The organism is Flavobacterium sp. 38, from assembly GCF_057799715.1.
In genome coordinates, this window is sequence record NZ_JBYNWZ010000013.1 from 1 (window position 1) to 57,671 (window position 57,671).

General features: G+C 35.3%; 48 protein-coding genes and 2 pseudogenes (1 of these 50 running past the window's edge). 22 read left to right on the top strand and 28 right to left on the bottom strand.

What is annotated here, in order from left to right; genetic code table 11:
• The coding region (locus tag AC3E9W_RS20920) for a collagen-like domain-containing protein (RefSeq protein WP_488769876.1) at positions 1-1,036 on the bottom strand (1,036 nt) is incomplete at its 3' end.
• A gap of 834 nt (positions 1,037-1,870) precedes the next feature.
• On the opposite strand from AC3E9W_RS20920, the gene AC3E9W_RS20925 reads away from it, so the two are divergent.
• On the top strand, positions 1,871-4,870 hold the full coding sequence (locus tag AC3E9W_RS20925) for a T9SS type B sorting domain-containing protein (protein WP_488769877.1): 3,000 nt from the start codon (positions 1,871-1,873) through the stop codon (positions 4,868-4,870).
• 90 nt (positions 4,871-4,960) lie between these two features.
• On the opposite strand, the gene AC3E9W_RS20930 is transcribed toward AC3E9W_RS20925, so the two are convergent.
• From AC3E9W_RS20930 to AC3E9W_RS20940, 3 genes are all read right to left on the bottom strand, one after another.
• Positions 4,961-5,659 carry a DUF1826 domain-containing protein gene (locus AC3E9W_RS20930; protein ID WP_488769878.1) on the bottom strand — a complete coding sequence of 233 codons (699 nt, stop codon included), beginning with the start codon at positions 5,657-5,659 and terminating at the stop codon, positions 4,961-4,963.
• Positions 5,660-5,737: 78 nt separating this feature from the next.
• Positions 5,738-7,027 carry a hypothetical protein gene (locus AC3E9W_RS20935; protein WP_488769879.1) on the bottom strand — a complete coding sequence of 430 codons (1,290 nt, stop codon included), beginning with the start codon at positions 7,025-7,027 and terminating at the stop codon, positions 5,738-5,740.
• Positions 7,028-7,354: 327 nt separating this feature from the next.
• The gene (locus tag AC3E9W_RS20940; protein ID WP_488769880.1) at positions 7,355-8,758 is read right to left on the bottom strand and encodes a DUF1254 domain-containing protein; all 1,404 of its coding nucleotides are present in this window, start codon (positions 8,756-8,758) and stop codon (positions 7,355-7,357) included.
• 256 nt (positions 8,759-9,014) lie between these two features.
• Between AC3E9W_RS20940 and kaiC the strand changes: the two genes are divergently transcribed.
• From kaiC to AC3E9W_RS20965, 5 genes are read left to right on the top strand one after another with little or no spacing between them, the layout of a single operon-like run.
• Positions 9,015-10,691, top strand: a complete 1,677-nt coding sequence (kaiC, locus tag AC3E9W_RS20945) for a circadian clock protein KaiC (RefSeq protein ID WP_306161008.1) — start codon at positions 9,015-9,017, stop codon at positions 10,689-10,691.
• A complete protein-coding gene (locus AC3E9W_RS20950) occupies positions 10,692-10,985 on the top strand; it encodes a circadian clock KaiB family protein (protein WP_306161006.1) in 294 nt (97 codons plus the stop codon). It begins immediately after the preceding gene.
• 3 nt (positions 10,986-10,988) lie between these two features.
• Positions 10,989-11,285 carry a circadian clock KaiB family protein gene (locus tag AC3E9W_RS20955; RefSeq protein WP_488769881.1) on the top strand — a complete coding sequence of 99 codons (297 nt, stop codon included), beginning with the start codon at positions 10,989-10,991 and terminating at the stop codon, positions 11,283-11,285.
• 4 nt (positions 11,286-11,289) lie between these two features.
• On the top strand, positions 11,290-12,534 hold the full coding sequence (locus AC3E9W_RS20960) for a sensor histidine kinase (protein ID WP_488769882.1): 1,245 nt from the start codon (positions 11,290-11,292) through the stop codon (positions 12,532-12,534).
• Complete coding sequence (locus tag AC3E9W_RS20965) at positions 12,531-12,935, top strand: response regulator (protein ID WP_488769883.1); 405 nt, start codon at positions 12,531-12,533, stop codon at positions 12,933-12,935. Before AC3E9W_RS20960 ends, AC3E9W_RS20965 begins: the two co-directional genes overlap by 4 nt.
• A gap of 60 nt (positions 12,936-12,995) precedes the next feature.
• Here AC3E9W_RS20965 and AC3E9W_RS20970 read toward each other — a convergent pair whose 3' ends face one another.
• Positions 12,996-14,354 (bottom strand): DUF3108 domain-containing protein, encoded by a 1,359-nt coding sequence (locus AC3E9W_RS20970; protein ID WP_488769884.1) that lies wholly within the window; start codon positions 14,352-14,354, stop codon positions 12,996-12,998.
• Between the two features lie 318 nt (positions 14,355-14,672).
• On the opposite strand from AC3E9W_RS20970, the gene AC3E9W_RS20975 reads away from it, so the two are divergent.
• Both AC3E9W_RS20975 and AC3E9W_RS20980 read left to right on the top strand, forming a co-directional pair.
• A complete protein-coding gene (locus AC3E9W_RS20975) occupies positions 14,673-15,461 on the top strand; it encodes a polysaccharide lyase (RefSeq protein WP_306160994.1) in 789 nt (262 codons plus the stop codon).
• A gap of 299 nt (positions 15,462-15,760) precedes the next feature.
• Entirely contained in the window at positions 15,761-16,498 is a 738-nt protein-coding gene (locus tag AC3E9W_RS20980; protein WP_488769885.1) for a DUF3667 domain-containing protein, read from the top strand.
• Between the two features lie 10 nt (positions 16,499-16,508).
• On the opposite strand, the gene AC3E9W_RS20985 is transcribed toward AC3E9W_RS20980, so the two are convergent.
• Entirely contained in the window at positions 16,509-17,204 is a 696-nt protein-coding gene (locus AC3E9W_RS20985) for a LytR/AlgR family response regulator transcription factor (protein ID WP_488769886.1), read from the bottom strand.
• A gap of 1 nt (position 17,205) precedes the next feature.
• Complete coding sequence (locus AC3E9W_RS20990; RefSeq protein ID WP_488769887.1) at positions 17,206-18,846, bottom strand: histidine kinase; 1,641 nt, start codon at positions 18,844-18,846, stop codon at positions 17,206-17,208.
• Positions 18,847-18,981: 135 nt separating this feature from the next.
• Here AC3E9W_RS20990 and AC3E9W_RS20995 point away from each other — a divergent pair, with 135 nt between their 5' ends.
• The gene (locus AC3E9W_RS20995; RefSeq protein ID WP_488769888.1) at positions 18,982-21,360 is read left to right on the top strand and encodes a TonB-dependent receptor; all 2,379 of its coding nucleotides are present in this window, start codon (positions 18,982-18,984) and stop codon (positions 21,358-21,360) included.
• 67 nt (positions 21,361-21,427) lie between these two features.
• Here the strand turns inward: AC3E9W_RS20995 and AC3E9W_RS21000 are convergent, their stop codons facing one another.
• Both AC3E9W_RS21000 and AC3E9W_RS21005 read right to left on the bottom strand, forming a co-directional pair.
• Positions 21,428-21,919: an energy transducer TonB gene (locus AC3E9W_RS21000; protein ID WP_488769889.1), complete on the bottom strand. Its 492-nt coding sequence runs from the start codon at positions 21,917-21,919 to the stop codon at positions 21,428-21,430.
• A 2-nt stretch (positions 21,920-21,921) separates the two neighbouring features.
• Positions 21,922-22,362, bottom strand: a complete 441-nt coding sequence (locus AC3E9W_RS21005; protein ID WP_488769890.1) for a hypothetical protein — start codon at positions 22,360-22,362, stop codon at positions 21,922-21,924.
• A gap of 175 nt (positions 22,363-22,537) precedes the next feature.
• On the opposite strand from AC3E9W_RS21005, the gene AC3E9W_RS21010 reads away from it, so the two are divergent.
• Complete coding sequence (locus AC3E9W_RS21010; protein WP_488769891.1) at positions 22,538-23,566, top strand: hypothetical protein; 1,029 nt, start codon at positions 22,538-22,540, stop codon at positions 23,564-23,566.
• A 52-nt stretch (positions 23,567-23,618) separates the two neighbouring features.
• Here the strand turns inward: AC3E9W_RS21010 and AC3E9W_RS21015 are convergent, their stop codons facing one another.
• The gene (locus AC3E9W_RS21015) at positions 23,619-24,641 is read right to left on the bottom strand and encodes an LLM class flavin-dependent oxidoreductase (protein WP_488769892.1); all 1,023 of its coding nucleotides are present in this window, start codon (positions 24,639-24,641) and stop codon (positions 23,619-23,621) included.
• A gap of 181 nt (positions 24,642-24,822) precedes the next feature.
• Entirely contained in the window at positions 24,823-26,430 is a 1,608-nt protein-coding gene (locus AC3E9W_RS21020; RefSeq protein WP_488769893.1) for an arylsulfatase, read from the bottom strand.
• A 288-nt stretch (positions 26,431-26,718) separates the two neighbouring features.
• Here AC3E9W_RS21020 and AC3E9W_RS21025 point away from each other — a divergent pair, with 288 nt between their 5' ends.
• On the top strand, positions 26,719-27,399 hold the full coding sequence (locus AC3E9W_RS21025) for a metal-dependent hydrolase (RefSeq protein WP_488769894.1): 681 nt from the start codon (positions 26,719-26,721) through the stop codon (positions 27,397-27,399).
• A gap of 169 nt (positions 27,400-27,568) precedes the next feature.
• Here the strand turns inward: AC3E9W_RS21025 and AC3E9W_RS21030 are convergent, their stop codons facing one another.
• The gene (locus AC3E9W_RS21030) at positions 27,569-28,405 is read right to left on the bottom strand and encodes an alpha/beta fold hydrolase (protein ID WP_488769895.1); all 837 of its coding nucleotides are present in this window, start codon (positions 28,403-28,405) and stop codon (positions 27,569-27,571) included.
• 282 nt (positions 28,406-28,687) lie between these two features.
• Between AC3E9W_RS21030 and AC3E9W_RS21035 the strand changes: the two genes are divergently transcribed.
• On the top strand, positions 28,688-29,473 hold the full coding sequence (locus AC3E9W_RS21035) for an alpha/beta hydrolase (protein ID WP_488769896.1): 786 nt from the start codon (positions 28,688-28,690) through the stop codon (positions 29,471-29,473).
• A gap of 280 nt (positions 29,474-29,753) precedes the next feature.
• On the opposite strand, the gene AC3E9W_RS21040 is transcribed toward AC3E9W_RS21035, so the two are convergent.
• The gene (locus tag AC3E9W_RS21040; protein WP_488769897.1) at positions 29,754-31,727 is read right to left on the bottom strand and encodes a sigma 54-interacting transcriptional regulator; all 1,974 of its coding nucleotides are present in this window, start codon (positions 31,725-31,727) and stop codon (positions 29,754-29,756) included.
• 201 nt (positions 31,728-31,928) lie between these two features.
• On the opposite strand from AC3E9W_RS21040, the gene AC3E9W_RS21045 reads away from it, so the two are divergent.
• The 5 genes from AC3E9W_RS21045 to AC3E9W_RS21065 all read left to right on the top strand — a co-directional run bounded on the left by AC3E9W_RS21045 (position 31,929) and on the right by AC3E9W_RS21065 (position 37,921).
• Positions 31,929-34,376 (top strand): sensor histidine kinase, encoded by a 2,448-nt coding sequence (locus AC3E9W_RS21045; RefSeq protein ID WP_488769898.1) that lies wholly within the window; start codon positions 31,929-31,931, stop codon positions 34,374-34,376.
• A 337-nt stretch (positions 34,377-34,713) separates the two neighbouring features.
• The gene (locus tag AC3E9W_RS21050; RefSeq protein WP_488769899.1) at positions 34,714-35,457 is read left to right on the top strand and encodes a hypothetical protein; all 744 of its coding nucleotides are present in this window, start codon (positions 34,714-34,716) and stop codon (positions 35,455-35,457) included.
• A 24-nt stretch (positions 35,458-35,481) separates the two neighbouring features.
• Positions 35,482-36,513, top strand: coding sequence for an alpha/beta hydrolase (locus AC3E9W_RS21055; RefSeq protein ID WP_488769900.1), 1,032 nt, complete (start codon positions 35,482-35,484; stop codon positions 36,511-36,513).
• A 90-nt stretch (positions 36,514-36,603) separates the two neighbouring features.
• Entirely contained in the window at positions 36,604-37,143 is a 540-nt protein-coding gene (locus tag AC3E9W_RS21060) for a hydrolase (RefSeq protein ID WP_488769901.1), read from the top strand.
• A 7-nt stretch (positions 37,144-37,150) separates the two neighbouring features.
• Positions 37,151-37,921: an alpha/beta hydrolase gene (locus AC3E9W_RS21065; RefSeq protein ID WP_488769902.1), complete on the top strand. Its 771-nt coding sequence runs from the start codon at positions 37,151-37,153 to the stop codon at positions 37,919-37,921.
• A gap of 359 nt (positions 37,922-38,280) precedes the next feature.
• On the opposite strand, the gene AC3E9W_RS21070 is transcribed toward AC3E9W_RS21065, so the two are convergent.
• The 10 genes and pseudogenes from AC3E9W_RS21070 to AC3E9W_RS21115 form a co-directional block, all read right to left on the bottom strand.
• Entirely contained in the window at positions 38,281-38,631 is a 351-nt protein-coding gene (locus tag AC3E9W_RS21070) for a hypothetical protein (protein WP_488769903.1), read from the bottom strand.
• Between the two features lie 146 nt (positions 38,632-38,777).
• Positions 38,778-38,978: pseudogene (locus AC3E9W_RS21075) on the bottom strand (transposase); the annotation flags it as partial.
• Positions 38,979-39,116: 138 nt separating this feature from the next.
• The gene (locus AC3E9W_RS21080; RefSeq protein ID WP_488769904.1) at positions 39,117-39,593 is read right to left on the bottom strand and encodes a hypothetical protein; all 477 of its coding nucleotides are present in this window, start codon (positions 39,591-39,593) and stop codon (positions 39,117-39,119) included.
• Positions 39,593-39,955: a hypothetical protein gene (locus AC3E9W_RS21085; protein ID WP_488769905.1), complete on the bottom strand. Its 363-nt coding sequence runs from the start codon at positions 39,953-39,955 to the stop codon at positions 39,593-39,595. Before AC3E9W_RS21085 ends, AC3E9W_RS21080 begins: the two co-directional genes overlap by 1 nt.
• Before the next feature lie 75 nt (positions 39,956-40,030).
• Positions 40,031-40,232, bottom strand: a pseudogene (locus AC3E9W_RS21090) (REP-associated tyrosine transposase); the annotation flags it as partial.
• A gap of 416 nt (positions 40,233-40,648) precedes the next feature.
• Positions 40,649-42,073, bottom strand: coding sequence for a SusD/RagB family nutrient-binding outer membrane lipoprotein (locus tag AC3E9W_RS21095; RefSeq protein WP_488769906.1), 1,425 nt, complete (start codon positions 42,071-42,073; stop codon positions 40,649-40,651).
• 11 nt (positions 42,074-42,084) lie between these two features.
• Positions 42,085-45,261 (bottom strand): SusC/RagA family TonB-linked outer membrane protein, encoded by a 3,177-nt coding sequence (locus tag AC3E9W_RS21100; RefSeq protein ID WP_488769907.1) that lies wholly within the window; start codon positions 45,259-45,261, stop codon positions 42,085-42,087.
• A gap of 647 nt (positions 45,262-45,908) precedes the next feature.
• On the bottom strand, positions 45,909-46,352 hold the full coding sequence (locus AC3E9W_RS21105) for a hypothetical protein (RefSeq protein WP_306160957.1): 444 nt from the start codon (positions 46,350-46,352) through the stop codon (positions 45,909-45,911).
• A 174-nt stretch (positions 46,353-46,526) separates the two neighbouring features.
• Positions 46,527-47,162, bottom strand: coding sequence for a hypothetical protein (locus AC3E9W_RS21110; protein WP_488769908.1), 636 nt, complete (start codon positions 47,160-47,162; stop codon positions 46,527-46,529).
• A 158-nt stretch (positions 47,163-47,320) separates the two neighbouring features.
• Positions 47,321-47,521: a hypothetical protein gene (locus AC3E9W_RS21115; protein WP_306160955.1), complete on the bottom strand. Its 201-nt coding sequence runs from the start codon at positions 47,519-47,521 to the stop codon at positions 47,321-47,323.
• A gap of 247 nt (positions 47,522-47,768) precedes the next feature.
• Between AC3E9W_RS21115 and AC3E9W_RS21120 the strand changes: the two genes are divergently transcribed.
• The 5 genes from AC3E9W_RS21120 (at position 47,769) to AC3E9W_RS21140 (ending at position 51,729) form a co-directional block, all read left to right on the top strand.
• Positions 47,769-48,386 (top strand): cysteine hydrolase family protein, encoded by a 618-nt coding sequence (locus AC3E9W_RS21120; RefSeq protein WP_488769909.1) that lies wholly within the window; start codon positions 47,769-47,771, stop codon positions 48,384-48,386.
• A gap of 2 nt (positions 48,387-48,388) precedes the next feature.
• Positions 48,389-48,919, top strand: a complete 531-nt coding sequence (locus AC3E9W_RS21125) for a hypothetical protein (protein ID WP_488769910.1) — start codon at positions 48,389-48,391, stop codon at positions 48,917-48,919.
• Positions 48,920-48,964: 45 nt separating this feature from the next.
• Positions 48,965-49,816 (top strand): alpha/beta fold hydrolase, encoded by an 852-nt coding sequence (locus AC3E9W_RS21130; protein WP_488769911.1) that lies wholly within the window; start codon positions 48,965-48,967, stop codon positions 49,814-49,816.
• Positions 49,817-49,960: 144 nt separating this feature from the next.
• On the top strand, positions 49,961-51,367 hold the full coding sequence (locus tag AC3E9W_RS21135) for an FAD-dependent oxidoreductase (protein ID WP_488769912.1): 1,407 nt from the start codon (positions 49,961-49,963) through the stop codon (positions 51,365-51,367).
• 161 nt (positions 51,368-51,528) lie between these two features.
• Positions 51,529-51,729, top strand: a complete 201-nt coding sequence (locus AC3E9W_RS21140; RefSeq protein ID WP_306160950.1) for a hypothetical protein — start codon at positions 51,529-51,531, stop codon at positions 51,727-51,729.
• Positions 51,730-51,775: 46 nt separating this feature from the next.
• Here AC3E9W_RS21140 and AC3E9W_RS21145 read toward each other — a convergent pair whose 3' ends face one another.
• The 5 genes from AC3E9W_RS21145 to AC3E9W_RS21165 form a co-directional block, all read right to left on the bottom strand.
• The gene (locus AC3E9W_RS21145) at positions 51,776-52,021 is read right to left on the bottom strand and encodes a hypothetical protein (protein ID WP_125723558.1); all 246 of its coding nucleotides are present in this window, start codon (positions 52,019-52,021) and stop codon (positions 51,776-51,778) included.
• Between the two features lie 966 nt (positions 52,022-52,987).
• Positions 52,988-54,007 carry a cytochrome-c peroxidase gene (locus AC3E9W_RS21150; RefSeq protein WP_488769913.1) on the bottom strand — a complete coding sequence of 340 codons (1,020 nt, stop codon included), beginning with the start codon at positions 54,005-54,007 and terminating at the stop codon, positions 52,988-52,990.
• 339 nt (positions 54,008-54,346) lie between these two features.
• Positions 54,347-55,213, bottom strand: coding sequence for an MbnP family protein (locus tag AC3E9W_RS21155; protein ID WP_488769914.1), 867 nt, complete (start codon positions 55,211-55,213; stop codon positions 54,347-54,349).
• Positions 55,214-55,306: 93 nt separating this feature from the next.
• Positions 55,307-55,675, bottom strand: coding sequence for a hypothetical protein (locus AC3E9W_RS21160; RefSeq protein ID WP_488769915.1), 369 nt, complete (start codon positions 55,673-55,675; stop codon positions 55,307-55,309).
• Positions 55,676-55,822: 147 nt separating this feature from the next.
• Positions 55,823-57,671, bottom strand: the 3' portion of a protein-coding gene (locus tag AC3E9W_RS21165; RefSeq protein WP_488769916.1) for a TonB-dependent receptor plug domain-containing protein. Its footprint extends 131 nt past the window's final position; only the last 1,849 of its 1,980 coding nucleotides appear in the window; the start codon falls outside the window, past its right edge; it ends in the stop codon at positions 55,823-55,825.

Consider the following 57,671-nt stretch of genomic DNA (forward strand, 5'->3'; position numbering starts at 1 on the left):
CCTGTGCTCCATCATCTCCTTTTGGACCTTGTGCTCCTGTTGCTCCATCGTCTCCTTTTGGACCTTGTGCTCCAGCTGCTCCATCATCTCCTTTTGGTCCTTGGATTCCCTGTGCTCCATCATCTCCTTTTGGACCTTGTGCTCCTGTTGCTCCATCATCTCCTTTTGGACCTTGTGCTCCTGTTGCTCCATCGTCTCCTTTCGGACCTTGGATTCCCTGTGCTCCATCATCTCCTTTCGGACCTTGTGCTCCAACAGCTCCATCATCTCCTTTCGGACCTTGGATTCCCTGTGCTCCATCGTCTCCTTTTGGACCTTGTGCTCCAACAGCTCCATCATATCCTTTCGGACCTTGGATTCCCTGTGCTCCATCATCTCCTTTTGGACCTTGTGCTCCTGTTGCTCCATCGTCTCCTTTTGGACCTTGTGCTCCAGCTGCTCCATCATCTCCTTTTGGTCCTTGGATTCCCTGTGCTCCATCGTCTCCTTTATCTCCTTTGTCACCTTTAGCACCAACTAAACCAGCTAAAGTGATTTCGTTTAAAGTTTCATTCTCATCCTTATAAGTCAAAATCTGGCTTACGGGATCGTATTGCAATGAAGTTAACGTTGTAAACTTTTTCACATCACCTGCAACATCTATAGTCACAGATGTTCCGCTTTCATTGGTGTACGTATATGTACCGTTTGAATTGTTTACTAATTGGGTCACTGTTTCATTAGCCCCATTAAAGTCTTCTCCATCTGTAATACGCAACCACTTTCTTCCGTTCCAATAATAGAATCCTGGAATTACATCGTTAATGGTTTCTGTATTATAAACCATCAAACTGACTGCTGCATTCCCTACTACAGGTGCCAGAACTGAAGTTTGGGTTAATTTAATACGGGGTATTAACATCCCCTTGTTGGTTGCCGCAATATCCAATTGAGCTGAAGAGTCTGGATCTGATGTCCCAACTCCCAACTGTGCATATCCTACTGCCGAAAAAGACAGTGAACAGACCAGCCCGAAAAATATTCTCTTGATTTGCATGATAATAATTGTTAATTAAATTACTTTGCAAAGTACCTTCTAAACGGCGTGAAATTAGATTCAAATTCTATCAGATTAGGACATTTCTTAGCTTCTGAAGCTTCGTAAAAACTCAATAACTTCAGTTATATCAAAGCTTTAACTAATAAAAATCGATTTTTGACTAATTGCTTCAATTTCACTTCCTAACGTTATATCTCTTAAATATTACGAAAGAATTTTCTTTCTTTTTTAAATTGTTTTTAATTTATTTATCGAATATATTGAAGAGATTTCCAGTATAAAACACTAAAAATCAAGACAAAATAAAATGAAATTAAATGTTTAACTACTAAAGAAGAGTTTGATTTTTTCTATATATAATTTCATATTTTAAATTATACTAGACTTTGAAAAACGTGCCCTAAATAGATCAAAAACTTTAAGGTTCTTGTTATTATTAATACAATTTTTTTTGCATTAAAATGGAGCTAGCCCTTTGCTATTGCTACTTTATGGTAAATATTTGTCGATTATAAATCTTAAGATAATTTCATTTATGGGAAAATAGAACTAAAAAATGTATGAAGTAAATTATCCATGTGAATCTCCAGATGACAGCTTGCAACTAAGGAATTTTATAAATACTAAAAATCAATTTTAACTCTATTTCAATTAAAAGCAATTCGACTCAACACTACACAAAACACTGATTACCAACAAACTAAAACCAAACAAAACAGCTTTTATATAAAAAAAAGAGCTAACTTTAAATATTCTTCTGTAAAATATTTCATCATAATTAATTCTTATCGTATGAATTTCAAAATTTTACTTATCCGAAAAATATATTTAGTGTCGCTACTTTTATTTACTACAAATACATTTTCACAATGTTTTGAAATTGAAAGTATATTAGTTGATGCCTGTAATAATACTCAAGAAGGCTTTAATGAAATGGTCCGTTTTAAAGTAGGAACTGCTCCTTTAAATACAAGCACTTTATCGGCAGTGTGGCCAAACAATTCATGGAGAGGCATTATTCAAGATGCCACAACGGGATTGATAGTTAGTCAGTTAAACGCCGATATTGCAGCTGCAGGTGGTTGTGGAGAAATACTAGAACCATCAGGAGGAGTGCTGCCTCCTAATGCAACGGTTATTCTGGTGACCAGCTTTAATATGAGTCCGTCGGCAAATCCCTTTGGCCCACTGTCTGAAGATATCTATATGATCTTTCAAAATAATCCTTTAGTGAGTATCGGGCATTTTGCTAATTATTCAACTGCTCCTCCAAATAACCGAACCTTTTCCATGGATTTTGGCGGTGGCTGTTCAGATTCAGTCATTTACGACAAATCTCTTTTAATAATGCAAAATGGAACTCCAGGAGCTGAAGATGGCGCAACAGTTAATTTTACTCCCTCTGGAATAGCAACTTACGTAAATAATGGCTGTAAAGCTCCTGTACCTCCTTTTACGGTAGATGCAGGACCCCCGACTTTGACCGCTTGTGCTGGTGCCGTAATTTCTTTAAGCGGTACTGCGCAAGGACAGCAATCTGTTGCTTGGTCGTCTCCTGTTGGAAGTTTTTCATCAGCAAATACAACGGCTAGCAATTATACCATTCCGCTTGCATCTGGCGGAAGTGTTATTATACTAACTTTAGAAGCAACAAGTATTTGTGGAGAAAAAATTACTGACGTTATAAATTTGAGTGTAACACCAAATACAATCCCTAATTTTGATGCGACTCTCAGTTTATGCAATGGCGCAACTGCTCCAGTTTTAGCTTCTGCTTCTCCCAACGGAATTACAGGAACGTGGAATCCCGTTGTGATTGACAACACCCAAAACGGAACCTATACTTTTATGCCTGATGCAGGCCAATGCGCCGCTTCCGCGACTCTGACCGTGACGGTTAATCCGAATCTCACGCCTGATTTTGATGCCACTCTCAGCTTATGCAATGGCGAAACGGCTCCAGTTTTAGCTTCCGATTCTCCCAACGGAATTACAGGAACTTGGAATCCCGCTGCGATTGACAACACCCAAAACGGAACCTATACTTTTACGCCAGATGCAGGCCAATGCGCCACTTCCGCCACTCTGACTGTGACAGTCAATCCGAATGTAACGCCTGATTTTGACACCGCTTTATCTTTATGCAGTGGCGCAGCGGCTCCAGTTTTAGCTTCCGCTTCTCCCAATGGAATCACAGGAACTTGGAATCCAGCTGCGATTGACAATACCCAAAACGGGACTTACACTTTTACGCCTGATGCAGAACAATGCGCCGCTTCCGCAACACTGACCGTGACGGTCAATCCGAATGTAACGCCTGATTTTGACACTGCTTTATCTTTATGCAGTGGCTCGGCGGCTCCAGTTTTAGCTTCTACTTCTCCCAACGGAATTAGCGGAACATGGAATCCAGCTGTGATTGACAATACCCAAAACGGAACTTATACTTTTACGCCTGATGCTGGCCAGTGCGCCGCTTCCGCCACTCTGAATGTGACGGTCAATCCGAATCTCACGCCAGATTTTGATGCCACTCTCAGCTTATGCAATGGCGAAACGGCTCCAGTTTTAGCATCCGCTTCTCCCAACGGAATTAGCGGAACATGGAATCCAGCTGCGATTGACAATACCCAAAACGGAACCTACACTTTTACGCCAGATGCCGGACAATGCGCCACTTCGGCAACCCTGAATGTGACGGTCAATCCGAATGTAACGCCTGATTTTGATACTGCTTTATCTTTATGCAGTGGCGTCACGGCACCAGTTTTAGCTTCCGCTTCTCCCAACGGAATTACAGGAACGTGGAATCCCGCTGCGATTGGCAACACCCAAAACGGAACCTATACTTTTACGCCTGATGCAGGGCAGTGCGCCACTTCCGCCACTCTGACCGTGACGGTCAATCCGAATGTAACGCCTGATTTTGACACTGCATTATCTATATGCAATGGCGCGGCGGCACCAGTTTTAGCTTCTGCTTCTCCCAACGGAATTAGCGGAACATGGAATCCCGCTGCGATTGACAATACCCAAAACGGAACCTATACTTTTACGCCTGATGCAGGACAATGCGCCACTTCCGCAACACTGACCGTGACGGTCAATCCGAATGTAACACCAGATTTTGACACCGCTTTATCTTTATGCAGTGGTGCAGCTGCTCCATTTTTAGCTTCCGCTTCTCCCAGCGGAATTAGCGGAACTTGGAACCCCGCTGTAATTGACAACACCCAAAACGGGACTTATACTTTTACGCCTGATGCTGGCCAATGCGCAACTTCGGCAACCCTGAATGTGACGGTTACTTCATTGAAATATACTATAGCGCAAGATTGCGTAGACAATAATTATGTAATAGAAATAGTAACGGATCCTTCTATTTCTTCTTCCGATTATACCTACTCTTGGATGAACGATAAAGGAGATTTAATAGGCAGCAATAGCTCTACTCTAAATTTCACAGATTATGCACTACAAATTAATGATAAATCGATACTTTCTTTACCATTCAAAGTTATCGTTAGCAGCGGATCTTGTCAAGTTGAAGAAACATTTGAAATAACAAATACACTGTGTGGCATCCAAAACGCCATTTCTCCAAATGATGATGGAATAAACGACAATTTTGATCTCACCAATTTTGATGTAAACAATGTCAATATCTTTAATCGATGGGGACGAGAATTATATCAGTTTAAAGGGGAATATGTAAATCAATGGCATGGCCAATGGGACGGAGGCAATAAACTTCCGAGTGGCACTTATTATTACATTATTTCTACTGAAAGTGGCGACCGAAGAGCGGGTTGGATATTCTTAAGCTATTAATTCTGCATCGCAACATTTTGCTTTACAGCCTTTTTTTGTTTTGAATCTAACAAACGAAAAGAGGTTACAGCTTATCCATTAGCTCCATTTCTAACAAATCAGCAACAGCCTATATTCGCCTTCATTTTCTATTGGCGCTCTATGAATACATGGTTGTACTTTTTGTTTCGGATGATCTACAGCCAGACGCCAAAGATGCATTTTACCTAAATTAATTGGTTCAGCATTCTCATGTAACTGATAATGCAAATCAAAATAATTCTCCTTCAAAAAATCTTCAAACTCTTCCTCTGGTCCATCATGCAGTTCTTTTAGCTTTTCTCTGATTTCTGGAATTAAGATTTTCTGTTCTGCTTGCGCATTAGAAACAATATCACTTGCAACTCCGTGATAAGTGCATAAAAAAGTATCGGTTGCTATGGGAGAACGATCGACATGAAACGAATACACATCAGTAGAGATGAAATCAAATTCGTCATCGCGCTCGTAACATTTTAGCAAATTAAGAGAAGGAGAAGCTCCAAAATCTGCTAATAATTGCAAATCGTTTAAAATTATTTCTCTTGCTATATTTCCCTTCTCTGAAAGCTGGAGCCTGTTTAAATCTTCTGCATTAACTTCTGTTATATTTTCTTTTAAAGATAACTTGGCTACAATTTCATTAAAATCTCCATCCAAATTTCTATACCAGCACAGAGCATTCATTTCTCCTTTGAAACTCGTCTGCACAAGTTCTGAAAAAGTAGACACTACACCTATTTGGCTGTTTTCAGAAAATATAGTATTCATATAATTAATTTTATTTCAAAAATAAAAAAACCACTCTAATTCAAGAGTGGTTTTATAAAGAGTGTATCTTTTATATTTTTATTTGCCGCTAGATGCAGTAATTTTTCCTAACTGTAATCTGAAATCTGGTCTTTTTGGGTTGTAAGCATCAACAAATGTTTCTTTATTATCTGCGTGTGAATACACATTTGAGAAAATACTGTTACCATACCAGTTCTCTAAATCTGCATTATCAGTCATACCTTCTTTAAAGATGTTACCGCTGCACTGGTTAAAGAACATTTCTTCAAATTTAATTTTCTTCAAATTGTCACCGTTGATTTCAGTTTTGCTGTCTAATAAAACCGCAGGGTTAAATCCTGAAACAACACTTCTTTTTAATTCAAGAGAAGCATTTTCAGCCACATAAACCGCTTCTTTTACTAAACCAGACTGAATGTCCGCTTTAATGTTTTCGCTATCGTTAAGCATTGTAATATTTGAAGCAGAAACAAAAGTAGCTTTTTTAGTAAAGTCCGTTTCGTTTTTCTTTTCGAAAGCTTTAACCTCCAAACATCTAGAACCATCTTTATTACTTGAAAGATAAGAAGATCTTACTGCAAGAGAATTAAATAAACGGCACTGAGCACCTTGTGTAAATTTAAAATCGTCATTAATTGACTTGTATGAAACCAATTGAGAAGCATTTACATCTCCGCCGTAAAAGGCAAAAGAGTCACCTCCTGAATAGCTTACCATAATATTTTCTATAACGGTTTTGTTTCCTACTCCAGCAATAGTTAACGCATTAAAAGTATCTGCGCCTTTTACTTTTTTACCAGCAAATTCAATTCGCACATATTTTAAAATACCAGAGCTACTAGCCTGATTGTTTCCGCCGTATACAGTAAGAGAAGGCTCAAGATCCATATTGTAAGATCCTGCACTTCCAAATTTATTAATCGGTGCATCTCCTAAGATTACCAGACCTCCCCAGTCCCCTGCTTTTCTCATACTGCTGTTTGAGGTAAATACAATAGGGTCTGTTTCTTGTCCTTGCGCCATGATCTGTGCTCCTTTGGTGATAACCAATGTACCTTTTGTACTAGCATCTCCAATGATTACAGTTCCAGGTTCGATAGTAAGAACAGCGTTATTTGTTACATAAACATTTCCTTGAAGAATGTATACATTCCTTTTCAGCAGTTTTGTATTCTCTGTAATATTTCCAGCTAAAATTTGATTGGCATCTTTAGAATCGGACTTTTGAGGTTTAAATTCAGTCCAGTTGTCTAGCCAGTTGCTATAACCGATGATTCCTTTTTCTTGTTGAGCATTTACGCTAGCTGCTGTAAGCAACAAGCATACCAGTAAAGTAATTTTTTTCATAATCTTGGGGCTTATGATATTATTAAAATCTTTGACACATTAGAGAGATTTTTTACTTATCAATAAAGTGTCTTCAACAAATTTAACTAGAATAGTTTAAAAATCCACAACTTTTTCCGCATTTTAACAATTAATAACCGTGAATTAACAATAAAGAGGTTTTAAACGCCCTCAAACGAGTCTCAGCCGAGAAAAATTAGGGAAATTAAACATTAATTTTACCTAATTTATAGCGAAAATGAAAGTCAAAAAAAGCTGCCTCAAGTAGAGACAGCATTTTTTACTATTTATTTCAAAGTTTTTTTCTTTTAATTACAGCGATTATGCTTATTTCACTTTCTCTGGCAAAGGCAATTTCCATGTGCCATTTATTGCATCTTGTTCAGGTCCATAAATTCTCATCACAAAATTAAAATCTTGATTTTTAGGAGTCGGAAGCCAATTGCTTTCCTTGTCTTTTCCTGGCGATGCCGAGTATAAATAAAGAACTAAATCTCCGTTAGGTTCGTATTTCAAACCTTTTGTTTTCTGCCCTATCGAATAACGATTAATCGGATTAGGAACCAAAAAGCGTTTCGGCAAATTGTATAGTGTTATACTCCAAAAATATTTTGCTTTTGGAACTTGGTTTTTTGAAAATCGAAGCACATAATTATTGTTTCCGTTTAGTGCATTTTTATCTTTATCTACCGCAGTTCCTACATATACCGCCTCTTCTTTAGTGTTTCCGTAAAGTCCCATTGCGGCTGCGGCAGCGCGGTTTACATAATTATTTTTAAGAGAGGCTCTTGTGCCAAATAAATCTCCTGCATCGGTAGTTTTACTTATAACCGACTCAAGTTCTTGTTTTCCTTCTGCAATTCCTTTCTCAATTGCTTTGATCGTTTCGGCATCTAATTTTGAACTGTCAAAAGGCACTCCTGGAACAATTCCTATTTTAGAAAACTGTGCTCTGAGTTCTTTTTCGCTATCATCTTCTTTAGTATACTGCAATAAAGCATTTAATACATTGATAAATTCAGGAGAACTGTAATCCGATTCTTTCCAAACCGGAAGAGGCATATTATACTTTTTAGCAGCTGGAGCCGCTTGTTTTGTAAACTCATGCAATGAAGTTAATTTGTACTGATCCTGAATTTTTTTAAGATTTGGAATATCACTTGGGCTATCCAGTTCTGTACGCCCAATCAGAAATATTAAATTTGTTTCTGAGCGTAGTACTTTATCAATTCCTGCAGGTGTTTCTCCTTTCCAGTCAGGTCCGGCAATAAGGTATTTCCCGCCATTATTTCCAGATACACGCGAGCCCAAATACTCATAATTGAAAGTATAAAGATCAACGAACTGCATTACAAAATAGCGATTTCCTTCAATTTTAGGAATCTGAAGCACTAACGGCTCATCTGAAACATTAAGAGCCGCCATTGAATACGGAGTATCATTATTTATTGTAACAACCAAAGTATCTTTTGGAGTGGCACTCGCTGTCGAACTTTTGAATTTATTAAAACCGCTATAGGTTTTTGATTCTTTATCAATTGCATTCGCATATATGGCTTTATAGTTATAAAACATCGGATAACCATATATCCACGCCTGCTTTGCAATAGCTGTTATCGAATCTGTAGAAATTGAAGCATTTGCAGTGTTTGTACTGTCTTTTGAAGTTTCTTTTTTACAGGCTGTTAATGTTAAAAGTGCTGCACTTATAATAAAAAATAGTTTTTTCATAATCTTACGTTTTTATACTATTAAAATTAGTTTTTTAGAAAAATGCTAACCTTATTTAAATGGTAAATTTGGTTGCAGATTATAATTTGAAACCATTTTTGATCTTTAAATCTTGAACTGAATTTTTAAAATCTTCAACTATTTATCGAACAGCAAGAATGAATTAAGTGCTACAAACATCTGTTAAATGTTACGAAAATTAATAAGATATCTCACGGGAAAAATGTATATTTGATAGAATAGAATTTTGAATATCGTGCAGAAACAGACTATACCACATACTTTTATTTTTCCTAAAACTCCAACTGGAGTGGACGGTTTAGACGAAATTACTGATGGCGGATTCCCAAAAGGACGTCCAACTTTAATTTGCGGCGGCGCAGGCTGCGGAAAAACACTCCTTTCTATGCAATTTCTAATAAAAGGAATAACCGAATATAACGAACCTGGTGTTTTCATGTCGTTTGAAGAACCTTCAGATGACCTTACTTTAAATGTAAAATCCCTCGGCTTTGATCTTGAAAAACTGAAAGCAGATAAAATGCTGGTAGTAGATCATGTAAGAGTCGAAAGATCTGAAATCGAAGAAGCGGGAGAATATGATCTTGACGGACTTTTTATACGTCTCGGGCATGCCATTGACTCCATAAAAGCAACGCGTGTAGTTTTAGACACCATCGAAACTTTATTTTCAGGACTGGATAATCAGGCTGTATTAAGAGCAGAATTGCGAAGGCTGTTTCATTGGCTTAAACAAAAAGGCGTTACAGCTATAATTACTGGAGAACGCGGAGAAGCGACTTTAACACGACAAGGGCTGGAAGAATACGTTTCAGACTGCGTAATTGTTTTAGACCATCGCGTTATCGAACAGATTTCTACCAGAAGACTTCGCATCGTTAAATACAGAGGATCAACGCACGGCACCAACGAGTATCCGTTTCTAATTGATGAGGACGGAATTTCTGTTCTGCCTATTACCTCTTTAAAATTAGACAATGAAGTTTCTTCCGAAATTGTCTCGACGGGATTCACCGGTCTTAATGAAATGTTTTATCAGGGCGGGTTTTATCGCGGCAGCAATATTTTGGTCTCAGGAACTGCGGGAACAGCAAAAACAACTATCGCCTGTTATTTTGCTACAGAACAGTGCAAAAACAACGAAAAGACGATTTATTTTGCTTTTGAAGAATCACCTCAGCAATTGGTTCGAAATATGAAATCTATAGGCGTTGACCTACAGCAGTATATAGACAACGGCACGCTTCAGATACATTCTTCCAGACCTTCACTAAACGGACTAGAACTGCATTTGCTGACACTCAGAAAATTAATCAAAGAGTTCAAACCTACTACAATAGTTATTGACCCCATTAGTAATTTAATTTCTGTGGGAAGCGATCATGAAGTACGCTCTATGCTAGTAAGGCTCATTGATATGCTTAAAGTAAACAATATTACGGCGCTGTTTACTTCGTTAAATAAGCAGACAGACAATATGCGTCCCGATCTTGCAGAAGAATCGGTTTCTTCTCTTGTAGATACGTGGATAACAGTGCGCGATATGGAAGGAATTGGAGAACGCAACAGGGGAATTTTTATTATAAAAGCACGCGGCATGGGACATTCCAACCAAGTTCGCGAATTTGTTATTACCGATAATGGCATCGAATTGCTTGATGTAGAAATGGGCCCGCAGGGAATACTTACCGGCGCAGCGAGAAAATCATATAAGTTTAAGCAAACCTTATCTGATATAAAACTGCAGAACGAAATCAGCAGAAAAGACAGAGAGATTGAGCGCAAACGCAAAGTTCTTGAAGCCAATATAGAAGCTCTTAAAAATGAATTTGAATCAGCAGAAGAAGAATTAAGCATTCTTAAAGCCACAGAAGAGCTAAATAAAAATATCTCTGCAAAAAAGAAAGAATAAATGGAAAATGAAGTTGCAGAATGGCAGTTACTGCTCTATATAGCAGGCCAAACACCGAAGTCTATCAAGGCATTGGAAAACATAAAAAAATATGCTGAAGAACATTTAGCAGGCAAATACAGTATCGAAATCATTGATCTTCTCAAAAATCCACAGTTGGCAGAAGGAGATCAGATATTAGCTGTGCCTACTCTTGTCCGTAAATTTCCAGAGCCTATACGTAAAATTATTGGAGATCTTTCTAATAAAGAAAGAGTTCTTGTAGGGCTGAATATTAAGCCTTTAACAGTTTAAAAAATGAAAAATGAGCCTGATGATACAAATACGTCGAGACATAAATTAACTCTTTTTGTCTCTGGTATGTCTGTTAATTCAGGACATGCAATAGAGAATTTGCGAAGAATCTGTGACGAACATTTAAAAGGTAATTACGATCTGGAAATAATAGATATAAATCGCGAAAAAGAACAGGCCGTTCTGCATCAGATCGTGGCTATTCCAACGCTGATTAAACACGAACCGCTTCCAAAAAGAATAATAATCGGGGATTTATCTGATAGTGAAAAGGTATTAAATATATTAAACCCTAATTAACTTAATGGAAGATAAAAAAAGAAATATAGAATCTTTATCTGCAGAGATTGCAGCGCTTCGAGAGGAGCTGCAGGAATCTAATGCCATTATTAGTGCTATACGCAATGGAGATATTGATGCCTTGGTTTTAAATAACGATGGTGCTAGCGAACTCTATTCACTGCAAACTGCCGATTATACCTTTAGGCTTCTTATCGAGAAATTCAGCCAAGGTGCGCTTAGTATAGCGCGAGATGGGCTTATATTGTTTTGCAATGAGCATTTTGCCTTACTTGCCGAGTCGTCTTATGAAAAAATTACAGGAAAATATTTTTCAGATTTTTTAGACCAGCCCGACCATTTTAATAGATTATTAAATGCATTAAATTACGGCGTAAATACGCATGAGACGTTACTTAAATCTTCATCAGGTACATTTCCAGCGCAGATTATTTTAACAGATTTAGGGCCTTCTCATGGAATTGGAATCATTGTAATTGATCTTACGGAAAAGAAAAAACATGAAAACGCATTGATCAATCACCAGAAGATTCTGCAAAATAAAGTGCACGAACTCAATATTATCAACAAGAATCTGGAAGAATTTATTCATGTAATCTCACACGATCTTAAAGAACCGCTGCGAAAAATTTTAATGTACAGTGACCGAATTAACGGAAATTATCTGCAGGAAACCGATGCAAAAGCTGTTACCACAATGAAGAGTTCTGCGTCGAGATTAAATTCGCTTGTAGATGATCTGGTTAGTTATTCTTCTCACACCATGAAGGAAGAATTTGCAAAAGTGGATATTAGTGAAGTCATTGCTGAAGTGATTGCCGATTACGAAGTATTAATAAATGATAAAAAAGCGGTGATAGAAATTGGCAAACTGCCTGAATTATATGCTTCTAAAGGACAAATCAGACAGCTTTTTTCAAATCTTATCTCAAACGCGATAAAATACAGCCGAAAAGACCTTTCGCCTGTAATAAAAATAGAAGCTGATAATGCTGCTGCTGAATCGGCAGACAGTATTCCGTCAGTAAAAATCAAGATCAGCGATAACGGAATCGGTATGGAAAAAAGTCATCTGACAAAAATCTTTACCATTTTCCAGCGACTACATGCCAAAAATGAATACTCCGGAAATGGGATTGGACTTGCCATTTGCAAAAAAATAATGGAAAACCATTCCGGATCTATAACCGTAGAAAGCCTACCAAACCAAGGTACAACTTTTGACCTTAACTTTCCGCCTATTTTATGACAAAAAAAGCTCAATTCAACATCATCATTGCAGAAGACGACATGGATGATACAGAGGTAATCTTAGATGTATTCGAAAGAAATCCTAATTTTAATCAAATCATATTAGTCTCAAATGGCGAAGAACTCCTTAGCTATTTGAACAATCCTTCCAATTTAACACCCGATGTTATTCTGACAGATATAAACATGCCTATCATGAATGGCATTGAAGCCCTTCAGCAGATTTCTGAAATAAACAGTCTTAAAGATATTCCTTGTTTTGTCTACTCTACCGGTCTAAATCCGATTTACCAGCAAAAATGTGACTTTCTTGGTGTTAAAGCTTGTTTGATCAAGCCTTATACGATTAAAGAATTTGAACAGATTCCAGAAAGTATTGTTCGTTTTTTAGAGAAATAATACGAAACTGGAATCTGCATTACAATAAAGGAAAGAATAAGCCTTTTAGATATCGATATCTTACATTTCTTTTAAGTTGATTTCCTTCTTCTCTCCATCCTTATCAATCGTTACGCGTTTCTCAATACTGGCTTTATCAGTATAGTATTGCCTTGCCGAACCATAATTGGTCGTTGAGCCTGCATACCCGTAATAGTTATAATAATTGGTGTAACCGCTAACATAAGAATAATTATAAGAATTAGAAAAATCAAAGCTGGCCATCACAACATAGGTTCCTGGCATCAGATCTGCAAATTCAAAATGTCCTTGATCATCATACACTTTTGCTTTTTTTACACCATAGCCAAAATCACTATTCAAAGGAACTTCTGGCATTTTGTTCTGTTTGCGAATTTTCTTGTTGACTTCTACCCATTCTTCATAATAAGCAGAACTTGGAAAAAGCGTAATCTCAGTTCCTCTTGGCGCATATTGTTTCTTAGCCGTATTCACCAAACCGCCTAATCTTTTACCCGAGTCTGCTCGCGCGTAGGCTGTTCCTATAATCACACTATTTCCTTTTGAAATTTGCTGAATAGAAAGTTCTTTATCAAATTGATTCTTGATAGGCTGATAATCCAACTCTTCATTAACTGTAACTTCCCACATGTTTTTTCCCATAGACATTTCGCGACGCCAGAGACGATGGTCTTTTTTGTCTATGATGTAATTATAAATACCTCCTGAAGCTTCTTCTAAAACGGTTACGAGCCAAGAATCGTGCTTTCCTGTTTTCGGAGAGTAATAAACAAAACTTTTAACTTCTTTAATCGTATAATATTCTACATACACTTTAGACTCATCGCTATAGTAGAATTGTGGAAAACGACCCTTATAGCCAACATCTAATGGCAATGTTACGATTAGATGGTCGCTCCAGTTGAAGTCAAAATAAGGTTCTTTTACATTTAATGTCAATTTTTTATCCTTTTTGGTTTTCTTCGAATAATAATTTCCTGTAATCGTACCGACAAAATCCAGATTTAATTTTGTTTCCTTTCGGTCACCGTTGTAACTAATCGCTTTCAGTGTTTGAGCATCTGCCACAGAAATGTGGGAAGTAGTTCTACTGTTGTCTTTTGGAGTATAAAGATTGGTTAAACTTAGCTGATTATTGGCTAATGCAATATCATACGTTAATGATCCTTGTTTTACCCAACTGGTATCTTTTACATAATAAACGGTGTATAATGATTTTCCAGTTTTGATATATTTAGTATTTATATCCTTACTGCCTGGCTCAATTGCTTTTTGACTAACTGCAGCAAACGGAAGCAGCATGATTATATAGAAAATCTGTTTAACTACACTTGATGTTGCACCTTCTAAAAATGCTGATCTCTTTAATAAAGAACTTTTAATAGTAATGTTTCTCATTATTGATACTTTTTGGTTGAGACAAATTTACTGATGTCAGATGCGGAAAACAATACCTGATTTCATTGGTATTTGCACTAAAAAAGCTCTTTCATATAATCTAGAAAAAACTTCCATTTTTCTAGAAATGAAACCATTAGCTTAAAAACAAGTCATTTTGTACAAATTATTTATTTCTCGGGATTATTGTATACGTAAAATCGTACTTAATTGCTCCTCTTATAAATTAATAATAATCAACTTTACACCTTTCGGTATCAAATACTTACTACTACTATTTACTAACTATTAATTGTTACTAACCTTAAAATTTAAAAGATGAAAAGAATCTTAAAATTAACTAGTTTGCTATTTACCATAGCATTAGTGTTTAATTCCTGCGAAAAGGAACAAGATTTAGAAGTGCCTCAAACTGCTAAAAAAGAAATACCGCAAGCTGCTAGCAAAGATAGCATTTCTGCCAATGCTGCATTGGAAGGAAGTACCACGGCCAAAGGTTCGGCTGGAGCAAGAACGATCACCCTGCAAACCAATACGTTATCATGTCCTGGTGGTTTGTGCACATCGTATGGAGTTTGGTCTACCGGCGTATATACAGTTTGGTTTCAAATGAAATTTAACAACGGATTCTACTGGAGCCGCGGCGGTAAATGCGGATACGGAATCTTAATTGGTGACCAAAATACCGGAGGCGATGCAGCATGGGATGGAAACGGAGGAAGCGCCAGATTTATGTGGTATTGCCCAAATGGATCTAACTCTGCAAAAGGAAGCGGAGCTTATCTTCAACCGTATGTATATTACAGAGATCAGCCTGGACAATATGGAAATGACTTTGGCAAAAAATACTACATCCAAGAAGGTGTAACTTACAACTGCCAGATTTCTGTAAAATTAAACACAGGATCGAATACCGACGGATATGTGAAATATTATGTAAATGGAACGGAGATATTGAATCAGAAAATTCGCTGGGTGACCAACGATGCTAAGCGAAATGTGAATGCGGTGAGTCTTCACACTTTCCGTGGCGGAAGCCAAGAGTATTGGAAAGCTCCAGTTACAAGCTCTATCTACTACCCAAGTGCCTCTTGGGATGCGCTATAGGATAATATAATTTTTAAACCAATTTGAACCGAAAAATAAACCCTACAACTTCGATGTTTTGTAATAAAAGCATCGAAGTTGTTTTAGTTTTAAACTAAATGGATATTGGTGTTTTATTAGTCAATTCTATTTTTTGCAATTCATTTATTTTTTCGCTTTAAGCGGAAATTTATTAAATGATAAATACAAAAAATTAAGTACATTCGCGAAACTGTTTTATGAAATGCCACTAAATAACCGTATTCACGAGATAAAACAAAAGAATTAACATAAATTGACCCAATAATTAAAACTGACCAATGACAAGTAACTGTTTAAATTGCAATGAAGAAATCGCAGGTAAATTTTGCAGCAATTGCAGCCAATCAGCATCCACACATAGATTTTCTTTATCTCACGTTATTCAACACGATTTCATTCACGGAATATTTCACTTCGACAAAGGTTTTTTCTATACCATAAAAGAGCTGTTTACTAGACCTGGAAACAGCATTAGGGAATATGTTCAAGGAAAAAGAACTAAGCATTTTAATTATTTTGCCACCATCATTCTTTTACTGACCATAGGTTATTTTCTAAAAAAATGGACCAAAATCGATACCTCATCTATATATGATCAAACAGAGCTTTCTGGTCTTTTTAAAATATTAAAAGACTATTCAAAGTTTACTGTGTTTTTACATATTCCGATTATAGCGCTTGGCAGTTTTTTACTCTTCAAAAAAAGCAAACAAAACTACACAGAGAATTTAGTGCTCAATCTGTACCTGCAATGCGGAATATTAACGATCAGCCTTATTTTGCCTGTCATTATGATTTTTACTGATAATCGAGATTTTCTTCTTGTAGTAAATAATTTCTTGACGGTACTTACCTTTGTATATCTTATTATTTTCTACTATCAATATTTTTCTGTCTTCAATTTCAAAAAGTCTAGTTTAATTATTCGAGTGATAAGCATGGCACTTATTTTTTTAATTACTAAACAAGTCATGAATATTGTTTTGAATACTATAGGACAGCATTATTTACATTGATTCAGGAGTATTAAATCAGTTTATTTTTAATTTCTTTATACTTAGAACGTCCAATAGGCAGCAAATCTCCATTTTTGAGTTGCATACTATACTTTCCTCCTGCTTCAACGACAATTTTGTCTGCCTGTTCCCAGCAGAGAATATACGATTTATGTATTCTTTCAAATGTTTCTGGAAGCAGTTTTTCTAAGGCTTCAAGCGATTTATCGTGTAATTCTATTTTGTTATTTACTAAATGTAGTTCGGTATAAATTCCTGCTCCTTTTATGTATAAAATTTCATTCACTGGCACGAGCCTGAAGGTCTTTGCTTTTCTTACGGCTAAAAAACGAACATCTCCTCCCGATTGTTTTCCTTGTGTTGTATAACGCGTAAAGGCTTGCGCCAATCTATTTTGATCGAAAGGTTTTGGTACAAAATCTAGAACGCCATAATTGAAGGCGGTAATCGCTTTATCGGTATAAGCCGAAATGATAATCGTCTGAAACGCACCTGCCACAAAAGTCTGTAAGATTTCGAAACCGTCTTCTCCGTTGAGATTCAAATCCAAAAGCAGCAGATCGATAGAATGCTTTTCTATGGCTAAAAGACCATTTTCTAGCGAATCAGCAAGTACAATCTGTACATCCTTGTCAAAGAAATCGCGAGTCATTCGCTCTATTCTCTTGGCAATACGGGCTTCGTCTTCAATTATGAGTATTTTCATTTTAGCTAAAAATTTTAATAACAGTCTCCCATCCTTTTTCGACAGCATGAGAATCGAAAGACCAATTGGTGCCGTAGCTTTCTGTTAATCTCGCTTCTATATATTTAAAACCAGTTCCGATTCGCTTATTCTTTTTGGTTTTCCTGTTTTGAGCAAACGTCAGTAAAGTATATTGTTTAAATTGTTTTTCTCTAACGAATTTTAAACAGAATACAATACAGCCTTGTTCTGGAGGAAGACTATGCGTTATTCCGTTTTCTATAATAGTATGAAAAATGGCTGGCGGAATCATTTCAGTTTCATCAATTCCTTCTTCCTGCCATTCATAACAAATCTCTTTTCTAAAAGACATTACTTCTAGATGTCGTCGGCATAAATCAATTTCTTGTCGAATTGGGATAAGCGTATCTTCAGCAATATCATTCATAATATCAAATTCTTCGGCTAAAGCGCGAATAAAAACTACACCTTCTTTTGGCGATTCTTCAATCCAGTCGATTAATGAAGTTAGCGTATTGCGAAGAAAATGCGGCTGAATATTTTTCTTAACAAGTTCTAACTGCAATCTTGAAGAAAACAGCAATGAGGCATTATGAGCTTCTTCCATTGCTTTGGCGCGTATGGTATGCAGATAAAGCATGCAAAGCACTAAAATGGTAAAAGCAATAAACAATCCGAAATCATAAAACATAAAATAATTAACCGCTACGCCAGCCAATAAACCTGTGGCAACAATAAGTCCGCCTTTTACTTTTCTAATTACGGCATCGATAGCGATTAAAAGAGAAAACAAACGGGCTGTAATCGTAAAATACGCTGCCGAAATATCATAATGCCCATAAAAGCCAATATAAACCGCCACAAGAGCCAAAAAGAGAAGTAATAAAACCAGTTTCTTTCTTTTAAACTCAAACTGCAGCATAAAATACCACGGCACGAGCATTGAAATGGCAAAAGTCAGCCAGCCGATAATTTTCAAACGAGTATAATATTCAGTGTATGGAATATACAAATAGTATTTTATATATTCAATAATTAACAAGAAGAAGAAAAGCAGACAGATAATTCCAAAAAGCAAAACGGCTAATTCTTTTCTACTGCTATTGATATATAGAAAGAAATAATATATGGCTGCAATCAGGAAAGCGCCTGCCATAAGATTCATAAAAGATATTACAATAAGCGGCGAACGATGAAGCTGAAGATAGCTTTTTAGTTTTACATCATTCCCTCTTTGCGCTTCTCTAAGATCGGTTTGTGTCCCAACTAAGGTAACCGTATGTTTTCCTAGATTGGCTAATCTTTCGGGTATTTGATAGTACGTCATTTCTGTTCCAGGTACCTCAGCACGGCCCGCTTTAGTCATTTGACCATTATTTCCAATTAGAATACCATCCCAATACACATCAAAAGCACCAAAAGAATTAACCTGAAGTCCCAAAGCTTCAGATGGATTTTTTCGCTTCTGTATCTCTATTTTGGTTTGAAATTTAAAACTGGAACGGTCCGGATTGCCCCATTCAATCTGCTCATGATCGGAATCAACAGTATAGGTTACATCTGTTGTAATATACTCTTTATAATGGTTACATGAAGTAAGCATTAGCAGCAATAAAATGATAAAAAAGTAAGATTTATACATGAGATAAAGATAAAATAAATATCGAATGGAGAAATGCATTTGAGAAGTTCTCAGAGCCGTTTGCATGTTTTTGATCGCTGCACTTTGTTTTATGGGCTAATCTTGCATAACAAAATCAATCAAAAATCAATCAGCATGAAAAAACTACTAATCAACACTTTAGCTTTCCTTATTCCGTTTTTCGGAATAGGACAGCAAATTTCTATTTCTGGCAAAGTTCAAGATAGTACCACAAAAGAAGCATTGTCTTATGTAACCGTAACGATACAAGACAGCGCTTCTAAAACCATAACAGCCGGCGTGACCGATAATCAGGGTTTGTTTCATTTGGAAGGAATTCTAACCGATTCTGCAACCGTTTCTTTCAGCTATGCAGGATATCAAAATCATATTCAATCCTTAATCCTATCAGGAAAACCCAAAATAGAACTCGGCACAATTAATTTAAGCACCGATGCAGTCCAATTAAAAGCGGTTGAAATAAATGGTCAAAAACCGAATATCAGCTTAAAATTGGACAAAAAAGTTTTTGAAGTTGGCAAAGATGTGCTTTCTCAAAACGGCTCTGCTCATGATGTTTTAAATGGTGTTCCTTCAGTGCAAGTGAGTCCAGCTGGAGCCATAAGTCTTAGGGGCAACAGCAATGTATTGGTATTAATTAACGGAAGACAGTCTGGACTTACCCAAAACAATGCGCTTGACCAGATTGCAGCCGACCAGATTGATCGAATTGAAGTTATTACCAATCCGTCTTCGAGATATGATGCTGCGGGTTCTGCGGGTATTATTAATATCATCTTGAAAAAGAACAAAAAAAGCGGTTTTAGTGGTCAGGTACGATTAGTTGCGGGTTCTCCAAACGATAGCCGTCTCAATCCGAGCATTAATTACAAATCAAATAAAATCAATATTTTCTCTAATTTTAGCATTCGCTCAAGCGATTATGAAGGCTTGTATACTACCAATCAGGTAACGAATAGTGCGACTGCGCCAAATTACATGAATCGTGTGCAAAATGAAGACCGCCATGATGATGGGAAATTGCTTTATTTGGGTGCTGATTATTTTATTAATGAATATCAGACGATTACCGCTGCTTTTTTAAAGAATGCAACTCGCGACAATGACAAAACCGATTTGCGATACAATTATGATAGCGATACAGAAAGTACAACGCCAGATAGTCTTTTGGTACGAAATGGAAAATCACAAGAAAAGCGCGATTACAGTCAGTTCGAATTTAATTATACCCGAACTTTTAAACAGAAAACAAAAAAATGGACCATTGATGTGCAATACGATTGGTGGAACAGCGACAAAAAATGGGATCTTTCTACAAAGCGTTTGCTTCCTAATGAAATGCTGTATCCGGGCATTAGAACCAGTTCGATAGGAAACAGCCGAGATTTTCTAGCTCAAACCGACTTTATACAGCCTATTGACAGCATTTCTGTTTTAGAATTTGGAATAAAAACGGAAATTAGAACGGTTTCGAGTGACTATTTAGCAGAAGAACAGCAGGATAATGATTGGGTGGTGTATCGAGATATTGATAACGACTTAAACTATGATGAAACCATAACGGGCGCTTATACACAATTCAGCAGTAAAATCAAGAAATTCAGCTATATGCTTGGCTTGAGAACAGAGTTCACCAATATTTCAATTAAAGATGCAGAAAACGAATACAATGATCAAAAAAATTACAATAAACTATTTCCTACGGTTAATCTGAGTTATAAGTTTGACGAATCGACTTTACAATTAAACTACAGTAAACGCATTAGACGTCCTTCTTTATATGCCTTATATCCTTTTAACGAAGTCACCGATTTGAATGCGCAATACATAGGAAATCCCGATTTAAATCCTTCTTATACCGATGCGTTTGAAATGGCATTTCTTAAAACTTGGAAAACATTCACCTTAAATCCTTCTGTTTATTATCAATATGAAAAAAATTACATTCAGGATTATACGTATCGCCAAGATGATATCTTTTTGACAACGCCCATAAACATCGATTATGAAATACGAAGCGGAATTGAATTATCGACCTTGTACAATCCGTTAAAATGGCTTCAGATTAATGCCGAAATGAATTATTTTCATTTTAAACAGAAAGGAAATTATATGCAGGAAAATCTAGATTTCAGCAGTGAAAACTTTACCGCTCGTTTAAGCACGCAGATCAAACTTCCGTCCAAATTTAGTTTTCAGGGAAGATATAATTTCCGTGGCGAAAAACGAAATGCACAAACCACCAACAAAGCTTTACAATCCATTGATTTCGGATTGAGCAAACTTTTACTGAAAGATAGAGCGACAATTGTTTTTGATGTTACGAATGCTTTTAATCTCCGTCAGAACAAAAGTGTTACAACAGGAACCGATTATGTTATTAGAGATAATAGTATTCCAAATGCGGCAAGATATCGTCTGAGTTTTGTGTATCGATTTAATCTAACCGATCCAAAAGGAATTAGACAGGCTAATGATGCGAATAGAAATTGATATTTTTCTTGTGTTTCTCTTTCAATTTTGTCTTCAGAAGTTACTTTTCTGTAATTTATCCTTTTTATTAATTGTCGTTTAGTAGAACATAATATGGGAAACTGTACAAACATCTTACTGGCTGTCCATTTTTTATAGCTGGTTTCCAAGCTGGACATAATTTCAGAACTCTTACTAATTCTTCACCCGACCCGTAACCAAAATCGCGCATAACTTCTATATCAGATAAGGAACCGTCTTTTTCTATTATAAATCTTGGAAAAATACCTCCAGAGGCTTCATTTTTAACAATTCGTTCCGTTCGCACATAATTCTTTTTTATAAAAGCATGAAACTTGTATTCTCCGCCTATGAATTCCGGTTTCGTATCAACATCCATGATTTTATAAATTTTATTATCATTATTAAAGATAATTTTTTCTTCTTTAATAGGCTTCTGAACTACAGTCTTTGGAGTGTCAACACGATTTATTGTTTTCTCAGGACGCTTTTTCTCGTTTTCTTTTTTACAGCCTACTAATCCCAACATAATTACTATAAGAAGTATTTTTTTTATCATTTTTATTCTTTTTCTGTTTTGTCTTCAAAGCTAACTTTTCCGTAATTTATTTTTTTCATCTCATACTTAAAAGGAAGGTGCCAATCGGCTGTCCATTCACCATTTTTAAAAATAAAAGACAAATGTTTTCTATTGCCATTTTCTGGCGTGTAAACATTAAGATTATCATCTTCTTGGGGCTGATAATCAAAATCAAAACAATCTCTGCTATTAAGTTGAATAAGCATTATTTCATTGGTCAAATCTTCGGATAGTGTTTCGTCTGACAGATATCCCATTCCATCCATCGTTTCTTTACTCCATCCTAAGCATTTGTGTAGTGTCCATGTAAACTCATTGCGTGCTTTATTTCGAGATTTTCGAGATTTTTTATGATGTACAATCTTGTTCATCGTAGCTGGAAAACAGGTACACAGTTTAATTTCTTTTCCTGATTTGCACATAGTTTTGAATTTCTAATATTTTAATTACTAAAAACAGTATAAAACTACACTATAATTTCATTTCGATGGTGATTATCAAGTACTAACTATAGTTTAAATTAACGCAATTTTACTTTATAATACAATGGTAAAATAATATATCTTCGTGTTGATAACCAAAAAAACGAAAAATTAATTGAAAGCAATTAAAAATCTCCTAATTGTATTTTTTTTATTCTTAATCATGCTTTCTTCTTGCAAGAATGATGAAAAGATTTCTACTCAGAAAATAGTCAAAGAAAATTTGGGCTCAGAAACTAAAAAAGACTCTCTTAAAAAAGAAAAATCGGCAGTCTTGTTTTCTTTTGAAAATCAAGACAATACCGAAGTAATAAAAATAACTGCCAGTGAAGTAAGTGACGATAATAATTTTTTTCTTGTTGGCGACAAGAACATACTTATAGCTTCAAAGTATAAAAAAAACAAAAATAAACTTCAATTTATTAAAAGTGATACATTGCTTATAAGTGACTATTACTACGTAAATGTAGATCCAAAACACATCTTAAGAAAAAAGATTGGAAGCGAGGATTATTTTCTATTTGAAGTACAAGAATCTCCAATGGGTAATGGAGATCCTGTCTTTCATTTAGATTTTATTATGCTAAACATTAATAATCTAAATTTCTATACATTGAAATATAGCGGAGAAGCTACTGTAAGATCTGGCCAAGCTATTGATGGGGAATTTTTGAAAAATGAAATTTTACAATCTAACATTGCAGTCCAAACAGAATTATATGAATTTGCAAATAAAAGCAAACTGGTTTATAATCCCTCTGAAAAAGAGAAAGATATCAACTATTACAAAAATTTTGAGCAAAAATGGTATTTAGATAATGATAAACACTTATATCCGTCTGTTATAAAAAGCACCTATTATAACGAAGATCTATTTCATTTTAATGGAAATTATACTAATGATGAAATGATTGAAAATACTGATTTTAAGATTGTTTCCTATTTTCGAAATAATATCATTGGCTTTGATAAGAATAAAAAATTGTACTTTCCAATTTGCATAGAATCTTGTGTTTCAGGATGTAACAAGAAAATAGAATTTATATCTGAAAATGAAATAGAAATATCATACTCCGAAATAAAAACACAAGAGTCTGATACTATTGATTTGAATAAAATTAAATTCACCAATACGGTTTTGTAAAATTTAAAGCAAAAGCCCTCTTAAAAAAGAGGGCTTTTTGTATCTAAAAACCTTATCTCCAACCCAACGCAGGAGCAACATGTTCTAAAATAGAAGACAATACATGCACATTGTAATCGACACCCAAAGTATTCGGAATCGTAAGCAGTACTGTATCTGCTTCTTGAATTGCTTCATCTTGAGACAATTCTGCAATTAGTTTATCGGGTTCGGCGGCGTAGCTTTTACCGAAAATGGCTCTTTTATCCTGTTCGATATAGCCAAAACTATCAGCAGCTTTTCCTTGTCCTCCAAAGTAATATCGGTCTTGTTCGTTTACTATGGCAAAAATAGAACGGCTTACCGAAACTCTTGCTTCACGATCATGTCCTGCTTTTTTCCAAGCTTCTTTGTACAATCTAATCTGCTCGGCTTGCTGAACGTGAAAAGGTTTTCCGTTTTCGTCGTATTTTAGCGTAGAACTCTGAAGGTGCATTCCGTTTTCAGCAGCCCAAATAGCGGTTGCATTAGACGCAGCTCCCCACCAGATTCTTTCTCTTAATCCTTCAGAATGCGGTTCAACACGCAATAATCCAGGCGGATTCGGAAACATCGGGTACGGGTTGGGTTCTGCAAATCCTTCTCCGCTCAGTTTATCCAAAAATTCTAAGGCTTTTTTACGGCCCATATCAGCATCGGTTTCTCCTTTTTCTGGTTCATAGCCAAAATAACTCCAGCCGTCAATAACTTGTTCTGGCGATCCTCTGCTTATTCCCAATTGCAAGCGTCCTCCCGAAATCAAATCGGCAGATCCTGCATCTTCTACCATATACAATGGATTTTCATACCGCATATCGATCACACCTGTACCGATCTCAATTTTGCTCGTTTTAGCGCCAATTGCCGAAAGCAGCGGAAAAGGTGATGCCAACTGCTGCGCAAAATGATGCACGCGAAAATAAGCGCCATCGATCCCGATTTCTTCTGCAGCTACTGCTAAATCTATAGATTGCAATAAAGTATCTGCCGCTGTACGAGTCTGATATGCTGGATTACTATTCCAATGCCCAAATGATAAAAATCCTATTTTTTTCATAAATGGCTCATTTTTTTATTCTCTCAAAGATACGCATCAAAATTGAATAAATGCTATATTTCATCACAATATTTGTATATACAACAATTAAGAAAATTGATACCAAAAGGCAGAAAAATAGTTGACTTTTGATGTAAAAAAAAGAAGCCGAACAGTTATCGTTCGGCTTCCTTTTTATTACTTAGTCTACACTTAATTTAGGGAGAGTTGTTTTCTTTTCATTCATCATTTTTTTCACCTGTTCAATAGTTCTATAACGATCTATGGTCATCTCTCCAGTAAATGATCCACTTTGAAGCGGTCTTGGAGGTATTTTTGCATAGGTCTTCATAATTTCGTCCATTGCTTGATCGAAAATTACCATTGTCCAAGTTTTTTCTGTCCAGCTGTTCATAAACAGATCATAGCGTTCCTGCGGATCCTGCCAAAGATTGTATACAGCAGGAACAGTGGCTATATAAGTTTCATCGCCTCTCCATCCCAACTGTTGTCCAGGCATGTCACTTCCTGCAATAGCACCATTATCTCCTCTAGTATTAAATACCGCTTTAAATTTACCAATACGCACTGCACCAGGAGATAATTCATTCTCAGTAAAGTAAAACCAGCTGTCACGTAGAGGTTTATCTTTTTTAAATAATACATTAGACATATCGTAGCTGTCAAAGACCATATCTACACCTGCTCTGTCTTTTTTAGGAAGCTCTACTCCAGCCAGACTAGCAAATGTCGCCATAAGATCCAATCCGCCTACAATATCGTGGCTTTGGCTTCCCGCTTCAATTTGTCCTGGCCACCAAGCAATAGCTGGCACACGGCTACCTCCTTCTCTATCTGTTCCTTTACTTCCTCTAAAAGGAGTATATCCAGAATCTGGATGTACGTCTTGCCAAGCACCATTATCTACGGTATAAATAACTATAGTATTGTCGGCAATTCCCAAAGAGCGAATTTTATCCATAATACGGCCAACGTTATAATCCATCTCTGCTACAGCATCAGAATATTTGCTTTTTCCTGGTGATTTGCCTGCAAATTGTTTAGACGGAAGGTTAGGCTGGTGATTTTTAGCAAAATTGATGCACATAAAAAACGGATCTTTGCTTTTTGCATATTCATCAAGCTGTTTTAAATTGTTCTCTACCATCATCATATCCAGCTCAGCAATATTCTCTTCTGTAACTTTAGATACCTCACGCGCTTTTCCGCCTGCTTCACCTTCAAGTACTCCTGTTGTCACTTTTTTGAAAAAAGCCAACATTTCTGGAGACATCTCTGGGTTCCAAGACTCAAAAGCATAAGTGTACGCATTTAAGTGGTAAAGCACTACGTTTTGCATTTTATCAAAACCATGGTTAATTGGCATTGCGTAATCGGCTTCTCCTAAATGCCATTTTCCTGAAAAGTACGTTTTATAATTGGCTTTTTTAAGCACCGAAGCCAATGTCCATTCTTCTTTTGGCAAACCGCCTCCCTGTCCCTGAAAAGCAACTGTTGTCATACCGCTACGGTTCGGAATACGACCCGTTAGCATTGCTGCCCTTCCAGGCGTACAGCTGGGCTGTCCGTAAAACGACCAAAACTGCATTCCTTCTTTTGCCATTTTATCTAGGTTTGGTGTAGGCATACCACGGCCAACTCCTCCTCCATAAACTCCTAAATCTCCCCAACCAGTATCGTCTGAGATCACCATTATAATATTAGGCTTCTTTTTGGTTTGGGCTTCAATATCGGCAAATGTCAATACTGCCAAGCCTGTTAAAAGTACTGCTAGAACATTTTTTTTCATGATTTGTAATTTTAGGATTATTACTATTTCAACTAAAATTACCTCTTTGCTCTGAAAATTATCAGTCTGTGCATTTATTTGATGTTTCACATTACAATATGAAACTAAGTTTTTAGAAATGAAACAGTTACATAATCAATTAATCAACAAAAGAGTAACTTTATACAACCTTATCATTGCTGAGAGCATGAGCTGTTTTTTTTATTTTTTTGAAAAAACTACTTTTCCTCAATGGCACATTTCTTGGAAAAAATATTTTAATTATTAACTAATTTAAAACTATTTATCATGAAAATTACGTACTACGGACATTCTTGTTTTTCTGTTTTTGCGGGCGAAAAACATATTCTTTTTGACCCTTTTATTACGCCAAACGAATTAGCCAAAGAGGTTGATGTTGATGCTATAAAAGCAGATTATATTTTTATTTCTCATGCACATTATGACCATATTTTGGATGTAGAACGAATTGCGAAAAATACTGGAGCCAAAGTGCTTGGGAATTTTGAAATATATAATTGGCTATTGAAAAACGGAATCGAAAATGCGCATCCAATCAATCCCGGTGGAAAATTTACTTTTGATTTCGGAACCGTAAAATGTGTCGTAGCCCAACATCCGAGCAGTTTTATCGATGGTTCTTATGGCGGTATTGCCTGCGGATTTGTACTGTCAACCGCTGATGGAAATTTCTATTACAGCGGCGATACGGCATTGACGTTAGACATGCAGCTTATTCCCAAATTTACAAAATTAGACTTTGCTGTGTTTCCTATTGGTGATGGACTTACCATGGGAATCGAAGAAGCTATTGAAGCCTCTAAATTGGTCGGTGTAAATAAAGTTTTAGGCGTTCATTACGATACTTTTGGCTTTATCGTAATGGATCATCAAAAAGCTTTAGATTCGTTTCAAAATGCTTCAATCGAATTGTTTCTGCCTAAAATAAACACGACGATCGAAATCTAAATTTGGTTATTTTTCTTGGTTATATTTCGCTAAAAGCTATTTTTTAGCGAAATATCATTTTATAAAATACAAGCTCAAAATAATCTTTCGATAATTTTCAAAAAAAAAGGAATAGCTGCTGACACTATTCCTTTTAGCATATAAATGAGTTCTGCTGATTGAACTGCAATTATACGTAATTCACAAAATTAATGATGTATTGTGCTGTAAGTTCTGGATATTGATGCTGAGGTCCGTGTCCTGTTGCCGAATACACAATCATCTGCGCATTTGTCATCTGATTGATAATCGGATACCAATTGTCTACGGCAAAACTGATATCATGATCTCCAGAAATAATCAAAATTGGCGTTTTGGTTTTTTTAAGCTGCTCTCTAAAATTTAAAGGATCAGCTCTAAAAGTATCTACTCCTCCAAAATACAACTGGAAAACATCCATCGTAGAAGGAATTTTTTCTACCTCGATTTTCTTATGAATTCTATCGTGTGAAGCTTTTGCAGCTGCTTTGCTGGCTTCTGATTTTGGTTCGAAAAACAGAACAATTTCGTCTTCAAAATCGTTTAGTGGTTTTAGCGCCGCATCAAAAAATACCTGCTCAATCGGAATCTCGTTTTGCCCTGGCGGATTTGTTCCTACTAAAACAGCATGTGTCACCAGATTTGGATACAATAAAGTAGCCGTCTGCGCTACCAATCCGCCGTACGACCATCCTAAAACAATAACCGAATCTAATTTTAAGAAATCGGCAAGATCTTTTACATCTTTTGCCACAATCGTAATATCTGGAGCAAGACTGCCTGTAGAAGAGCCAATTCCAGAATAATCAAATACAATAACGTTGAACTCTTTTGCCATCTCTGCAATAAAAAGCGGATCCCAAGTATCGAGCGTTCCTCTAAATCGGTTCACAAAAATTACTGCTTTTCCTTTACCATAAGAACGATACGCAATTTTGCGATCGCCTAAATCGGCAAAGTGTGTCTCTGCGTCATAAATTTTTTCCATAATTATAAGTTAAAGATTGAAATCAATTCGTTTTTTATCAAACAGACAAAGATTAAACCAAAACATAGAAAGCTTATAATAAAGCATTTACCATTTCTTGCTATTTCAAAAATTATGATATTTCAAGAATCAAATCCCGTTTTTAACGATATATAATAATTCTAGAATTAACGTACAGAACAATGCTTTTATAATCAATCCTTTACAAAAAAGGCATCTCTTTTGCTTTTTGTAAATGAAATAGTACTGATTTCCAAAAACTAACCTAATAGCTTCGATATTATGTATTTATCTAATAAAAAAACGATTATGTTTATCACTGGAGCGTTCATCAGCCATGCTTGCTGGAAAGAATGGATTGTTTTTTTTGAGGATAATGGTTATAAAACTGTAGCACCTCCTTGGCCACACAAAAATGAATCTGCGGTTGTTTTGAGACAAGCGCATTCTGAATCAAAAATTGCCTCAACCCGTTTATCTGATTTATTGGACTACTATACCGAAATCATTGATAAACTTCCCGAAAAACCCATTTTAATAGGCCATTCTTATGGAGGTCTTTTAGCGCAATTACTTATTCAGAAAGAACTTGGTTCGATCGGAATCTGCATCAACTCTATTCCGCCTGGCAATCTCATGCATTATAATTTTTCGTTTTATAAAAACCTATGGAATCTTTCAGACCAGTTCACTTCAAAAAATAAAACCTATTTAATACCTTTCAAAAAATGGCAGCTTCTTTTTAGTAACCAAATGTCATTTGATGAACAAAAAGAATCTTATGAAACATTATTAATTCCGGAATCTAAATCGATTCTAAAGGATATTTATTCCAAACATGGTAAAATCGATTTCAAGAAAAAACACAATCCGCTTTTGTTTTTATCAAGTTCAGAAGATCCTTTTGTACCAGCTTCTTTGAATTATTTAAATTTCAAAAAATACAAAAACCTGCATTCTATAACTTGTTATAAAGAATTTCAAGATTTAAATCATTTGAGCATTCATCAGGAGAACTGGCAAACTATGGCTGAGTTCATTGCCAATTGGCTTCAAAAAATCTCTTGACCTGTTGCGCGTATTGGACGCGGATTAAACGGATTCGCTATCGCGAAGACGCAGATAAAAACGGATTTCTAATTTTATATCCTATTTTTCAATTAGCTGCTTCTATAGCTTAACTTTATTGTTTGGCTAAAGCCTTACAACTTGTTTTATTTTTGACCTCCAGTTAAAACTGGAGGCAATTCATTTAATAATCATAAAAAAATCCGCGTCAATCCGCGTCTTCGCGATAGCGAATCCGTTAAATCCGCGTTCTAATTTATACAGCATGTATACTGGAGATTTAAATAATTCCTTTCTTTATGTCGAGTTTTTTAATCTTCGAATTTAAAGTTGATGGATGAATGTCTAAAATTTCAGCGGCGCCTCCTGCTCCAGAAATTTTTCCGTTGCATTTTTTAAGGATATACAGAATATAATCGCGTTCGTTTTCTAATATAGTTTTGATTGAAAAGGATTCCGAAGGCTGTTCAGGATGCATTTTGGAAGACATAGAAAGTTCAATTTCTTTAATTGTGTTTCCGTCTGTCAGTAAAATAGCACGCTGCATAACATGTTCGAGTTCTCTGATATTTCCCGGCCAATTGTAATTCATAATCTGCTGCAAAGCAAAATCAGAAAGAATTGGCGCTTTTCTACCCATTTTATCGCTGTAAACCGCTATAAAATGATTCGCCAAATCGGGAATATCTTCTTTTCTCTTTTTTAATGGCGGAACCATAATCGGGAAAACATGAAGTCGATAGTACAAATCCATTCTGAATCTTCCCGCAGCTACTTCTTCTTCCAGATTTTTATTGGTAGCCGCAATAATCCTTACATCTATTTTCATTGGCGAAGTGCCACCAACACGTTCAATTTCTCTTTCCTGCAGCACGCGAAGCAGTTTTACTTGCAGTTCCAGAGACATTTCTCCTATTTCATCCAAAAAAATGGTTCCTCCGTCTGCCAGCTCAAATTTACCAATGCGTCTGTCGAGGGCGCCTGTAAAAGATCCTTTTTCGTGACCAAAAAGCAATGATTCTGCAAGATTTTCTGGAATAGCGCCACAATTAATAATAACCAGAGGTTTGTCTTTTCTTGGCGATAAAGCGTGGATACTTTGCGCGATTTTCTCTTTTCCAGTACCGCTTTCGCCTAAAACCAAAACCGAAGTATCGGAAGGAGAAACTTTTCGGATATAATTAAAAACTGTATTCATCTGCGAACTGTTGCCAATAATTCCTTCAAAACCTTGTTCGCTGTTTGTTGGTTTTGCATTCTTAATTTCCGCTTTTTTAAGAGGCAGATTTACATCTTCTTTCGAATAAATTTTAGCAATAAACTGGCAGAAAAGAAGTTCAAGCGAACTCAAAATTCGTAAATGCTCTTGAGAATAAACATTGAGGTTACGGCTGTAAAAAGTAAAATGATAGCTCTGGATCGTGGCAATCGAAATAGGAAAAACCAAATACGATTTTATGCCAAAATTATGTGCAATCAAAGCCTTTATTGGAGCTTCTTGAAAGTTATTGATTAAGGCCTCTTCACTATAAATAATAGGCTTTTTATCTATTTTGGACTTTCTGTAGGTTTCGTTTATTTCTTTTTCGGATATTTCGGCTATCTGCGATAATTTCTGAAGATTAATAACTTGATACTGATCTAAATTTCTGCGGACGATTCCCAGATTATCATAATGTGTCGTAGTCACAAAACCTGTTTCCAGATAATCAAAAGGGATAAAGGTTTGTGCCGCTTTCGCGAAAGCTAATAAAGCTTCTTCTTTCTTTAAATTTGAATTTATAATGTCCGTAATTGCTGCCTGAAGCTGAAATTGCTGTATCAATTGGCTTTCTAAACTATACTGCTGGCGATAAAAAGCGATTTCTAGCGTTGTTAAAACATCCTGATCTCGAAATGGTTTTACAATAAAACCGTAAGGCTGTGTAGTTTTTGCCTGATCTAATATACTTTTACTAGAATTGGCAGAAATAAATATAAAACCAATATATTTTTCTTTAAGGATTTGTGCCAATTCAATACCATTTCGGCTTCCTTTCAGCATAATATCCAAGAAAACCAAATCTGGTCGTGTAATCTCAATTTGCTCCAAAGCCTGCTCCACCGACCGTGCTATTCCTGTAACTTCATAATTTGCTTTTTCGAGAATTAACTGTAAATCGTGAGCTTCAATAAACTGATCTTCTACAATTAATATCCGTTTTCTAAATTCTGAAGAAACAGTTTCATATCCGTTATCGGGAGACTTTTTCATAAGTGAGTAAATTTGTCTTATATTGCACTTAATTTATTGATACAAAAATAGTTAATTATAACAATTAAAATTAACGGTTTCCAAATTTAGATAAATTAAAATCACAATTAACCTTAATTTTCATATTATTTTTCAAATAATCACAAATGTTTCTATTTATATTTGTTAATCAAAAACTTACTAAAATTTAATCTCTAAACCATGAAGCTACTTTACTCGTTTTGTCTGCTCCTCTTAATTGCAGTTAATTCTGAAGCACAAAACCATCCTGCAACAGCAAATTATGATTTAAAAAAGAAGCGTCTTTTAATACACAACAGTTCGTCTTATCTGTATAATTCTAACCAAGGCGCAATAGACGCTGATAGTGCGGTGGTATTAACATGCAAGGCCTATAAACTTCCTCTTGCTTTAGCTTATGACGAAGGATTTAATGATGGTTCGTATTTAATTGGAAAAGATCTCATCGAAAAAGAAAATATCGACGCTGCGAAAAAGCTTTATTTAAAATCTAAAGGCACTGATAAAGTAAAACTCGCTCTGCAATTGGGAATCTATTATTTGTTCAAGCCTTATGTAAAACCAGAAGATATTACCAATGCCAATCTGTATATTTCAGATGCAGTAAAAATCAGTAATGAGTTAAAAATACAAAAGTGGCAGCACGAAAGTTTAATGCTTCTCGGAAAGTTTTATTTCCAAATCAACAATTATCCTGAAAGTAAAAAATGCTTTTTGCAGGTTGTAAACGAACGCCGAAAGCAAAATGATAAAGCAGCTTTGGCGTATGCTTTACTTAACCAGGCAACGTATCAGTACGACTTAGATCCTGGAAAAGAGAAAATCTTAAAAGAAGCCGAAGCCTTATTTACAACTTTAGGTCTTGAAGAAAAACTCATTGAAACCAAAGGAAAAATATGTACGATTTATTTCTGGCACGGGAAAATAAACGATGCCAAGAAAATATTATATCAAAATATTGCTTTGATGCGTAAAATTGGTTTCAGACAGCAGCAATTTAGCGAAACCACGATTTCTTATATCGAAGGCGTTCAGTTTAATATAAAAGATGCTTTTTATTATGCGATGAAAAGTGTCAAAACCATGGAAGCGACTAAAGACTATACTTTTGCCGATATCTTTTATATGCGTTTAGGAATTGCCTATTTGCAAATGGGCCATACAGATGAAGCGATAAAAATGTCTCAGAAAAGTATTGAACACGGGCAAAATAATTTTAACAGCGGCAGCTGGTACAAAAGTTTTATTACAGCTACAGCCTCTTTGTCTCTGAAAGGAAAAAATAAAGAAGCTATAGAATACATGAATTCTATAACAAGCAAATTTGATCCTCCAAACAGACTTGATGACATGCTTATGAATTATGCTTACGCTAATTGTTATTGGCGCATAAAAAACTATGGCACAGCCGAAAAGCATTTTATAAAAGCTGTAGAAGCTGCAGATGGTATAGATTCGCCGCTGACGTTTAGAGACGTCTGCAATACCTATTCGTCAGCTGCTTTGTTTTATGCCAATCGAAACAATCTCCAAAAAACAAAATTGTATTTGGACAAAATTGACGCCGCTTCTAAAAAATACAACAAGAGATACGACTCAGAAGCAGTGCAAATGTCACTTTATAAAATAGATTCGCTCAATGGTGATTTTAAGTCGGCGCTCGCACATCATAAATTGTACAAAAAGTTTAGTGACTCAATTTTAGATTATTCGAAAAACAAACAAATTGAAGAACTTAGAATTCAGTACGAAACTGAAAACAAAGAACAGAAAATCAAACAATTAGACAAAGAAACCGATTTACAGGAAACGGCTTTAAAGAAATCAAAATTATTAAATACCGTTTCGATTTGGAGTTTGGTTTTATTGGTTTTAACCATTGCTTTATTGTATAACAGATATCGCCTGAAACAGCGAACTAATGCGGAATTAGAACTGAAAGAAAAAGAAATCAATCAGAAAAACATCAATCTTAGGCATTTGCTTGATGAAAAAGAATGGCTTTTAAAAGAAATTCACCATCGTGTCAAAAACAATCTTCAAACTGTGATCAGTCTTCTGAATTCACAATCGGCTTATTTGGAAAACGATATGGCATTGTCGGCTATTAAAAACAGCCAGCACCGTATTCATTCGATGTCGCTTATTCATCAGAAATTATACAATTCAGAAAATATTGCTTCGATCAATATGCAGAATTACATCAAAGAATTGGTTGAATATTTAAGAGAATCTTTTTCGCTTGGACAACGCGTTCGCTTTGAACTTAAAATTGATCCGTTAGAATTAGATGTTGCGCAGGCGGTTCCGTTGGGATTAATCTTAAACGAATCGATTACCAATTCTATAAAATACGCTTTTCCAGAAAACAGAACGGGAATGATTTACGTGACACTCGAAGCGACTACCGAAGACAAATACCTACTAACAATTGCAGATAACGGAGTTGGTTTTGATGCGAATATCAGCAGTAAAAAAATCAATTCGTTTGGCTTGAGTCTGATAAGAGGACTTAGCGACGATTTGGAAGCTTCTTTTTCTATGGAAAATAATAATGGAACGATTCTTAAAATTGAATTTTCTAAAGAATTTCCAATTAATGAAAAAAGAAGAGAGTTTAGAGACTAAGCCCTAATTTCTTTTAGACGCGGATGAGACGGATTCGTTATCACGATCCCGATAGCTATCGGGAGCGGATTTGCACGGATTTTTATGTAATTTATTCTAACCTAATCTTATAGGTAAATAAAAAAATCCGTTCATATCCGCGTTTTACGAAGTAATCCGTTTCATCCGCGTCCTTATTTTATTAGCTAGCGAAATCTCACTAATCGAAATTCGTTTAGCGAAATATAGCGCTTTTAAACCCTTCAAAAAGCGCTAAATCCTTATTATTTAGCGCTTTTTCGGTATGGCATGTAAATTGGTTTTTTAGGGAAGTTAACCCATAAAAAACCAATTTATTATGAAAAAATCAATAGCATTAATAGTTATTCTATTGCTACATTATAGCAGTGCACAAGCTTGCGATAAATGCAACTCTTACAACAACAGTGATTTTAAAATAAAATCGGCCACAATAACTCATAAGGCAGATTTAGGTCTTACCGTTTGGGACATTAAAGTGGAAGGAACCGCAGGAAAGACAATGCCTAAACCTGTTGGTCAGTTAAATGGTGCTCCAGTTTTGGCCTATGTTTTTCCAACTACTTTAAAATCTTCTGATATTGGTTTCGGCCAAGTGGAAGGAATCGTAGCGCTTGCTCTTACTTCTCATCCAGATTTTGAAGATACTCCACTTTGGGATGAAAGTTTGGACGGAAATTATCTTAATGATGGTTTGGTATGGCACGCACACTGGGTTTTGCTTGTAGAAGACAAACGTGTTGCCGGCGGACTTTCAGTAAAAGAATTCACAAAAGGAGATCCAAAAGTAGTGCTGCCTCCAACAAATCCTGGAATGGCAATGTATATGGACAGCCCAGGTTTTAATATCGTAACAAAAGGAAATTCGATTAAAGTGATTGTACCCGATTTTAGAATCAACAACAAAACCGATTTTAAGTTTGATGCCGTAAGTTGTTATATGGAAGTCAGCACGGGCGCTGGCGGTTCTCATGATGCCGAAGGTTCTAAACCAATGCTTGGGGTATACAAAGTTTATACAGTTGCGAGCGGAAATCTTTCATTGCCTTATTCTGTAAAATAAAAGTAAATCTAAAGTTTAAACGTTATGAAAAAATCAATCATCCTAAAAATGATACTTCTTCCTTATATAATTTTAAGCAGTTTGCCCGCAAATGCGCAAGGCGATTATGCTACAGATCCGCATCTTACGCCAGCTGTAAAAGCTTTTTTAAAACCTTTAAATGCTGGAGGAGCGCCATTAGAATCGCTTCCGGTTGCAGATGCGCGAAATGTATTGGTTGGCGCACAAAATGCCTTTAAAGTGGATTTGTCTGGAATTGAAGAATCTGAAAAAGAAATCACCGCAGACGGCTACAAAATCAAGCTTAATATTGTTCGTCCCGCTGGCGCAAAAGGAAAACTGCCTGTTTTTATGTTCATTCACGGTGGTGGATGGGTTCTGGGAGATTATCCTACCCATAAAAGAATGGTTAGAGACTTGAGTGTGCTTACGGGTTATGTTGGCGTTTTTATCAATTATTCTCTTTCTCCAGAACACAAATATCCACAGCCTGTAAATGAGGTTTACGCTGCCGCGAAATGGATTGCCGCTCATGGAAACGAAATTAATGTCGACGGAAGCAAATTAGGAATTGTCGGCAACAGCGCTGGCGGAAATCTGGCTACAGCAAGTGCTTTAATGGCAAAAGAAAAAGGAACGCCTTTGTATAAAGTGCAGATTCTTTTCTGGCCTGTAACCGATGCCAATTTTGAAACAGAATCGTATAAACTATATGGCAAACAGCGTTTTCTAACCGATTCTTTAATGAAATGGATGTGGGATCAATATGTGGATCCTTCTAAAAGAAAAGAAATCTATGCTTCGCCATTGCAGGCAAGTTTGTCTCAGCTGAAAGGTCTTCCTCCAACTTTAATTCAGGTTGCAGAAAATGATATTTTAAGAGACGAAGGAGAAGCTTACGGTCGTAAATTAAGTGATGCAGGAGTGGTCGTGACAACGGTGCGCTACAATGACGTCATTCACGATTTCGGATTATTGAATGGTTTGGCTGAAATTCCGCAGACAAAAGCGCTGTTTCTTCAGGCTGCGGCGGAACTTAAAAAATACCTGAAGTAAAATTTAGCTTAAACAAACATAACATTTTAAAATTCAATATTTTACATAAATAAAATTTGTAAATTTAGTTTCCAAATTAAATAGATCGTTATGCTTGTACAAGAAAAAACGGGATTGATTGTAATTGATGTTCAAGGAAAATTGGCGCGGATTGTACACAACAGCGAAAAGCTGGTGTCCAATTTAGAAAAACTCATCCGAGGCTGTCAACTACTTTCAATTCCGATAATTTGGGCAGAGCAAAATCCGAAAGGACTTGGTGCCACAATACCCGAATTAGAAAAACTATTGCACCAACAGCAACCAATTGAAAAATTTTCTTTCAATGCGCTCGATAATGAAGATTTTAAAAAAGTAATTATAAATTCTGGTAGAAAGCAATGGATAATTTGCGGAATTGAAGCTCATATCTGCGTGTACCAGACTGCATTGGGACTATTATCAAAAAACTTTGAAGTCGAAATTGCGGCAGATTGCGTTTCTTCTCGAGCAGAAGAAAGCATTTTAATCGCTTTGCAGAAATTGCAGCATAAAGGAGCGGCATTAACAAATGTTGAAATGTGCCTTTATGAACTGGTTAAAGATTCGAGACAAGAAGTTTTCAAAGAAATTCTAACATTAATCAAATAAAAGAATCATGTCAAAATCCAAAACAATTGTGCTTATTCATGGAAATTTTGTTAACGACAAAACTTGGGCAGAATGGAAACAGCACTATGAACAAAAAGGATATACCGTTTATGCACCGGCCAATCCCGGACACGAAGGAAATCCTGCCGAATTGAGAGCTAAGGTTCATCCTAACCTTACCAAAACAGGTTTTATAGATGTTGTTAATAATATTAGCCGATTGATAGATACTTTACCCGAAAAACCTTTGGTAATAGGACATTCAATGGCTGGAATGGCTGCTTTAAAATTAGTCGAATTAGGCAAAGCTGCAGCTGGCGTAAGTATTGACGGAGCGCCTCCAAAAAATGTGTTTCCGCCTTTTCAAACCTTAAAAACGGTAATTCCTGCTTTTGGCTTTTTCTCTTTTAATAAATATTTTATGGGAAGCCGAAAATGGTACGATTATGCTTTTTTTAATACTATTCCAGAATCACAAAAAAGTATTGCTTTTGAAAAATTTGCAGTGCCAGAAAGTTATAAAGTGAGTCGAGAACTGGTTTTAAATTCGTTTTCGAATATCAATTTCAAAAAACCACACGAACCTATTTTGTTTATTGGAGGAAGTAACGATCATATCTTCCCTCCTAGCTTAACAGAAACAATTGCGAGCAGATATAACGGAAATGCAGGCCGTGTTGATCTTAAGATATTTGATGGCAAAAGCCATTTTATCTGTGGAGAACCAGGCTGGGAAAGTGTTGCCGATTATATTTTAAATTGGTATGAAAAATTGTAATTTTTGAAAACCATTAGTTATGCATATTCGACGCGGATGAAACGGATTCGTTTCACGAAGACGCGGATAAAAACGGATTTTTTATTTTTATCTAAAAAGTCAAGCCAAATCTATTTTAATTATAAATTTAAAAAATCCGTGCAAATCAGCGTCTTTACGAAGTAAATCCGTTTTATTCGCGTCAAAATAATCGTTAGCGCGGATTTGCAATCCGTGCCCGCAAAGTGAGTATACGCAAAAGTTGAGCACTTCAAAATAAGTTTAACAAAATAACATCTAAATCATTTTCTAAGTCTGCGTAATTCCTCGCCGAACTAAGTAAAGTTATTTTAGGACAAGATATTTTTAAGAACGGGTATCTAAATAGATATAAAATCTAACCATTCATTTAGTAATTCTTTCCAAATTTGTAAAGAAATTTCATGATTGTTTGGTGATATAATAACATTTGGGGGTGAAATAATTATTTCAAAATTTCCAGTTAAGCTATCAGGTTGATGAAAATCTTCATATTGCATTCCATTTTGTGCTAATGTAATATTTTCAAGTAAATAATTTACATCATCTTTTTCATGATATCCAGATAGTATGGTAGCTATACATAAAGATTGATTGTTTGTTGATGACAATGAATCACAATCATAAATAAGGCTGCCACCCGGAGTTTTTGTTCTATTAAATGCTAAATTAAAATCTTTTTTTATAGACATATTTTTATAATTAATTTAATATTACCCATTAGCGTGGATTTGCAATCCGTGCCCGTTCCCGCAAAGATAAGCATGTGCAAAAGTTGAGAACTTCAAAATAAATATAACAAAAATAACATCCAAATCATTTTCTAAGTCTGCATAATTCCTTTACAAAGCAGATGAATATGGCTGCTCATAATACAATAAGCATAAATTTCTAAACCTTTATTTTCCTGACAATATTTTAAAGCATTTATTAAAACGTTTTTCTGGTTTAGCCTTGTAAAGATATCTATCTAGCCTACAGCAGTTATAGTTATAAAATAGGCTTCTTCAGTTGTTGTTGCTTTGTATTTTGTTGACACAATCTTTTTTCCTACAAAAATAAAAGTAAAGTATAAAACTGTACTTTTATTTTTTTAAGATATTGAGGAAATACTTTACAGGCACAGATTGCAAATCTGCGCTAACGTTGCGGTGATAGATCGGCGCGATCGGCTATTTTAAAAAGGATTTTCACCTCTTTTTATTCGTTCAATACCATTATCGACTAGATTTTTTATTGTCAAATTTTTTAAACGACTGATCCAACTATCATTATTGCTATAAGGATGAGCTTCGTAAATTGCCGGGTTATCACCTTCGTCTAAATAAATAAATAAAAACTGGCTTCCCCCATATACATCAAAAGCATAAAATTGTCGCGAAATTGTTCTTTCGTTTTCTAACATATCTTCTCTAACCCATTCTTGCAGTTCTTGTTGAGTTTTATTTATTCCATAATCACAAACAAAACAAGTAGTTCCAGCGAGAAACAATAATTCTTTTAAAACTTTAGGAAATGGGTTTCCATTATTGTAGAATTGTTCTAAAGATTTAATTTCTGTTTCTGGAATCCCTTTAATAGAACTAAAGTATCCAGAATTATTAATTTCCAATGAAGGATTGGTTTGTAATTTTTTTAAATATTGTATATTCATTAAACTTTAGTTCCATTTAATGGTGGAGTTAGTAAAAAATCCCTCCAACCGATTACAATTTCTTTAAAATCTTGTGTGGTAATCTGATACGCAAATCCATCATCATCATAAAAATCAACCTTATCATTATGCATTAGAATGCTAATCGTTTCGCTTCCATTTTCTACTTCACTATTAATATTTGATAAAGCCTTATCAATATCAGGCAATAAAATTTCATTAATTTCATCAGTGTCCCAATTAAATAAAAACACACTTAAAGCATTATTTATTGAGTTTGGTATTTTAGTGATTGTCTTATCTTCTTTTGATACTTTACTTACAAAAGTAATTTTATACTTATTAAGAATGTTTTGAGTCATACTATTTTTCTTTAATATTAAAATATTGGGAACGTAGTTTTATTATTCGATTATCAATGTTAAATTGAAGTTTTACGCAGAAGCGACAGTTTTATCTTTGACAGGATTATTATGAATATAATCTATTTTTTGCTTTATAAACTTACTGCTGTAAATAAGTTCTGCATGATAACCATTCTGCCAAACTTTATAAGTCTGATCCTTTTTTTAAATGTTCACATGCTTTTTGAAAATATTCCAGCATCCATTCCCTTCTGCTTTCTGGTTCATTTATTACAAAAATAAAAAGTAAAGTGTAAAACTGTACTTTTTATTTTTTAAGATATTGAGGAAATACTTTGCGGGCACAGATTTCAAATCTGCGCTATCATTGAAAGTGTTGCCGATTATATTTTAAATTGGTATGAAAAATTGTAATTTTTGAAATCATTAATTATGCATATTCGACGCGGATGAAACGGATTCGTTTCACGAAGACGCGGATAAAAACGGATTTTTTATTTTTATCTAAAAAGTCAAGCTAAAGTCTACTTTAATTATAAATTAAAAAAATCCGTGCAAATCAGCGTTTTTACGAAGTAAATCAGTTTCATCCGCGTCAAAATACGCAGCAAGATTAATTTAAATTTAAAAATAAAATGGCGCCAACTGCAATAGTTGACGCCATTTTTATATTCATTAAAACAAATTTGATTATTTTACATCAAACCAAAGTTTGGTTGTCAATAAATCTTTTCCTTGATCGGTAATGGCAGCCTGATAGCTTGTTCCATTTAGAGACTGTTCTGTACCAGGATAGAAAAAACGTGATGGTATTTTTCCGTCCAAAACTGTAGCTGGACCAGCTATCAATACAGGATAATCCAATCTTCTCCATTCTGCAAAAGCATCTAAACCTTGACCAAAAAAGGCAATCCATTTTTGTGTTCCAATAGATTTAGCATAATTCGTTGCATCGTATTTTACAGTTGCTTGGTTCAAATAATTCGAAATAACTGTCGCGTCATTAATACCAAATTGATTAAATGATGCTGTAATGGCATTTTTATAAAGCTGTTCTGCATCTCCGCCTATATAACCACGGGCAGCCGCTTCTGCAAGATTGAACAATACCTCTGAATACGAATAAATTACAGCAGGTGATGTTGAAGTCAAGAAATAAGTTCCTGGTTTTGATGTTTTCGCAAAACCTTGGCTGTTAGCATCACTGTTTGATAATCCATTTCCACCTCCAACGTAGGTTCCAACACTTGTATCAGATGGCAATTGTGCATAAACAGGCAAACGAGGATCTGCAAATTCTTTTAGTTTGTCAACCATCGTTTTAGAAATACGGTAGTCATCACGAGTTTCAAACCAAGCTGAGGCTGGATTTTGCTGCGGTGAACTGATATATGTAAATTTAAAAGTATCGCTATTACTGCTCAAAACTCCTGCTGCATCATTAGTGGCATCAATTGCAGCTTGTTTAGCCAAAGCTGGTTCTCTGTCAGCAATTTTTAAAGCGATACGCAAACGAAGCGAGTTTACGTAACGTTTCCATTTTGCAATGTCTCCTTTATAAACTAAATCACCAGTTACTGTTCCATTTGCTGCACCTAATAAAGACTGAGCTTTTTTCAAATCTTCAAGTAATCCTGTATACACTTCTTTTTGAGTGTTGTATGCAGGCGTTATGCTTTGACCTGCTTCTTTGTACGGAATACTTCCGTAAGCATCTGTCAACAGTAAAAATGTCCACGAACGAAGCGTTAATGCAATTCCTTTATAATTGGAATTGGCCTGTGCATCTGGAAAATTGATGATAGTATTCAAATCTGTAATTAAGGTTGCGTAACCAGTGTTCCATAAAGTAACGAATGAAGCGTTTGAAACATCATATCTATCTGGCTCTGTATATTGGATTTTTGCCCAATGCTGCACAAATAATAAAGAAGAGTCAAAGTTATTTGTAGAACCCCAATATAAGTCGGCTCCTTGTTTTAGCGTTCCTGTTAACAAATAAGGCGCCAATGGTGTTTCAGTTGCATTTGGATTTTTATTAATATCATCCAGCGTGTCGCTGCAAGAGCTAAACGTTAAGGCAAAGAGAGTTATATATGCTATTTTTTTTAACATGATGCTGAGTTTTAGAATTTAAGATTAACATTAAGACTGAAATTTCTGGTAGTTGGTAAAGCTAAACTTTCCAATCCCTGCGCATTTCCAGTATTGAAAGCGGTTTCAGGATCAATATTTGGTGCGTCTTTGTAGATAAAGAACAAGTTACGGCCAACAGCAGTAATACTTGCCCCTTCTAATCCAAGTCTTCGTGCAAATGCTTTATTGACATTGTAAGACAATTTTATTTCTCTCATTTTTACAAAAGTTGAGCTGTAAATGTATGCTTCGCTGATGTTGTAAGATGCTTTGTAATATTCCTGTGCACTTAACACGGTTGTATTTGGAGATCCGTTTTCGTATACTCCGTTAAAAATCATACCATCGTCATATACTTGTACTCCAGCTGGAGCAGTTCCGTTTACCAATGTTTTTGTAGTTCCGTTCAAATAATAACTTAGACCGCCGTTTTCAGCTCCACGTCCAGGAAGCGTTGACGCCAATACTCCTGTATAAGTACCTGTTCTGTTGGTTCCTGAGAAAATTTCTCCACCTACGCTTGCATCCACTAAGAATGACAATTCAAGATTTTTATACGTCAAGGTATTGGTAACACCTGCCAAATAATCTGGAGTATAATGTCCTAAAACTCTCTTCGTTGGATCTGCTTTTGGAAGTCCGTTTGCTCCTACTACGATATTACCGCTCGCATCACGCAAATAAGCCGTTCCGTAAAGCGCTCCATAAGCTTGACCTACAGATGCCAATACATCTACACCTCCAGAAGTACCAATGGTATAGTTTTGAATTTGTTTGGCATAATCCAAAATTTCAACTTCACTAGTGTTTTTAGAATAATTGGCTCCAATATTCCATTTGAAGTTTTCTGTTTGAATAGGAGTTCCATCCAATTGAATTTCTATACCTCTATTGTTTATTTTTCCAGCGTTGATTAACTGAGAGTTATAACCGCTTGAAGTTGTGGTTTTAATCTCCAAAATCTGGTCAAAACTATTGGTGTTGTAATAAGCAGCATCAAAATGAAGTCTATTTTTAAAGAAAGTAGCTTCTAAACCAACTTCGGTAGAACGTGTTGTTTCTGGTTTCAGGTTCTCATTCAATTTTCTTTGTGATGAAGTTTGAATTGGATTTCCGTCAAATGCTGTCTGGAAGTTATAAACCGTAGCCAGTTGATACGGATCTGCATCGTTACCCACTTCAGACCATCCACCACGTATTTTTAAGAAATCAAGCGTATTGCTTTTCAAATTGAAAGCTTCAGATAAAACCAAACTACCATTAATAGAAGGATAAAAATAAGAACGGTTGCTGCTTGGTAATGTAGATGACCAGTCATTACGCCCTGTAACGTTTAAGAAAGCATAGTTTTTATAACCAAATTGCGCAGAAGCATAAGCACTATACACTCTTAATCTTGATAAGTTGTTCGATGATGTTAATGGATCACGCGAATTAGTTAAAGTGTACAAATCTGGCACAGCCAAACGTGGCGCTTTTTGGTAATTGTTTGCATCGCTATGATTACGAATATTAAATCCGGCAAGAGCGTCTACAGTAAAATCGTCGTTTATTTTTTTAGTATACGTAAAAATACCTTCTGTATTCTGTTCATTTACCGTGTAAGCATCTTCAGCATACGATCCGAAAGGAGTTCCGTTTGTACCATACCTGATCTCATACTTTCTTCTGTCATTGTAATAATCAACTCCTGTACGGAATTTAAAATTAAGTCCTTCAGCCAATTTTGCATCCAAATGCACGTCTCCAATTATACGGTTACGCTGCTGGCTTGTCGTGTTGTAATACGCATTCCAATATGGATTACTATAATAGCTGTTGTTCCAGTTCACTTCTCTATTGCTTTCAAGCTGGTTAATATCAACCTGACGACCGAACCAAAGGAACTGTAGCATTACACCCGCAGCACGATTTCCAGAAGGACCTCCTGGTAAAGCTGGAGAATTGGTTGTAATGTAATTTGCCGTTACCCCTACTTTGATACCTTTTGAAATTTGGTAATTCGTATTAAGTGTAAAGTTGGTTTTATTCACTTCACTATTAGGCACTGTTCCCAATTGTTTTTGATTGTTCACCCCTAAACGGAAATCTGATTTTTCATCTGATCTGGCTACCGAAATACTGTTATCATAAGTAATACCAGTGTTAAAGAAGTCTTTCACATTATTAGGATGTGCTACAAAAGGTACAGCCGCTCCATTGGAGTAAAATTGCGGAATAAGTCTTCCGTCCATTCTTGGCCCCCAGCTTTCGTCAACACCATCATTTACACCGCCACCTTTTCCATCAACAAAACTAAATCTTCCGTTTGATCCTTGACCATAAGAGTTTTGAAAGCTTGGTAAAGTAGACACTTGCGAAATCGTAATCCCAGAATTCAACGTAATTCCTAACCCTTTCTGGCTTTTTCCAGATTTTGTAGTGATCAACACAACACCATGTGCTGCACGTGATCCATAAAGCGCTGCAGCATTTGGCCCTTTCAATACGGTTAAGGTCTCAATATCATTAGGATTCAAATCGGCAATAGCATTTTTAAAGTCACGAGTTGCTCCACCAACACTTCCTAACTGTGAGTTATCTACCGGAACTCCATCTACCACAAACAATGGCTGGTTGTTTCCTGCAATCGAAGTTTCTCCACGAATGATAATACGAGACGATCCCATATCTCCTTGTGAATTCGTAATACGAACTCCCGCTAATTTTCCGCTAAGACTATTCAAGAAGTTAGTTTCTTTTGTCTCAGCAATATCTTTAGTCTTAAGTGCTTGTGTACTATACCCTAAAGATTTCTTTTCTTTAGAAATACCCAAAGCCGTAACAACTACTTCTGATAATTGATTTTGTTCTTCTGTAAGGCTTATCGTTACTGGATTTTCATTTACCACAACTTCAGCTTTTTTATATCCTAGATAACTTACTAATAAAGTGTAAGGCAATTTTTGTCCCGTTTGGAAGAAAAACTTTCCATCAAAATCGGTTTGAACCCCGTGCGTAGTGCCTTTAATAATGATAGAAGCCCCGATAATAGGCTCTTTTGTAACGGCATCAATTACTTTTCCTTCTAGTTTAGACTGAATTAATGGCTTGTTATCTTGTGCTTTAACTCCAATTGAAATTAACAACACACATAAGTAAGCATATCTTTTTAATTTTATTTTCATTACTTTATTTTAGTTTAAAATAAGGTAAGCCAAGGATAACTTTATCTTCCTGCTTTCCTTTTAGAGATGACTATTTCTTTTAAGCTTCTGCCATTTCTGCAACTGCAAAAATGGTATTCTCTTTTAGCTGCAGCACATTCGTTTTTTCATTTTTACTTTTTTTTTTGGATTACTATTATTTAAAATTGGCCTATAAAATTTTAACCCTATTTAGGGTTTTGATATTAATTGATTAAATGAATTAAAAAAGAGGAATTTTTAACTGCAGTAACGCATTCGGTCGAATTGCCAAATGGTTTTGCTTATTTGAAATGGAAGTGTGTGGATTTTAATCACTGCGTTTCTTAGTTATTTTTAAACTCTACTAATTTGATAGAACAAAAGTAAATTAAAAATGCGATTTCCCAAATTTTAAATAAACTTTTTGCAAAAAAATTGTTAACGAAATCGTTGCAGATATTATAAAACACTAAAAACAAAATAGTTACAAAATACTATTGATTTTGTGTTTTTATAAGAATTATAGTAAAAGAGAAAAATTAAAAGTCGTTTTTAATTCTTTTAAATTCCATTTTAATAAAGTAAAAAGCAAAAAAAAACTCCAAGATCGTAAGACCTTGGAGTTTGTATTTTGTTTTTTAAAATGATTACATTTCGTTGAACTCGTGTAAAGATTTTAATGTAGTTTCATAAAATAAAATTGCAGCGATAAGATTTCCTTTATCTGAGTAAGGCATCATTTTTCTTTGAAATTCTACTGTCGTATCTAAGAAAGTAGTCGTTCCTTCTGCCTGACCGTCTAATATTTTTTTGTTGTCTGCTGTATCAGGAATACCCAAATCTGCCATTGTAACACCTGGTTTAGTAACCAAAGCAATGTAAGGAAGTGTTTTTACCAAAACTTTAATACGCTCAATATACAATTCTAAAAGTTCTCCTTTTTGCATACCACTTAATTCTTTTTGATCATGGTATTTACGAATTAAAGCTGTTGTACTAATGATACTTCTTGGTGCATTTTTTGCCTGTGCAGAAACAGCAGCAGTTGTCAAGAAGAAAAGGACACATAATAAAATAATCTTACTCTTCATTTTCATAATAGATTTGGTTCTTGAATAAAAACAAAAATATATAAATTATGTTAAAAAGCAACTTTTATATTTCCTTTTTCACAATAAAATTACATTTGTTACGTTGCGATAAGTAAAATAGTACACCAAAACCCCAGAAATTAAGGATTTTTCGGCAGTATAACTACGTATTGTTTAAGACTTAATAATTCTAAAACGACCTGGATATTTGATCCAAATACTTTTTTTGTTGCCGTAATAATCCATAAAATCTTCGCAAACAAATACAGCATGCGCTTTTGACCATGCGACAACACCGCAATATTCGCTTCCAGATTGTCTTTTTAATTTCTGAATCTGCTTGCCTAATTTGAATCCTAAGTATTTATATATGGTTGGAGTATAAACCGTTCCTTCTTCCAATTCTTCCAAAGCTTTCTCAAAAGTAGGTTCGTTATCGATAATCTGCATGTATTTTGCCATTACGGCATAAGTCAAAATAGCATAATCTCTTATTTTTTCACTGTCACAATTATCTTTGATATAAACAAAACCCGCAGATTTTGTCGCTTTATTTACTTCACTGCTGTCCAAATGAAAGGTCGCATTGTTTTTTAGCGTAATCTTATACGAATCGTTTTCTAATTTTTCGCTAACAAAAAGATTATCTAGTCCGTACACATTTAAAGAAGCTTTTATAAAAGCTATAGAAGAACAATTGGTACGCTCACCTTGTTTAAAACTTTCGAATATTTTTTCAGAACTCAACTGCGAGTATGAATTGGAACAAACAAACATTAAAAGAAAAAAAACTGAAGTAATCGATTTCATGCCTTGTATTATATATGGTTTCTCAAATAGTATTTTGAGAGATTGTATTAGATTTTTACAAATCTATAAAAATCAACTCATATTTTTACATCTTCAGTTCGATCTGTTAAAAAAAGTCCATAAAAAAACGTCTCAAACAAAATTGAGACGTTTTTGCATTATTTTTTTTCTTCATTATTCAACTTATCATCGAGTTCTGGCGCTTCGCCTTTAAACTTTTTGGTATCAGCATCATAATTTTCATCGTTAGTCAAAACTTCATCGTGTTCTTTATATTGATGTTTTCTAGTATCAGTTCGATGATCTGCCCCGCCCTGTTTTGGGTTCGGGTTTTTCTGGGTTTGATTATTCTTGTCCATAATTCTTCTTTTTATAATGATTAATAAAATTAGACCAAATACAGCCTTCGCTACTTATATAATCCTTTTAAAAAATTATAAGATAAAACTGCATAGATCACTCTAGACCAATTGACCATATTTCGAAAATTAGTTAAATATCGCGGTTTTCCTTTTCTGAAAATTCACGCAACAGCAACTAAACTGTACTAGAAAGCAAATGGCATATTATTAGTTTACAACAACTTAAATTAAAAAACTAAAAATTATGAGCTTGTATCAACTTCAAAAAACCGCCATTGTCATTATCGATCCTTTTAATGATTTTCTTTCTGAAGGCGGAAAATTATATTCGGTTACAAAGGAAACCGTTGAAGGAAATGGGGTGGTTAATAACATCAAAAAGCTATTAACTGCTGCAAGAGAAAAGAAAATCCAAATTATTTATGCACCCCATCGGAATACCCAAATTAGGGATTATCTCAACTGGAAATTTATGGCGCCTTCGCATTTAGGGAGCAAAAGCATTACGCTATTTGAAAAAGATTCGTGGGGAGCCGAATTTCACCCAGAGCTTAGTATGCAAGAAGGCGATCTTATTGCCCAAAATCATTGGACAGCGAGTGGTTTTGCCAATACCGATTTAGATTTTCTTTTGCGACAGCATAATATCGACCAAATTGTTCTCGCAGGCATGAGAGCCAATACCTGTATCGATTCTACTGCAAGATTTGGTGTCGAGCTGGGTTATCATGTTACCTTAATCAAAGACGGAATTGGCGCTTTCAACTGGGAAGAAATAAAAGCAACAGTCGAAACTAATTTTCCTCATTATGGACATGTGCTTTCTAGTACAGATGAATTTATAAAAAATATCAATTCATAATTATGGAATCTTTTACAGAAAGTATCGCGACTGCTATAATTAATGCTCCCTTTGAGAATATTAATTTGACCGAATGGCTTTTTACTTTAAAAGATAAGGAATATCAGGAATGCTCTTCTTCTCATATTGCTGCGGGAAGTTCGTTGACTGAAGAAGGTTTAAGAACATCTATAAATGTGGAACAGATAGCAGGAAACATGCTGATTCAGCATTATATAGAAGATATTTCTAAAAGAGATCACTGCACTGTAAACTCTGTTTCGGATTCTTTTTCTGCTTTAGGAAATACTACTTTATATGTAAAATGGGAATTGAAAGTAAAAAAGCTATCCGATTCTTCATGTGAACTTTCCAATCACGTCGTGATCTCGCTTACGGAACATTTTATAAAATCACTTCAAAATGCAGGGGTTTCAGATTTTGAACCCATTCGAATTACTATGAAAAACAATTTGGAAGAACACAATAAAGAAGAGACTCCATTCTTTGCAAAAAATATCCAAGAAAAAGCTTTATCGGGAATTTGGAATTAGATAAGACTATTCAAAACAAATAAATCAATATTAACTTTATTACAAATGGAAAAAGAAAAAACTTTAAGTAAGGCAAGCCAGTCAGAAACTAAATTTGCCTCTGTTCAAGATTATAAAATAGCGTATCGCTCAATTGGCGAAGGATTACCCATTATTCTCTGCAATAGGTTTCGAGGAAATCTAGACGATTGGGATCCCGCATTTTTGGATGCATTAGCGAAAAAATACAGAGTAATCACTTTTAATCAAAAAGGACTTGCTTCTTCTACTGGAACACCACATGAAACAATTTTAGGTTTTGGAAAAGATGCCATTGATCTAGCCGATGCTTTAAAAATTGACAAATTTATTCTGGGCGGATGGTCGTTAGGCGGCTGGGCGGCACAGGTAATAACAACTGAATTTCCGAACCGAATTACGCACACCATTTTAATTGGAACCAAACCTCCAGGAAAAGTAAATCATAACCTAGAAGAAATTTTTATTAAAACAGCCTATATTCCAGATTACACGCTCGAACATGAAACTATATTATTCTTTGAGCCAACTTCTGAAATAAGCCGAAATGCAGCGGTAGAAAGTCATAAAAGAATACAGGAAAGAGAAAATAAAGATCCAAAAGTAAGACCAGAACTTTGGGAATATTACAGTAAATCTCATGATGATTATATAAATGATCCTTATAATACTAGAGAAAAATTAATGAAGACCAATGTTCCAATCTTAATTATTTCTGCTAATCATGAAGTTTGCTTTCCTCCAGAAAACTGGTTCGAGCTCAACCAAAAATTACCAACCGCAACACTTATTACAATAGCTCAGACAGGACATGGCCCGCAGCACCAATATCCTGATATGATTGCCCGTTATATTGACAACTTTATAGAATCAAACTAAAAAAGCAAACCAATAAATACAACTGACTGATTTTCAAAATACTAAAATTCTTATAATGAATATATTCCAGTTTTGAAAATCAGTAGTTTAAATACAATAGTTGATGTAACTTTGCAACTTCATACTAAAGTAAGTTAGCAGTATATGTGGATTATATGTCAGGAATGCCAAGGACAGGGCAAAATAAATCGTGGGCTCACTAAGAAGGCTCAGCGCATTTATAAGGCAGAATTGGCTGAATATGAGAGAACAAAAAGCACCGATTCTCCTCCTGCTAAACCAAAAGCTCATTTGCATTTATGTTCCAATTGTTCCGGTTCTGGATTAATTCAATCCGATCATTTTACACCAGTTAATACCGATTTCCCACATGTTGCCATAATTGGTGCCGGTATTGGAGGCGTTGCGCTTGCAGTTGCCTGTTTGCATCGTGGAATACCTTTTAGTATCTACGAAAGAGACAGTAACTTTGACGCCAGATCTCAAGGCTACGGACTTACGCTCCAACAAGCTAGCAAAGCCATGAAAGGCTTAGGAATTACTTCTTTAGACGGAGTTATTTCAACAAAACATATTGTTCACAATACAGAAGGAAAAGTTTTAGGAGAATGGGGAACCCGAAAATGGCTGGAAACTGAAATTAAAACTCCTATAAAACGAACCAATATTCATATCGCAAGGCAGTCGCTTCGGTTGGCTTTACTCGAACAACTTGGCGAAAAAAACATTAACTGGGGATACCAATTGATAGATTTTCAAGAAAGTGAAAATGGTGTTGAATTGAATTTTCAGGTAAATGGAGAATTAAAAAAAGCTAAAGCCGATCTTGTTGTGGGTGCTGACGGTATTCGAAGTGCAGTGCGAAAACTAATAATTGGCGAAGATGCAACTCCGCTCCGTTATTTGGATTGTATTGTAATATTGGGAATTTGTCCACTAAGTTCGCTTGAAGATGTTTCGAGTCCGCTATTAGATTCGGCAACCGTTTTTCAGACGGCAAATGGCAACGAACGAATTTACATTATGCCTTACACGGCCGATTCTGTCATGTGGCAATTGAGTTTTCCAATGTCAGAAGAAGAAGCCAAAGAACTAAGTGCAAAAGGACCTGAAGCTCTTAAAGAAGAAGCGATTCGCAGAACGCAATGGCATGCTCCTATTCCGCAGATTTTAGAGGCTACACAATCAAGTTTAATTTCTGGATATCCTGTTTATGACCGCGAATTGCTTAGTTCCGAATTATTAGAAAAAAATAAAAATAGTACTTTAATTGGCGATGCCGCACACCCGATGAGCCCATTTAAAGGTCAAGGCGCGAATCAAGCTTTATTAGACGCTTTAAAATTGGCAAAAAAAATTACCAAAGGCTGCAATGCAAAATCGCAATGGAGAAAAAATGGACTGCGAAAAAGTGTTTTAAACGAATTTGAAGCAGAAATGCTGGAACGCAGTGCAGAAAAAGTAAAAGGCTCTGCCGATGCCGCGCAATTTTTACATTCTGAAATTATACTTCGCGAAGGCGATGAACCCCGCGGAAGATGCAAGAAATAATACAAAAAGCTAAACAAATCCTGTTTAGCCTTTTTTTTATATCACTCTATATTTCAGACTCATACATTAAAATTAAACAATAATTTAATATTATTTTATAACAAAGTCCAAGACGATATTTCTAATTTTATAATCTCATAAAACAATTAAATTATCACGTCATGGAAAATTTACAAATTAATTTCAGTCCAAACACCAAAACCTGTACAGACCGAACTTTGGTTTGTAATGGCGATAATAACGAATTAATCTTTCGTAAAACTTATGTAGGAGATTGGGGAGATTGGGACGAGAAACCAGAAGATCTGCCAAAAGAGCCTCTTTATCTGGATCAAAGTACAAGTTTTACAAGTGCAGTATAATACAACAGTTTAAAATAATCAAGCATATAATTAGCGTTCTATGCAACTAAGCAAGAACGCTAATTGTATTGCTTAAATTTTCTTTGTTTATAAAATCCAAAATAAATTCTTTGACTTCATTGCTGGCAGTTGTGGTGGCAAATGAATTAATGTAAAATTCATCGTCCTTATCACTAATATGAATAATTTCTGTGTAGCCTTTAGTTATCAAACTGCCTTTCAGCTTAATTATATTTACTTCTTGTTTTCCATCAAGTTCTTTACGAACCTGTAATTTTATAGCTCTTTCCATATTCAAATACTTTTAAATAATTAACTATCATTCAGTTACTAAATTTAAAACATTTAATCTATCGAAATCAGAATTTAACACTGTCGGGAACGTATTATTTATCAACATATTATAAACATTTCTCATTTTATTCTAAAAAAAATGGGAATAGTAGTAAAATCAAGTATTTTCAAATTGAAACGGGTTTGCTTTCGCGAAATTGCGGATAGAAACAGATGCCAGAAATTCAAATTTTTTATAAAGTAAAAGAATCCGAAGGATTCAAATATTTATAGAATTTATGCTGGACCTGGGTATGACCCCTTCGGGGTCACATATCTACGTTGAAAATTTTATGCTATAAACATTTGAATCCTTCGGATTCTTTTAATGTGAATCTAAAATTATTTTCTTTCTAACGGTGACAAGTTGAGTCATAATTTCAAAACAACAAAACAACAGTCTATTACCCTATAAATTCTTTTTCGTTCTTTCGCGAAAGCACATATAAAAACAAATAAATGAAATCCGTTTTTTCTACATATCAAAGCAAAAGAATCCAGAGGATTCAAATATTTATAGAACATAATTAACACCGCTGATATTTGACCCTGAAGGGGTCATACTCACGCTACAGCATAAATTTTCTATAAATATTTGAATCCTCCGGATTCTTAGATATGAACTTAGAATCAAATTCATTGTCGCTCTTTCGCGAAAGCGCGTGTAAAAACGAATAAATAAAAATCCCTTTTTTATATGTTAAAGCAAAAGAATCCAGAGGATTCAAATATTTATAGAACATAATTAACGCCGATGATATTTGCCCCCTTCGGGGTCATACCACGGTCCAACATACATTCTATAAATATTTGAATCCTCTGGATTCTTGTATGTGATCTAAATAATTTCCTTCTTCAGCGTGACACTTGAATGATAATTTCAAAACAAACAATAAACAATAAACAATAAACAAAAAACAACAAACTAATTCCCGGTAAACTCTTTATCGCTCAGCGTTTTCATAAACGCAATAAGATTTTCTTTTTCCAATTCTGTAAGCGGAATTCTATTCGCATTATTCTTAAAAATAGGATCCAGATTATCAGCTTCTAAAACTCCCTTATCAAAATAATCTAAAACCGATTTTAAAGTGGCAAACTGACCGAAACTTCCGTAAGGCGCTGTATATTCTATGTTTCTCAAACTCGGAACCCTGAAACTCATAAAATCGGCTGGAATACCCGTAACCCTTCCACGTCCTGCTTCGTTAGAATCTGTATTTAACGGAAAACCGATATTTCTGAAACTCTGGTCGGTAAACAATTCGGTGCTATGACAGCTAGCACATTTCTGCTGAAAAGTAGCATAGCCTGCCGCTTCATTTTCTGTAAACGATTGGCCTTCTTTGCGTTTTACTTTATCGTATTTACTATTCGCAGAAATTAAAGTGTATTCAAACTGTGCAATACTCTGGTAAATTCGATCAGGAGTAATTTCCTGATCTCCAAATGCTTTTCTAAACAAATCTTTATAAGAAGCGTCATCTTTAATTTTTCCGATAACTTCCAAAATCGAAGAATCCATTTCTTCATGCGTAATAATCGGAACCAGAGGTTGCGTTTCTAACTGCAATCTGCTTCCATCCCAATTAAAAAACTTCAAAAACATCAGATTTTGAATTGGAGGCGCATTTCTAAGTCCGATTCTGCCTTCGATTCCAATAGCTCTCGAATTGTGATCTGCAAAAGCACTCGTCTGAATATGACAGCTTGAGCACGAAATTGTATTGTCGGCGCTAAATCTTTTATCAGAGAACAGTTTTTCACCCAATTCGGCACCATATTTTGTAGGTTTATTTAAACTCACATAAGGATTTAGTTCTGGAAAATCGGCTGGAATTTGCAATGAAAGCTCAGGATTATCATAAGAAATCATATCCGAATCATCGCTGTTACAAGAAGCGAAGACGGTTATAATTATTATGAAGCCAAATATTTTTTTCATTTATAATGAATTTAAAATAGAGCCGTCTTTAAAATTCAGACGGCTCACAATAGATTTTTTTAAACCTGCAGATCAAAAAGTTTCACGCAGATTTGTGAAGATTTCAGCAGATTAAATTTGATTTGCTGAAACTATATTGATTAAAATAAATTATTAAAGTTTTTTTACATAGCCCCTAGTTTTAACTAGGAGATTTAGAAATAGCAAATAATCCAGGCTTTAGCCAAACCATTGCATTTAGGCTAAAGGCTCTTTTTTGCCAATTCATACACCTCCATCTAAAGATGGAGGCAATTCATTTTTAATACCTATAACAACTATAATCTCAATCAGTTTAATTTAGTTTTCTACGCTAGTCACAGAAAACATTCCTGAAATATCGCTTGTTCCGTTTCCACCAAGATTATCCACAAATTTTACCATTTGAGTTGCTGTATGAACATTTGGAGTTGCGTTATCGTTTGCTCCTTCTCCTGTCGATAATGTTATAGTGTTGATTTTGCCACTCAATAATTTGTCGAAATCAGCTTTAATTTTGATTTTCGGAGCGTTTTGCCCGACAATAGCATTAACAGTTAAGTTTAAAGTAACATCTCTATAAGCATTTACGCCTTGTTTATAAGCACCTTCAGCTCCTGCTATCGTACTTCCGGTATGAATAGACATTACTTTATTATCGGTATCGTAAAAACCTTCCACTTTTGTAAAACGATATCCTGTTCCCCATTCCCACATCATTTCAGTATCATTGGCTCCAGCCGCTGCGTAGAATTTAGGAAATCTTGTCTGATCCAAAGTGTTTTGTTCTGTCTTGATTCCCAAACCGAATTTAATCTGCTTGTAATTTGCAGATGGCACATTGCTTAAAACATAACTTAAAGAAGCTGTTTTTGCCTGATCGATTACCGTTGCTCCTTTATCTAGATCATTTACATTATAAGGCACTTCGCTTCCGTCGTCTTTTATTAGACGAATATTACTGATTACATATTTCACCTCAGAAAAATGATGAATCTGTCCTGCTGCCGAAGTATTTGTCGTTGCTGAAGTCGAAGCTGCGTCTCCTAAAACAATCGTTTTGTCTTTAAACGTATTGTTAAATTCTAGCGTTACATTGTTTGCTGCTGGCGCATCGTCATCGCTTGAACAAGAAACAAATGCCAAAGCGGCAGCAGATAATAAAAGGTATTTTTTTAAATTTTGCATTTTTATGATTTTAATTTTTGTACTGTATTTTATTGATTAAAAAAGTTTTATGTCCTGCAAGGTTTCCAAAACCTTGCAGGAGAAAAAAATCAATTATAAAATAGGCGGCGGTACAAAAATTTCAAGACAAGGTTCTGTCTGACCACATTCTTTATAAAGAAAAACCTTTTTAGCATTTATATCTTTCGGAGTCAAAACAGCAAATTCAATATTAGAAATTAAAGCGATATCAATCTGTTTACTGATGCTTCTCAATTCTAGATCGGTATTTTTTTCTGTGTCCTGAAGTTCTTTCTTTAAATGGCATTTACCATGACATTGCAGTTCTGGTTTGGCTTTGTTTTCACAAAATTCTTTTTCAATGGCATTCTGATTCAGTTTAAAGTGCACAATGATAAGCGCCTGCTGGAAAGAAACCAGCAGGAACAAAATCGTCATTGTGATACTAAAAACTTTTTTCATTTTTTTACTCTTTGGGTTGACTGTTTTTAACACATAGAAACATAGTTTATCGAAATCTATAAAAGGCGTTTCACTTGTAATAAAACACAGAGGCTATGTTTTAAATAGTTTCTTTCTATTTTCTATATTCTTTTCTCTATATTCTAATTAAAAATTCAATTTTAAAGACGTGAAAATATTACGTCCCATTCTTGGAATATTTCCCCAGTCGGCATAAGTGCTGTAATATTCGTTTAATAAATTCTCGGCACCAATCTGAATCGTGCTTTTTACTTTATTGATTTTAAAAGAATAATCAGCAGAAATATTCCAGATTGTGTATGCTCCAGTTAAATCTTCGCCATATTCTGGACTGTAATTAATCTGCTCAAAATCGCCACTAACAGAAGTCTGGATTCCGAAATTTTTATACATATAATGCAATGAAGTCAGATAACTTAACGGACGGATAAATGGCAGATTTCCTCCTTTATCATCCATTCCGCGCGCATACGTCAGCGTTCCTTTCCAGTGCAGATGCTCCAAGATATCGTAACTCACATTGGCAGACATATTTAAAAGCGTCGCATAATCTAAAGATGTATATCCTTTTACTCCAACCGACTGATAATTCATCGGACTTCCGAGACTTAAGATTTTACCAATAATATAATTCTGAATGTAGAAATAGTTTATTTTTCCTTGAATGCTTAATCTTTCATTTTTAAACCCTGCGCTTGCATTTCCTTCGTACGAAATTTCATTTTTCAAATTCGGATCTCCGATATAATCGTAACGGTCAAAACTATTATAGATGTAATAACCATAACCCTCAGAAACAGAAGGCGCTCTATGGCCGTAACCTGTTCCCACAGAAAAATTAAACTGATCAATATTTAAATGATATCCTGCATTAATACTTGGCAGAAATCGCGTTTTTTCCTGTGGTGCACCAGGATGAAAAATCCAGTTGAATTCAATGTATTTCGAATAATTGTAATTGACGCCCAAAGAACCGCCCAAATTCACCTGACTTCTTTCTGAAAGATCCCAAGAATTATTCATAGAAAGTCCGGCAAAACGTGTCGTAACCCAAGGCCAACTGTAGGCAAACATGGTTCTTTCGCTTCGATCTTGCGGATACATGCGCATTTCTGCAATAGACAGATTATCGTAAGCATTCAACTGAATTTCAGAAGAGTAATCGTTCTTTTTCAAATTCGCTTTCGAAACCAATCCATAAGTGGTGCTCCAGCCTGGCATATCCATGTGAACTAAGTTTTCTGGTCGCGTTGTATCGTCCATATAATGCTCAATGGTATTGAAATACACTTTTGTATCGACCACTCTTACCAATCCTTCTTCAAACAATTGCTTGTAAGCCGCAGAAGTAATTAATGCGCGAGAAAGCCACAAATCCATTGGCAAAGCAGGATATCCCACATTTTTTGCCATATCAAAAATCGCGTCTAATCTTAACGAAGACAATTCGCTGGTTTTATACGCCAATCCCAACGAAGTGTTGAATTTATTGTATTGCGAATGTTTTACTTCGTCGTTGTTTCCATCAGAATAATTATCTGCTGTTCGATAAGAAATACTTCCATCGGCAACAAACTTAGCTCCTGAATAAGAGACATTTCCTAAATTGAAAAACTGCTTATTATTAAATTCAAAACCCGTTTGGTAAGCGCCATTCCATTTTTTTTGAAGTCCGAACTGCGTGCTTTTTCTTTTTAAATCGATACTTCCTGCAATGGTCGAACCGTGAAGACTTCCCTCCTGACCTGATTTGATATCAATTGCCGCCAAATTATTGCTTTCAACATAAGACGTAATCGGATCCATTTTATCGGTACAAGCGCCAAAAACGTGCATTCCGTCAATCGTAACTGTCGAACGTTCGGTGCTCATATTGTTCAATAAAGGCTCCCAAGCATAAGCCCCACGTTTTATAAAACTGATATTGTCTGACGAAGACAAAAATTCATCAACCGAAACAGCCATTTTCATCTCT

Excerpts from the sequence above, each read along its gene's own strand:
- AC3E9W_RS21055 (WP_488769900.1), top strand. The coding sequence starts at position 35,482 with ATGAAAAAATCAATCATCCTAAAAATGATACTTCTTCCTTATATAATT.
- AC3E9W_RS20930 (WP_488769878.1), bottom strand. The coding sequence starts at position 5,659 with ATGAATACTATATTTTCTGAAAACAGCCAAATAGGTGTAGTGTCTACT.
- AC3E9W_RS21005 (WP_488769890.1), bottom strand. The coding sequence starts at position 22,362 with ATGTGCAAATCAGGAAAAGAAATTAAACTGTGTACCTGTTTTCCAGCT.
- AC3E9W_RS20975 (WP_306160994.1), top strand. The coding sequence starts at position 14,673 with ATGAAAAGAATCTTAAAATTAACTAGTTTGCTATTTACCATAGCATTA.
- AC3E9W_RS21160 (WP_488769915.1), bottom strand. The coding sequence starts at position 55,675 with ATGAAAAAAGTTTTTAGTATCACAATGACGATTTTGTTCCTGCTGGTT.
- AC3E9W_RS21080 (WP_488769904.1), bottom strand. The coding sequence starts at position 39,593 with ATGAATATACAATATTTAAAAAAATTACAAACCAATCCTTCATTGGAA.
- AC3E9W_RS21140 (WP_306160950.1), top strand. The coding sequence starts at position 51,529 with ATGGAAAATTTACAAATTAATTTCAGTCCAAACACCAAAACCTGTACA.
- AC3E9W_RS21125 (WP_488769910.1), top strand. The coding sequence starts at position 48,389 with ATGGAATCTTTTACAGAAAGTATCGCGACTGCTATAATTAATGCTCCC.
- AC3E9W_RS21110 (WP_488769908.1), bottom strand. The coding sequence starts at position 47,162 with ATGAAATCGATTACTTCAGTTTTTTTTCTTTTAATGTTTGTTTGTTCC.
- AC3E9W_RS20940 (WP_488769880.1), bottom strand. The coding sequence starts at position 8,758 with ATGAAAAAACTATTTTTTATTATAAGTGCAGCACTTTTAACATTAACA.
- AC3E9W_RS20970 (WP_488769884.1), bottom strand. The coding sequence starts at position 14,354 with ATGAGAAACATTACTATTAAAAGTTCTTTATTAAAGAGATCAGCATTT.
- AC3E9W_RS20980 (WP_488769885.1), top strand. The coding sequence starts at position 15,761 with ATGACAAGTAACTGTTTAAATTGCAATGAAGAAATCGCAGGTAAATTT.
- AC3E9W_RS21040 (WP_488769897.1), bottom strand. The coding sequence starts at position 31,727 with ATGAAAAAGTCTCCCGATAACGGATATGAAACTGTTTCTTCAGAATTT.
- AC3E9W_RS21130 (WP_488769911.1), top strand. The coding sequence starts at position 48,965 with ATGGAAAAAGAAAAAACTTTAAGTAAGGCAAGCCAGTCAGAAACTAAA.
- AC3E9W_RS21155 (WP_488769914.1), bottom strand. The coding sequence starts at position 55,213 with ATGCAAAATTTAAAAAAATACCTTTTATTATCTGCTGCCGCTTTGGCA.
- AC3E9W_RS20955 (WP_488769881.1), top strand. The coding sequence starts at position 10,989 with ATGAAAAATGAGCCTGATGATACAAATACGTCGAGACATAAATTAACT.
- AC3E9W_RS21135 (WP_488769912.1), top strand. The coding sequence starts at position 49,961 with ATGTGGATTATATGTCAGGAATGCCAAGGACAGGGCAAAATAAATCGT.
- AC3E9W_RS21060 (WP_488769901.1), top strand. The coding sequence starts at position 36,604 with ATGCTTGTACAAGAAAAAACGGGATTGATTGTAATTGATGTTCAAGGA.
- AC3E9W_RS20935 (WP_488769879.1), bottom strand. The coding sequence starts at position 7,027 with ATGAAAAAAATTACTTTACTGGTATGCTTGTTGCTTACAGCAGCTAGC.
- AC3E9W_RS21015 (WP_488769892.1), bottom strand. The coding sequence starts at position 24,641 with ATGAAAAAAATAGGATTTTTATCATTTGGGCATTGGAATAGTAATCCA.
- AC3E9W_RS21050 (WP_488769899.1), top strand. The coding sequence starts at position 34,714 with ATGAAAAAATCAATAGCATTAATAGTTATTCTATTGCTACATTATAGC.
- AC3E9W_RS20985 (WP_488769886.1), bottom strand. The coding sequence starts at position 17,204 with ATGAAAATACTCATAATTGAAGACGAAGCCCGTATTGCCAAGAGAATA.
- AC3E9W_RS21070 (WP_488769903.1), bottom strand. The coding sequence starts at position 38,631 with ATGTCTATAAAAAAAGATTTTAATTTAGCATTTAATAGAACAAAAACT.
- AC3E9W_RS21045 (WP_488769898.1), top strand. The coding sequence starts at position 31,929 with ATGAAGCTACTTTACTCGTTTTGTCTGCTCCTCTTAATTGCAGTTAAT.
- AC3E9W_RS21065 (WP_488769902.1), top strand. The coding sequence starts at position 37,151 with ATGTCAAAATCCAAAACAATTGTGCTTATTCATGGAAATTTTGTTAAC.
- AC3E9W_RS21095 (WP_488769906.1), bottom strand. The coding sequence starts at position 42,073 with ATGTTAAAAAAAATAGCATATATAACTCTCTTTGCCTTAACGTTTAGC.
- AC3E9W_RS21100 (WP_488769907.1), bottom strand. The coding sequence starts at position 45,261 with ATGAAAATAAAATTAAAAAGATATGCTTACTTATGTGTGTTGTTAATT.
- AC3E9W_RS20950 (WP_306161006.1), top strand. The coding sequence starts at position 10,692 with ATGGAAAATGAAGTTGCAGAATGGCAGTTACTGCTCTATATAGCAGGC.
- AC3E9W_RS21030 (WP_488769895.1), bottom strand. The coding sequence starts at position 28,405 with ATGGAAAAAATTTATGACGCAGAGACACACTTTGCCGATTTAGGCGAT.
- AC3E9W_RS21000 (WP_488769889.1), bottom strand. The coding sequence starts at position 21,919 with ATGATAAAAAAAATACTTCTTATAGTAATTATGTTGGGATTAGTAGGC.
- AC3E9W_RS20960 (WP_488769882.1), top strand. The coding sequence starts at position 11,290 with ATGGAAGATAAAAAAAGAAATATAGAATCTTTATCTGCAGAGATTGCA.
- AC3E9W_RS21085 (WP_488769905.1), bottom strand. The coding sequence starts at position 39,955 with ATGACTCAAAACATTCTTAATAAGTATAAAATTACTTTTGTAAGTAAA.
- AC3E9W_RS21115 (WP_306160955.1), bottom strand. The coding sequence starts at position 47,521 with ATGGACAAGAATAATCAAACCCAGAAAAACCCGAACCCAAAACAGGGC.
- AC3E9W_RS21105 (WP_306160957.1), bottom strand. The coding sequence starts at position 46,352 with ATGAAGAGTAAGATTATTTTATTATGTGTCCTTTTCTTCTTGACAACT.
- AC3E9W_RS21020 (WP_488769893.1), bottom strand. The coding sequence starts at position 26,430 with ATGAAAAAAAATGTTCTAGCAGTACTTTTAACAGGCTTGGCAGTATTG.
- AC3E9W_RS20965 (WP_488769883.1), top strand. The coding sequence starts at position 12,531 with ATGACAAAAAAAGCTCAATTCAACATCATCATTGCAGAAGACGACATG.
- AC3E9W_RS21120 (WP_488769909.1), top strand. The coding sequence starts at position 47,769 with ATGAGCTTGTATCAACTTCAAAAAACCGCCATTGTCATTATCGATCCT.
- AC3E9W_RS21145 (WP_125723558.1), bottom strand. The coding sequence starts at position 52,021 with ATGGAAAGAGCTATAAAATTACAGGTTCGTAAAGAACTTGATGGAAAA.
- AC3E9W_RS20995 (WP_488769888.1), top strand. The coding sequence starts at position 18,982 with ATGAAAAAACTACTAATCAACACTTTAGCTTTCCTTATTCCGTTTTTC.
- AC3E9W_RS21025 (WP_488769894.1), top strand. The coding sequence starts at position 26,719 with ATGAAAATTACGTACTACGGACATTCTTGTTTTTCTGTTTTTGCGGGC.
- AC3E9W_RS20990 (WP_488769887.1), bottom strand. The coding sequence starts at position 18,846 with ATGTATAAATCTTACTTTTTTATCATTTTATTGCTGCTAATGCTTACT.
- AC3E9W_RS21035 (WP_488769896.1), top strand. The coding sequence starts at position 28,688 with ATGTATTTATCTAATAAAAAAACGATTATGTTTATCACTGGAGCGTTC.
- AC3E9W_RS21150 (WP_488769913.1), bottom strand. The coding sequence starts at position 54,007 with ATGAAAAAAATATTTGGCTTCATAATAATTATAACCGTCTTCGCTTCT.